This window comes from Nostoc sp. LPT, from assembly GCF_017115165.1.
Lineage (GTDB): Bacteria > Cyanobacteriota > Cyanobacteriia > Cyanobacteriales > Nostocaceae > Nostoc.
Genome location: NZ_JABXKF010000108.1, coordinates 1 through 43,279 on the forward strand (window position 1 = coordinate 1; position 43,279 = coordinate 43,279).

General features: G+C 42.3%; 35 protein-coding genes and 3 pseudogenes. 18 read left to right on the plus strand and 20 right to left on the minus strand.

Annotated features, from left to right (window positions below):
• Window positions 1-41: 41 nt before the first annotated feature.
• On the minus strand, window positions 42-3,104 hold the full coding sequence (locus tag HWQ58_RS20920; protein ID WP_292866729.1) for a filamentous hemagglutinin N-terminal domain-containing protein: 3,063 nt from the start codon (window positions 3,102-3,104) through the stop codon (window positions 42-44).
• A gap of 988 nt (window positions 3,105-4,092) precedes the next feature.
• Here HWQ58_RS20920 and HWQ58_RS20925 point away from each other — a divergent pair.
• Window positions 4,093-6,807, plus strand: a complete 2,715-nt coding sequence (locus HWQ58_RS20925) for a CHAT domain-containing protein (RefSeq protein WP_292866731.1) — start codon at window positions 4,093-4,095, stop codon at window positions 6,805-6,807.
• A gap of 16 nt (window positions 6,808-6,823) precedes the next feature.
• Here HWQ58_RS20925 and HWQ58_RS20930 read toward each other — a convergent pair whose 3' ends face one another.
• From HWQ58_RS20930 to rpmI, 11 genes and pseudogenes are all read right to left on the minus strand, one after another.
• Window positions 6,824-7,606 (minus strand): DUF928 domain-containing protein, encoded by a 783-nt coding sequence (locus tag HWQ58_RS20930; RefSeq protein WP_292866733.1) that lies wholly within the window; start codon window positions 7,604-7,606, stop codon window positions 6,824-6,826.
• A 174-nt stretch (window positions 7,607-7,780) separates the two neighbouring features.
• Complete coding sequence (locus HWQ58_RS20935; RefSeq protein ID WP_292866735.1) at window positions 7,781-9,712, minus strand: CHASE2 domain-containing protein; 1,932 nt, start codon at window positions 9,710-9,712, stop codon at window positions 7,781-7,783.
• A gap of 24 nt (window positions 9,713-9,736) precedes the next feature.
• Window positions 9,737-10,408, minus strand: coding sequence for a response regulator transcription factor (locus HWQ58_RS20940; protein ID WP_292866737.1), 672 nt, complete (start codon window positions 10,406-10,408; stop codon window positions 9,737-9,739).
• A gap of 542 nt (window positions 10,409-10,950) precedes the next feature.
• Window positions 10,951-11,049 (minus strand): annotated as a pseudogene (locus tag HWQ58_RS20945) (transposase); the annotation flags it as partial.
• Entirely contained in the window at window positions 11,042-11,188 is a 147-nt protein-coding gene (locus tag HWQ58_RS20950; RefSeq protein ID WP_292866739.1) for a hypothetical protein, read from the minus strand. The gene HWQ58_RS20950 and the pseudogene HWQ58_RS20945, both read right to left, overlap by 8 nt.
• A gap of 367 nt (window positions 11,189-11,555) precedes the next feature.
• Complete coding sequence (locus HWQ58_RS20955; RefSeq protein WP_292866741.1) at window positions 11,556-12,125, minus strand: peptidylprolyl isomerase; 570 nt, start codon at window positions 12,123-12,125, stop codon at window positions 11,556-11,558.
• A gap of 119 nt (window positions 12,126-12,244) precedes the next feature.
• Window positions 12,245-14,227, minus strand: a complete 1,983-nt coding sequence (locus HWQ58_RS20960) for a primary-amine oxidase (protein ID WP_292866743.1) — start codon at window positions 14,225-14,227, stop codon at window positions 12,245-12,247.
• Between the two features lie 202 nt (window positions 14,228-14,429).
• Entirely contained in the window at window positions 14,430-14,954 is a 525-nt protein-coding gene (locus HWQ58_RS20965; protein ID WP_292866745.1) for a tetratricopeptide repeat protein, read from the minus strand.
• Window positions 14,955-14,996: 42 nt separating this feature from the next.
• The gene (locus HWQ58_RS20970; protein WP_292866747.1) at window positions 14,997-15,812 is read right to left on the minus strand and encodes a transporter substrate-binding domain-containing protein; all 816 of its coding nucleotides are present in this window, start codon (window positions 15,810-15,812) and stop codon (window positions 14,997-14,999) included.
• A gap of 12 nt (window positions 15,813-15,824) precedes the next feature.
• Window positions 15,825-16,181 (minus strand): 50S ribosomal protein L20, encoded by a 357-nt coding sequence (gene rplT / locus HWQ58_RS20975; RefSeq protein ID WP_104908268.1) that lies wholly within the window; start codon window positions 16,179-16,181, stop codon window positions 15,825-15,827.
• A 19-nt stretch (window positions 16,182-16,200) separates the two neighbouring features.
• On the minus strand, window positions 16,201-16,398 hold the full coding sequence (gene rpmI, locus HWQ58_RS20980; protein WP_104908269.1) for a 50S ribosomal protein L35: 198 nt from the start codon (window positions 16,396-16,398) through the stop codon (window positions 16,201-16,203).
• A gap of 115 nt (window positions 16,399-16,513) precedes the next feature.
• Between rpmI and HWQ58_RS20985 the strand changes: the two genes are divergently transcribed.
• Window positions 16,514-17,044: a GrpB family protein gene (locus tag HWQ58_RS20985; protein WP_292866749.1), complete on the plus strand. Its 531-nt coding sequence runs from the start codon at window positions 16,514-16,516 to the stop codon at window positions 17,042-17,044.
• 22 nt (window positions 17,045-17,066) lie between these two features.
• On the opposite strand, the gene HWQ58_RS20990 is transcribed toward HWQ58_RS20985, so the two are convergent.
• Both HWQ58_RS20990 and HWQ58_RS20995 read right to left on the minus strand, forming a co-directional pair.
• Entirely contained in the window at window positions 17,067-17,783 is a 717-nt protein-coding gene (locus HWQ58_RS20990; RefSeq protein ID WP_292866751.1) for a hypothetical protein, read from the minus strand.
• Window positions 17,784-18,053: 270 nt separating this feature from the next.
• The gene (locus HWQ58_RS20995; RefSeq protein ID WP_292866753.1) at window positions 18,054-20,561 is read right to left on the minus strand and encodes an ATP-dependent helicase; all 2,508 of its coding nucleotides are present in this window, start codon (window positions 20,559-20,561) and stop codon (window positions 18,054-18,056) included.
• A 117-nt stretch (window positions 20,562-20,678) separates the two neighbouring features.
• Here HWQ58_RS20995 and HWQ58_RS21000 point away from each other — a divergent pair, with 117 nt between their 5' ends.
• Entirely contained in the window at window positions 20,679-21,059 is a 381-nt protein-coding gene (locus tag HWQ58_RS21000) for an FAD-dependent monooxygenase (RefSeq protein ID WP_292866755.1), read from the plus strand.
• A complete protein-coding gene (locus HWQ58_RS21005) occupies window positions 21,043-21,195 on the plus strand; it encodes a hypothetical protein (RefSeq protein WP_292866757.1) in 153 nt (50 codons plus the stop codon). The genes HWQ58_RS21000 and HWQ58_RS21005 overlap by 17 nt, the downstream gene beginning before the upstream one ends.
• On the opposite strand, the gene HWQ58_RS21010 is transcribed toward HWQ58_RS21005, so the two are convergent.
• Together HWQ58_RS21010 and aqpZ are read right to left on the minus strand one after the other, a co-directional pair.
• The gene (locus HWQ58_RS21010) at window positions 21,185-21,796 is read right to left on the minus strand and encodes a sugar O-acetyltransferase (protein WP_292866759.1); all 612 of its coding nucleotides are present in this window, start codon (window positions 21,794-21,796) and stop codon (window positions 21,185-21,187) included. The two genes, HWQ58_RS21005 and HWQ58_RS21010, sit on opposite strands and share 11 nt — an antisense overlap.
• A gap of 251 nt (window positions 21,797-22,047) precedes the next feature.
• Window positions 22,048-22,800: an aquaporin Z gene (gene aqpZ, locus HWQ58_RS21015; RefSeq protein WP_292866761.1), complete on the minus strand. Its 753-nt coding sequence runs from the start codon at window positions 22,798-22,800 to the stop codon at window positions 22,048-22,050.
• Between the two features lie 691 nt (window positions 22,801-23,491).
• On the opposite strand from aqpZ, the gene HWQ58_RS21020 reads away from it, so the two are divergent.
• On the plus strand, window positions 23,492-23,692 hold the full coding sequence (locus HWQ58_RS21020) for a hypothetical protein (RefSeq protein WP_292866763.1): 201 nt from the start codon (window positions 23,492-23,494) through the stop codon (window positions 23,690-23,692).
• 18 nt (window positions 23,693-23,710) lie between these two features.
• On the opposite strand, the gene HWQ58_RS21025 is transcribed toward HWQ58_RS21020, so the two are convergent.
• On the minus strand, window positions 23,711-24,799 hold the full coding sequence (locus HWQ58_RS21025; protein ID WP_292866765.1) for a RuBisCO accumulation factor 1: 1,089 nt from the start codon (window positions 24,797-24,799) through the stop codon (window positions 23,711-23,713).
• A gap of 308 nt (window positions 24,800-25,107) precedes the next feature.
• Between HWQ58_RS21025 and HWQ58_RS21030 the strand changes: the two genes are divergently transcribed.
• The 3 genes from HWQ58_RS21030 to HWQ58_RS21040 all read left to right on the plus strand — a co-directional run bounded on the left by HWQ58_RS21030 (window position 25,108) and on the right by HWQ58_RS21040 (window position 28,285).
• The gene (locus tag HWQ58_RS21030) at window positions 25,108-26,064 is read left to right on the plus strand and encodes a response regulator (RefSeq protein WP_292866767.1); all 957 of its coding nucleotides are present in this window, start codon (window positions 25,108-25,110) and stop codon (window positions 26,062-26,064) included.
• A gap of 175 nt (window positions 26,065-26,239) precedes the next feature.
• The gene (gene ubiE, locus HWQ58_RS21035; RefSeq protein ID WP_292866769.1) at window positions 26,240-26,935 is read left to right on the plus strand and encodes a bifunctional demethylmenaquinone methyltransferase/2-methoxy-6-polyprenyl-1,4-benzoquinol methylase UbiE; all 696 of its coding nucleotides are present in this window, start codon (window positions 26,240-26,242) and stop codon (window positions 26,933-26,935) included.
• Between the two features lie 114 nt (window positions 26,936-27,049).
• A complete protein-coding gene (locus HWQ58_RS21040) occupies window positions 27,050-28,285 on the plus strand; it encodes a DUF445 family protein (protein WP_292866771.1) in 1,236 nt (411 codons plus the stop codon).
• 116 nt (window positions 28,286-28,401) lie between these two features.
• Here HWQ58_RS21040 and HWQ58_RS21045 read toward each other — a convergent pair whose 3' ends face one another.
• The gene (locus HWQ58_RS21045; protein WP_292866773.1) at window positions 28,402-28,977 is read right to left on the minus strand and encodes a Uma2 family endonuclease; all 576 of its coding nucleotides are present in this window, start codon (window positions 28,975-28,977) and stop codon (window positions 28,402-28,404) included.
• A gap of 415 nt (window positions 28,978-29,392) precedes the next feature.
• Between HWQ58_RS21045 and HWQ58_RS21050 the strand changes: the two genes are divergently transcribed.
• Both HWQ58_RS21050 and HWQ58_RS21055 read left to right on the plus strand, forming a co-directional pair.
• Window positions 29,393-32,899 (plus strand): DEAD/DEAH box helicase, encoded by a 3,507-nt coding sequence (locus tag HWQ58_RS21050; RefSeq protein ID WP_292866775.1) that lies wholly within the window; start codon window positions 29,393-29,395, stop codon window positions 32,897-32,899.
• 99 nt (window positions 32,900-32,998) lie between these two features.
• Window positions 32,999-34,042 (plus strand): hypothetical protein, encoded by a 1,044-nt coding sequence (locus HWQ58_RS21055; RefSeq protein WP_292866777.1) that lies wholly within the window; start codon window positions 32,999-33,001, stop codon window positions 34,040-34,042.
• A gap of 76 nt (window positions 34,043-34,118) precedes the next feature.
• Here HWQ58_RS21055 and HWQ58_RS21060 read toward each other — a convergent pair whose 3' ends face one another.
• Window positions 34,119-34,307, minus strand: a complete 189-nt coding sequence (locus tag HWQ58_RS21060) for a hypothetical protein (RefSeq protein ID WP_292866779.1) — start codon at window positions 34,305-34,307, stop codon at window positions 34,119-34,121.
• A 7-nt stretch (window positions 34,308-34,314) separates the two neighbouring features.
• Between HWQ58_RS21060 and HWQ58_RS21065 the strand changes: the two are divergent.
• Window positions 34,315-35,138: pseudogene (locus tag HWQ58_RS21065) on the plus strand (IS630 family transposase); the annotation flags it as partial.
• A 17-nt stretch (window positions 35,139-35,155) separates the two neighbouring features.
• On the opposite strand, the pseudogene HWQ58_RS21070 reads toward HWQ58_RS21065, so the two are convergent.
• Window positions 35,156-35,440, minus strand: a pseudogene (locus tag HWQ58_RS21070) (Rieske (2Fe-2S) protein); the annotation flags it as partial.
• 337 nt (window positions 35,441-35,777) lie between these two features.
• On the opposite strand from HWQ58_RS21070, the gene HWQ58_RS21075 reads away from it, so the two are divergent.
• From HWQ58_RS21075 to HWQ58_RS21105, 7 genes are all read left to right on the plus strand, one after another.
• On the plus strand, window positions 35,778-35,987 hold the full coding sequence (locus HWQ58_RS21075; RefSeq protein ID WP_292866781.1) for a hypothetical protein: 210 nt from the start codon (window positions 35,778-35,780) through the stop codon (window positions 35,985-35,987).
• A complete protein-coding gene (locus HWQ58_RS21080; protein ID WP_292866792.1) occupies window positions 35,988-36,713 on the plus strand; it encodes an IS982 family transposase in 726 nt (241 codons plus the stop codon).
• Between the two features lie 94 nt (window positions 36,714-36,807).
• Complete coding sequence (locus HWQ58_RS21085) at window positions 36,808-37,476, plus strand: TetR/AcrR family transcriptional regulator (RefSeq protein ID WP_292866783.1); 669 nt, start codon at window positions 36,808-36,810, stop codon at window positions 37,474-37,476.
• A gap of 207 nt (window positions 37,477-37,683) precedes the next feature.
• A complete protein-coding gene (locus tag HWQ58_RS21090; RefSeq protein ID WP_292866784.1) occupies window positions 37,684-37,902 on the plus strand; it encodes a hypothetical protein in 219 nt (72 codons plus the stop codon).
• Window positions 37,903-38,537: 635 nt separating this feature from the next.
• Window positions 38,538-41,480, plus strand: a complete 2,943-nt coding sequence (locus tag HWQ58_RS21095) for a hypothetical protein (protein ID WP_292866786.1) — start codon at window positions 38,538-38,540, stop codon at window positions 41,478-41,480.
• A 46-nt stretch (window positions 41,481-41,526) separates the two neighbouring features.
• Window positions 41,527-41,718, plus strand: coding sequence for a hypothetical protein (locus HWQ58_RS21100; RefSeq protein WP_292866788.1), 192 nt, complete (start codon window positions 41,527-41,529; stop codon window positions 41,716-41,718).
• A 335-nt stretch (window positions 41,719-42,053) separates the two neighbouring features.
• Window positions 42,054-43,244 carry an FG-GAP-like repeat-containing protein gene (locus HWQ58_RS21105; protein WP_292866790.1) on the plus strand — a complete coding sequence of 397 codons (1,191 nt, stop codon included), beginning with the start codon at window positions 42,054-42,056 and terminating at the stop codon, window positions 43,242-43,244.
• Window positions 43,245-43,279 lie beyond the last annotated feature (35 nt).

A 43,279-nucleotide genomic window follows, 5' to 3' on the forward strand; every position in this document is an offset into this window, starting at 1 on the left:
TGCTAGATGCAAGTTTTCAGCTTACCTGCTTTGTATACCAATTAGATAGCTAGGGGGGTAGTTAGGGTAATCTTTCCGGCATTGCCAGAGTTAGTGGTTACGGCAAAAAGTCCACCGGGTTGAGGTGTGCCTTGGTAGGAATACAAGCCTTGGAAGGTTATGCCTTGTCCGGCGTTGATATCAATATTTCCTGCATTTCCGCTGTTGCTGGTATTACTAATAATTTGACTATTATTGAACGTGACTAAACCAGGACTGATAATCGAGACATTACTAGCATCATCGATACCCTTGGTGTCATTTTGAATAGAACTGTTATTGAATGTGATATCGCCGAAACTCCTGATGTTAACATCGCCGGAGTGTCCGTTACCACCAACATTCAACTCGTTGCTAGTGAGGATGCGGGTATTCGTCACGAATAAATTTCTAAAGGCTATCAGGCTAATGACACCCCCATTTCCCGCACTGCCGAAAGAGGATGAGGAAGAGACCAAATCGCCAGTATTAAAGCTGCCAGTGGTGGTAACAAGGCTAATGACACCCCCATTTCCCGCATTGCCAACAGAGTACGAGTAAGAGTACAAATTGCCAGTGTTAATGTTGCCATTGTTGGTATTGATGCTAATATTGCCCCCATTTCTTGCATCACCAGAAGGAGAGTACGAGTAAGAGTGCAAATTGCCAGTGTTAATGTTGCCATTGTTGGCATTGATGCTAATATCGCCCCCATTTCCTGCATCGCCATTTTGAGAATCTGAGGTCGAGTACAAATTGCCAGTGTTAATGTTGCCCTTGGATGCTTCCAGGCTAATCTCTCCTCCATTGCCATTTAGGGAATTAGAAGACAAAATTCCTCTGGTATTAATGTTGCCATTAATACTCGTGAGTTGGATGAGTGAGCCATTACCGGATTCGGCGCCAGAGTTTAAAGTAGCAGTTTCAATATCACCTTTGGCTTTGAAAACAATTGCTCCACCTCTGCCAGTGCCACCAGAACCATCCCAAATTTGGGAGGTGACTGTTCCCTTTGTTGTGTCAATGGCTCCATTGTTACTCGTGAGAGTTATGTCTCCAGCATTCTCACTACCATTCGTCTCAGAGTTGATGCTACCTGTTGTAATTTTACCGTTGGTTTCTAAGCGAATCGCACCCCCACTACCTGTTGTATTAGAAGGGGAGTACGAGAAACTGTACAAATTACTAGCAGCAATGTCACCATTGACGGAGTTGAGACTAATCTCGCCACCATTTGCTGAACTGCCATTTCGAGAATCTGAGGTCGAGTACAAATTGCCAGTTGAAATATTGCCCTTAGCTTCAAGACGAATTTTGCCTCCATTTCTGACACTGCCAGATGTAGAGTACGAGTAAGATATCAAATCACCTGTGGTGATTTTGCCGTTGTTGGTTTTAAGGGTAATCGCACCCCCACTACCTGTTGTATTAGAAGGGGAGTACGAGAAACTGTACAAATTACTAGCAGCAATGTCACCATTGACGGAGTTGAGACTAATCTCGCCACCATTTGCTGAACTGCCATTTCGAGAATCTGAGGTCGAGTACAAATTGCCAGTTGAAATATTGCCCTTAGCTTCAAGACGAATTTTGCCTCCATTTCTGACACTGCCAGATGTAGAGTACGAGTAAGATATCAAATCACCTGTGGTGATTTTGCCGTTGTTGGCTTCAAGGGTAATCGCACCCCCGTCATTGCTGCCATTGCTAGTATCAAGTCCTTGGGTGGAAATTATTCCAGCACTGTGAATATCAATAGCACCACCATTGGTGGTAATTCCCTGGATATTTACGTTTCCCAATGCTGTTGCTGTTGTTAAGCTAACTATTGCCCCAGCATCATTAAAACGCTGTAAAGTCATATTTCCATCTAATGTAATTCCGTCAGGCACAGCTCCAGGACTAGAGGCAGGTACAGTGCCAGAATTGACACCCCCATAAGCCAGAGTACTCTGCCCCGATCGCATAATTAATGCTGAACTTGTACTCAGGATTGCAGTATCTGGAATTGGAGACAAAGTGCTAGTATCTGGTCTAGTAATATTGATATTGCCCTGAAATCGAATATTACCTGTTGCTTCCACTAACAGCGATGCTCCTGTATAGTTAGCCGCTACATCTACATTGCCATTGGCACTGATAATCGGGTCATATAAGCTTACAAAATTTGCCAATCCCCCCGATACACTCTTGATGGAAAAACTGCCACCACTACTAAAGCGAGCATCCCCAGAAATAATCCCATCACTGACTAAATTCAGATTCCCCTCACTCACAAACGGTGTCTGCGTCGAATGATTCAGCGCCAAGATATCAATACCGCCATTTCCAATAACCGTGAGATTCCCTACTGATTGAGCCAAAAATGGAGTCGTCACACTATCGCGCACTTTCACCGTATCAGTTGCCTGTAACGTCAAATCTCCCCCAGAGAGTAACTGTCCCTGCAAGTCGAGATTGCCAGCCGATAGAGTAAGATGTTTCCTAGTTGATAAATTCCCTTGATTAATAATCGCAGTCGGTTGATTGGCAACCTCAGTAAAAAACAGCGCTCCCGGACTCACAGAAAGTAAACTACTCATTTGCGGTTGTGGTGCACTGAAATAGCCACTATCCCCCAACTGTATCCGCTCGGCTGTAGTCGCCACAAATGACCCCTGAATATCCAAACTGGCATTCGGGCCAAATACAATCCCGTTAGGATTGAGCAAAAATAAATTCGCCCCACCCAAAACCCCCAACCTGCCCAAAATATTAGAAGGATTGCCGCCCGTGACGCGAGTTAAAATGTTCTCAATTCCAGCAGGATTAGCAAAATAAACACTTCTGCCTGACCCCACATTAAACTTCTCAAAACTGTGAAACAGGTTAGCGCCGCGAGTTGCTCCACCATCAATGCGATCGCTAGGAATTCCCCGTATACTGACATTGGGTGTAACGACAGAACCTTCAACACCCAGCGTCTTGTCAGGCACGATTTGAGCCAAGACGCGATCGCTTACTCCGATTGAGAGTACCGCCACTAAAGCGACACAACCCCCAATTTTCCACTCCAAACCTCGATCAAAGCAGCTTTTAACAATCATAAGGTGGTTTTCTTAACATTTTTGCAAACCTCTACCCGCCCATCTCTCAATCACCTCTGTAGATGTATTCTCTGTATTTACTTATCTTTACATAATTAGGTTTTTTCACGCCGACTTTCTTAAATTCTTAAATTAATTAGGATAAGTTAAGTTGGCACAATAAAACCAAACTATATAAATAAAAGTAAGCAAGCTCAAGCCCTTTTTCCTCCTGTCCCCTGCAAGAATTGCCTGATCCCAACAATAATTATTTACGCCGAGCTACTTATTAGGTTAGTGGCAGTCCAAATCTTAACTATAATCTGCCTCATATAACAATTTTATTTATATATATCATTACTAATATAAAATTTGTATTTCGAGAAAACGAAACTGAGTGCCCCTTGCCTCCAAGTTAAAAATCAAAATTTATTTTAGCTAATGGTGTCAATCCCTGCTAAAATTCCAACTTAACTTTGAAGCTCCACGGCATTGAGTAACTGCTTGCTTAATTCATACAATAAAATCTTTAACTGAAGTTAGGCATTCTCCTATTGTGCAAAGTTAATGGTAAAATAAAGCAATACTGATTGCACAATTAGGCAAATAGCATTGCCCAAATGTGCAACTTCAGATCGAAATGGAGTTAACCCTATTTTCTTACTACGAAGAGAGAAAAATACTGCCTTACTTCTGAACGCTAATCAAATAAAGAATTGTGCGATCGCTAGCGAAATTTATAATTTAAACTTCCTTGTTGAAAAGAGTTATAAAAATAGTGGTTTTAGCTTATTCTCTACTGAAGGTAACAAAAGCGTCCGAGGAATGCGATGTCTGACGACAAGCCCTCCGGGTGCGCCAGTCGCTCATGGGGGAGACCCCCAAGACCGCGCTGGCTTACCGCTTTGCGTCTACGCATTCCTAATGAATGTAAAGAAACATTTCTGTTTCTTAAAAGAGGGGTTAAAACTTAGGACAAAATCTTCCTTGGAACCTATGGTATCCTCCTATGCAAAACCGATACCGCCAATTTCCTGTCCGTCGCTTTCTGGTAGTTATCTTCTTTAGCAGCCTCACATTTTGCCTGTGGCTGAATCATGTTCCCTTCACTGCTTCTTTGCAGACAAGATGGGGAGAACTAGCAACAGCACAGCCTCCCAATCCAAGCCAACTCGTACAACAAGGAATTGAACAATATCGCGCCGGAGATGTGCAAGAGGCGATCGCATCTTGGCAAACTGCCTTAAGTGTCTATCAAAACACCAGTAAACACGATGAAGCGGCAATTGTTCGAGAAAAACTAGCCATAGCTTATCAGCAACTCGGTCAATTCGGGGAAGCAATCAACTATTGGAAAGAAGCAATTGCCAACTATCGCTCCTCAAGAGAATTTGTGAAAGTGGGACGGTTGCTTACAGAACTTGCTCAAACCTACAGTCGTTTGGGGCAAAATAGAGAAGCGATCGCGCTTTTATGCGGTGCTTCTGAGACTGATGAAAATTGCCTTGAAAGTGAAGGAAGTGCTTTGCAAATTGCCCGAAAATTTAGCGATCGCCAGGGAGAAGTGGCTGCTTTGGGAAGCTTAGGAGAAGTGTATCGCCTCTGGGGAAAGTATGAGCAAGCCATTCAAACTTTAGAGACTAGTTTAAAGATTGTCCAAGAGAATAACCTCTCAGTTTATCGCGCCTCAGTGCTTAATAGTCTTGGTAATGCTTACTTTAGTAAAGCTCAACTTAACGAGCAGCGTGCTGATTCCGCTAAGTTAAGAAGTGCAGAGAATAAGGCTAATGAATTCATCACAAAAGCCACTCTTGATTACAATAAAGCTTTAGGTTATTTTAATAACAGTCTTGAACTAACCCGCACTCAAAATGACCTATCCGGTCAAATGCAGGGACTTCTCAATTTAATTCAACTTTATTACCGCCCCAAAATTTCAAAGTTACCTGACAATACTAATCAGGCAGAGCAAGCATTACAATCTGCTTTAACTCTACTTGAGAAACTCCCAAATTCTGTTAATAAAGTATATGCAGCAATTGATTTAGCCGAAGAACAACTTGTTTTTGTTAGTAATTCTACTTCATTTCAAGCTCAAAGTCTGCCGCGAAAGCTAAACGATTCACAAGCTGAGAAACTTCTTCAAAAAGCTGTTTATATTGCTCAAAGCATTAAAGATTCTCGTTCCGAATCATTTGCTTTAGGTAAACTAGGTCATCTTTACGAGTGCCGCAAGGACTACAATAAAGCTTTAGATTTTACCAAACAGGCACGCTTGGCAGCCGACCAAAAGCTGCGTGCTAAAGATAGTCTTTATTTGTGGGAGTGGCAGGCAGGACGAATTTTCAAGGCACAGGGGAAAGAATCTGAGGCAATTGCTGCTTACGAACGGGCGATCGCAACGTTAGAAGGTGAGGGCGGTATCCGAGATAATTTATTAATTGCTGAGCGAGACTTGCAATATAGGTTTCGGGATACCGTTAGTCCTCTCTACCGAGAATTTGCTACTTTAAAGCTAGAGCGTGCTGAATCACTACCGATTGCAAGTCAAGAGTACCAAAAAGAACTGGATTCTGCACTCGACACCATCGATTCTTTGAAACTAGCAGAATTGCAAAATTACTTCGGCAATGATTGTGTCTTTACCGTTTTTGATAAAGAACGAGTTGATGACTTAGAAAGAGAAGACACCGCCATTTTTAGTTCTATCATTTTAGAAGACCGCACGGCGATTGTGGTGAGTTTACCCAATCTGGAAAATAAGATCAAGCCCAATGTTGAAAGAAGATTGAAGAATCTGGCATGGATAGATAATAGTCAAAAATTTAGAGAAGAAATCAAAAACTTCCGTTTAGAAATACAAGAATTTTATGACCATACTGACGCTTTTTTAACACCAGCACAGAATCTATATAACCGGATTATTCGCCCTTTCGCTGACGATTTAGACCGAGCAAAAATCAAAACTCTCGTTTTCATCCAAGATGGATTATTACGCAGTATACCAATGGCTGCACTCCATGATGGTCACAAATTTCTAATTGAGAAATACGCCATTGCTACGACTCCCGGTTTGCACTTGACATTCCCTAAACCCCAAAATTTCCAAGGTTTGTGGATGCTAGCTTTGGGGTTAACCCAAGCAGCTACTGTTGATGGTGAAAAATTTAAGCCTTTGGAAAATGTTGCCGATGAAGTCAATCAAGTCACAAAGCTATTTCCAGGTAGCAAGAAACTCTTTAATAAACAATTCACTGATGAAGGCTTAAACCAAGAACTTAAACAAGCAAATTACCCGATTATTCACATTGCCACTCACGGACAGTTTGGCACTATTCCAGAAGATAGCTTTTTAGTTACAGGTAATAATAAGAAGATTACAATTACTCAGCTAGAGAGTGACATCCGCCGCTTTAGTGGAGGTTCGGAGCCAATGGAGTTGCTCGTGCTTACAGCTTGTCAAACTGGTGTAGGAGATGACCGTGCTACGCTGGGTATGGCTGGCATCACTGTGCAAGCAGGCGTTAGAAGTGCTTTGGCTTCCCTTTGGTACGTTGACGATGTTTTTACAAAAGAGCTAGTCGTTAAGTTTTACGAGAATTTGCGATCGCAAATGAGCAAAGCAGAAGCCTTGAAGGAAGCACAAAAGGCACTGATTAATCAGAACAAGAAGATTCACCCCGCCCAATGGGCACCTTTTATCCTCATCGGTAACTGGCTTTAGGGCAGGGTAAGCGTGATTAGCGTGCGCTGTCTGCAATCTGCTTTAAGTTTTCAATCCGTTTCTCAATAGCTTCCCGTTCTTTTGGTGGCAATTCTAGTATGGTTTTTGGTGCTTCCCACTTAGCCAAATCTTTTAACAGAGTTGAACCCACTTTTCCCAGTTTCGACACTTGAGCCAGTTTGAGTACTTCATCTAGCGCATTGTACCATAAACCTGCCTCAGCATAGATATTAGCTTTCTCAACACTATTTACTGCTCTGTTCAATTTAGTTTGCACAGTTGCTGGCATTTTTACAACCTCAATATTTGCCTCGTCTACTAAATCACCTGATGGATTATCTGGGTCACAATGAATTACAACCTGTAAGGAATATTCTTTTCCTGGTTGCAGCCCTAGTTCGTTCTCCGAAAACGGGGATAACTTCATAATCCCCGATGAACTCTGCAATGATATCTTGCGAAGTTCTTTAGGTTTACCGCTTGGAACCCACTCGTAAATCATGAATTTCATTGACTTGGAAGCAGAGTCACGAGGGACAAACCAAGCGAACGTAGGATCTGAAGATATCGTTCGTCCAACATAATTGCCAGAGGCAAGAACGGTTAACGGTATATCTTCTCCAGAACATCCTCTAGTCGTTCCTGCATCCGATTTACGGTCTTTCGGGACAGGTTTCTGATCGGCGGGTGTATAACTCGCAACAGATGCCGAAGTTACAATTAGCACTAAACTCAGGGTAAAACTGATGACTAGTTTGATGTTAATGCGTTTGTTTAGGAACCACTGAATTGGAATCATTATAATTTTGGTTGAGCAAACATTAATTTAATATATACAAACAAGAGTGCTATAATAGGTATATCTGATTAACATATTAAGTTTGCTAATCATTCTTCTCACTACTGCCGCAGATGTAAGCGAACAAGCAGGAGCTAAAAAAGTATTATCCTAGAAGCCCTTTTTTATGGAGCTTCACATTAAATTGGTATTACGTCCTATGCGGGCAAAAATCCAGCTTTTACTCGTAATAGGCCAAGTTAACTCACACAAAGTTCCTTTCTCTTTGAGAGACTTTCGCTGATACTTTCCTCGTAATTTTCTCGCTAAATTTATACACTGCTTCGTTCCTTGCCCTTCATAATTCGAGTGAATCCCAGTGCCATTATCTTTAATGCTTAGGGTGTACCAGCCTTCGTTTTGTTTGCCAGTAGCACTCAGACGGGTCACTCCTTTGGCATGTTTCCCGACATTGCATAATGCTTCTTCCAAAAATTGGCAGAGTTCTTGCTTTTGCTCGATGCTCAAGTATTGCTCGTCAATCGGAGCAAAGGAATAGGCTTTAACTTTGAGCGTTTGAAAGCAGGGAAAGTTTCGCTGGAGTGTATGGCTGTAGATTTCATATAAAAGGTTGCGAATTGGCAGCTTTAAGTCTAAGATTAGACCACTGCCGAGACGGAGACTTTCCTTTCGGTTTAACGCTTCTAGTTTTAGGTATTCGCCAACTTCTCGAATTTCGTAGTTTAGATTTTGCAGGTATTCGAGCAATTGATTTTGTTCTAAATCTTGGTCTTGGACGTGCCTCAAAATCTTGGCTAGTGTTTGCAGGGGCCCATTATGGATTACAACAAATGTCCGCTCAAGGGTGTATTGGCGGATCTCAATCTGAGACCTCAAAAATCGGTCATATTGATAAAAAGTACTCAAGATTACACCATTGATGACCAAAACGAGTAGTGCTGGCGCTACTGGAATCCACCATTTACTGAGGATGAAGGTATAAGCAATTCCAACTAAACCAAGGCAGGCAACTGCAACATACACAAGGTTTTTCAATGGAGATTGAGTCAGCCGACCGAGATAAATAGCTAAAACCCCCCAACTGATAATCCAAAGATATTCCCAACGCTGTGACCAGGTTTCTAAAACGGATTGTTTGTCAAGAACTGCACTGACAATTTGGCTAACAACATGGGCATGAAATTCTACCCCATAAATTTTACCAGGCGGTTGCAAATTAGCGATCGCATAGGTATCGATGAAGTCTTTAATACTAGGAGCAGTTACCCCAATCAAAACGATGCGTCCACCGAAAGCATGGCGCAGCAGATTGGGATTACCCTTCCCGTTTTCGATATCGTTAATATCTTTAAGCGATAGCGTGCGAAATCTTTCTCGACCGTTGCGATAATTAAGAAGTAGCTGAACTCCAAAATCATCAGTTTGCACATAGCCCCCAGAATTTGGCAAAAAACGAGGCAGTTCAGTGGAACCAAACCGCATTGTATTGCGATCGCGAATACCATTGCTCAGTTTAATGCCTTTAACCTTGAGATAGGTTTCCGCCAACCGTAAAGGTAGGGAAAATGCATATTTTTTATTATTTTCAGGTCTATTGGTTCCAAGTATTGCACGCCTGACTTTGCCATCATCATCGGAAAGAACATCTACAAAACCGATTTGTTCTGAGGGTAAGTCGGGGGGTGGCTTAATGACTTTGGGTAAGACTTTTTCAACCGCAATCAGATTTTTGATATCTTTAAAGGCTGCAACCAGTTCGGCATGACCGGGTTCAACGGGTATATCTCTAACAATATCAAGACCAATCACTCTGGGCTGGTACTTCTGCAACGTTCTCAGCAGTTTGGCAATCTCATGATCGGGTATAGGGTAATTTCTTATACCTCGTATATCCTCCTCATTAATTCCGACAATAACAACTCGTTCGTCGATAGGTTCAAAAGGACGCAGGCGGAGAAAGGAGTCAAGAGTTAGCCATTCTATAAATTGCAGTGACCCATTCAGCCGAAGGAAGATAATAACTACCAAAACAACAATTCCTGGCAGTGTTGCTATAGACCAGATGGTAATTCCTTGTTTAAATTTGTTCCAAATACCCAGTAACAACAGTTTCTTCCTTAACAAATTTTCTCAATCAATAAACCCCTCTTCTCTAGCTCGTTTCTCCGTTTGGATGCGGAGACTTTTGCCATCTTCCGGGTAAACGCCTAAAATGTCTTGAATTTTAGTCCAGTAGTGGCGTACCGTTCTAGGTGCTACTCGCATCCGTTCGGCAATGACTTTATCTTCCAATCCTTCTTCAAAGGCTAGATTGAGTACCTCTATCCATTCTGGCTTGACTTCTTTTGGTGGTATTTTGAGGTCTTTGGTATGTGTGACTCCTTTGAGTGCCAAATCAATCCGGCTCAACATCTCCTGGCTAGAAAGTCCTTTGTCCGCTACAGTAAACCCTCCTTCATGAGCATCGATGTCCGGTTTAATCCGTACCAGTGCTTTGACATAACTGCTTTGCACGACCAGATTGAGGGTAAGATAGTTTTTCATTAACGTTTCCAAGCTTTTAATGCCTCGATTGATTTCGGCAGTGTCCCCGAAAGTTTCTGGCAAGGAAAGATCCATAATAACTAAGTCGGGCCCAAATACTTCGACTTGCTTGATAGCATTCTGGGTTGTTTTGGCAGTGAGTATTTGGGCTTGTGGGTAGCGCCGTTTCAGTAGGTCAAGCGTTCCATTCAGGATTAGTTCATGGTCATCCACCACAAGTATTTTGAGCCTCCCTTGTTCTGGTAAATCTTGACTCATCGTTGAAACCTCGAATTTAACAACGTTACTGTACCGAATGGCATCGGGTCGTAATAGGGAAAAAGCTCGAAAAATCTAATGTTTTTTTACTGAAATCTTGCACCAACTTTTCCAACCACTAGGGATTTAACCTCTCTTCTGTGAATAAAAAGCTTTGTTCTCTGCCCTCCCCTCGCGTCGGGGGAATAGAGGAAGGTCGGAAGAGGGTTAGGTTTTCCAAACTTGCTAACCGTATCCTTAAACTGTTGGCGGATCAAGGGATAGCTACAAGATGTGAGTTGAAGTTTTTTTGTTTAGTAGTATAATGATAATACAAATCGTCGCTCTAAGCTATAAAATGATCAGGGCTTAATGGTACTAAGAAAAGCTGTAAACTATGTTTCATTAAAATTACAGGCATTCATATTATTAAGCAGTGGACGAGTCAACCGAGCGCCACAGAAAAATTAAACCATAAAATCTTTCCTACGAGTGATTGATTTACCATTTGGGGCAGAGAAAGGGGTTGATGATTTCATTGTTGCCAAGGGTCAATCAGCATTGGATTTTTTCATTTTCTTTTTAGATTTGGTTACTAACTGCAAACCTCGTTCATATAACTTCTCAAAAAACTGTCGAGAGATATAACCTCTGTCACCAAACTAGTTTACCAATTAAGTCCTTGTCGTAGAAAATTTGCGTGATATTAAGCAAAGCCGGAGACGCTCCACCTCCAGGCGAGATACAACGGTAGACTAAGCCCTGACCTTGATTTTTCTTAGATATTTTTAGTCTCGGCATTTTTTGTGACTTTTTTAGCGATTCTCAATCAATCGTCGCGTAAGCGTTCGCGCAGCCTCTCGTAGAGAAGCCCACCACAGGCATCACCTGAAGAATGCCCAGTTGAGCAAATTCATACACAGCAAGCTTTTTGCGCTTTCCTATCCGTCGAACTCACGTAATGTTAGAAAATAAAGCTCCAAACCCAGTTCCTGTGCTTTGTTTAAAAGTTGGCTGAAATTTTTCTTTGACTAGAGTGATGAAAGCGTTATATCATGTCCGGCTAATTAGTTATAATTCCCTTTCTCTATGCAGAAAGCCCAAAAAACCATCCCCTCTGCCCCTGGAGCGGTCTTCATGATAAGTCTTTAACCGGACATGATGTTAATTACTGCCGAAAAATTTCTACTTTTTCTAACACCACTTCTTGATTCGGACGATCTCTAGTTGTAGGCACATTAGCAATTTTGCTGACTATATCTAGACCTTGGACAACTTCACCAAAAACACTGTGTTTGTTGTCAAGGTGAGGTGTTGGTGCTTCTGTAATGAACCATTGCGAACCATTAGTACCGCGTCCGGCATTAGCCATCGACAGGATACCTGCACCAGTGTGTCTCAATTCAGGATGAAACTCATCCTCAAATTGATATCCTGGGCCACCAGTACCCCATCGGTTGGCTGTATCCAAATAACGACTCAGAGGATCGCCACACTGAATCATAAAATCAGGGATGACTCGATGAAAGCGAACCCCATCGTAAGCTGGAGTTCCCTTACCAGATTGACCAGTTTTAGGGTCTTTCCAGTCGATTGTTCCAGTTGCTAGACCGACAAAATTTTTGACGGTGTTAGGAGTTCGTTCTTCCTCCAAACGAACTACAATTTCACCCAAGGAAGTAATTAAACGAGCGTGCAGTGTTCCATCACCGGGAATATTAATTTCTGGAAAATTCATGAGGTATCCTATTGTGAAAATTGCCAGTGTTTGATCTACGATAAGCTTATCAGCATTCAAGTTACAGGTTTACAGATTACAAAAAAACTGAACCAAGGAAACTCTAGAAAACAAATATTTTACTCTGGTAAATTTATCGCTGGATTACGGCTAAAAAATCCTCTAGGGACTAACTTAAAGCCGACTCGGTGAACAGGCATCACAGGCCAATCTTCTGATCGCGGAATATGAGTTAGGCCCATTGTGTACCAGAGTACGATATCTTCACCCAGCAAAGACTCATTGTCTGAGATATATTTTGGTAAACCCTGTTGGGGTTTCGTCTGGTTCGGATAATCGCCCCCAGCATAAAGTTCAGTAGGTTTATATTTTGTTACCCAGAGGTGATGAGTTGCAAATTCTGCCTTTTGCCGGATTTTTGAGCCTTCCACAGGGAAAAATATCGAGTTTCCCCCAGGCATCAGCATATATCCCGGTGCATCCCCTAAAACATTCTTTTTGTCTGCGCTAACAATCATCCATTCTCGACTGCTTTTCATGTTCAAATCGCGCACAGCAGCTGTTTCTTTGGCTAGCGGGGTTTCTGCAACTGCGATCGCATTTCCTAAAGGATTTTTCTCATCCATCGGCAAAGCATTTACATTCATTTCCATTACAGAATTCGCCTGACCATCAACATCAAAATCTAGGCGATAGTTGAAAAAATGCTGGTGATTTACTCCAAAGATATTCTTAGCAATTAACCGACCATAAGAATCATCATCAGATTGCTTTTGGGCAGCCGTTCCCTGCGCCAGTAGGATACCCGTTAATTCATTTTGGACTTCCAAAGTCCCATCCTGGTGAAAGATCCAATTGATGCTGTAATCATAGTTGTCAATGGCTACCGTCATCTTCATCACTAACTCTCGACTGCGACGGACATCATTACGCTGAGTATTATATTCATAGTGTTTCCAAAGCATTCCATTATCGCGCTCGTAGATGCCGATAACCCCTGGTATTTGATAAGGTTCTCCCTGTTCATTAGCAAATACAGCATTTAGCAACAAGCCATTTTCAGGAATTTCTTTACTTAATTCCATCGTATTTGCTAGTAGACCTAAGTTGTATTCTCCAACATCAAAGGCATTTCTGAACGACCAAGTAGGTTCAGGATTCCCATAAGGTACTACCATTTCTGAGAGACTAGCGCGGTATAAAACTGGTCGAATCTTTTCCCCGTCATTATGCGTCACTTGGTAGAGCATTAATCCATTCCGAGGATGCATTGAATAGCGAAACTTCCAACCTTGCCAGCTAATTTCATTATCTTTTATCTGGAAACTTTTACCATTAGTTTGGAGGATTTTCAATGCTTTAAGTGGTGACAGTAATTTGCCCAAGGATTTGACATCGTAGTTCCAGTTTTCTTGAGAGAAAGGTATGTTTCCTCTGTCAACAAAACTGGCAATTTTACCCGTATTCAAATTGACTGTTGCTAAGACTCCTTCAATCGGACTACCGTAATAGTTCCAGCTTTTGCCTTTGTAGTAAGATAAGCCGCGACAAAGACGATTACCTGTTGCTTCTTCCTGTTGACTCTGAATTCCTGGTGCCCACCAACTAATTTTGACTTGCTCAAAATCAGTAATTCCCCGCCTTTGCATCGCTTTTTGCCATCGAGGATCGGCTTTAACCACCTGAGTTGCTAGTTCATATTCTGAATTAAGGATCGCAGGTTGAACAGACGCTATTTCTTTCCAAGAACTTAAAGTTTTGCTTCTCAGGTCAACAATTCCCTCATAGGTTTTATTTTCTGAACGTTCATAGATTACCAAAAAAACTTTTCGCCCAAAGACTTTACCAGGTGTAAAATTTAGAACTTCTTCTTTATCTGGTTCTTGTAAAGTAATAAGTGGAAAAGCTGCCATTTCGCTCAAAGTTTTTTCTCTTTGGATGACCGAAACAGCTGTGCTAATTTCTGACTCGGTTAGCGAAGTGAGAGGATGGGAAATCGAAGGCTGTTGAGCCGTCAATGTTTCCATTAATCCGAGTGAGAAAGAAATGACAACAATGATAGCAATAGATAGCCGCAAAAAACGCTTTAGCCGCTTAATCATCTTTTACATTTTTACAAAAGACTTGTAGTTATCTATTTCCAACCTTAAGATTGAAAACCGATAAATTAAGAGGCTAAAGCTAAATTAATTATAATAAAAGAACCCCACCCCCAACCCCTCCCCGCTTGCGGGGAGGGGAGGTAAAGCACAGCTTTGGCGGGGTGGGGTTCTAGGTATTATGCTTAATTACCTGGACATTATCTTACGCCGAAACCAAACGGCGTAAAGATTCAGCACGACGTTTAGCAATAGAGTTATTTGGAGCAAATTTGAGTGCTTCTTCGTAACTTTGTAACGCCTGAGTAGTTAATTTTTTCTTCTCGTAGGCGTGACCGAGATTATTCAATCCTGTTACGTAGTCTGGTTTAGACTTAAGAGCTTCTTTGTACTGACGAATTGCTAAGTCATATTGCTCTTGGGTAAAATAAACATAGCCCAGCCCGTTGTAAATGGGGGCGATATTTGCTTCTTCCTCTTCTTGGGCAGCTTTGAGAGCTTTTTGAAATAGCGCGATCGCTTGAGAATACATTTTTTTTTCTGAATAAATACTGGCTAACTCATAATATTCTTGAGTCGTACCCTTTTCTTTCTCTAACTTCTTTCGCAACCTTGCAAAAGAGCCTTCAACCTTGCGAGTTTTGAAAATCTGGCGAAAAACACCCACGGCTGCAAGTGTGAGTAGAACCACTAAAATTGAGAGATAAACAACGGCTAGACTGTTATCCATTACTGCAAATACAAATATTATAAAGTTTGTTATTTGACCAATTTACGGTAAACCCCAATATTGAGAGCGTTGCTGGAGCCAACCTTTTTCTAAATAACGAGCGATCGCTTGATTCACGTTTCGTCTAAATTCATCGTACTGTAATCCCTTGGGCATTACTACAGCCAAAGGTTCAGTTGATAACTTAATTGGCAGTAGCCGATATTGAGGATATTGTTGTACCCAGCCGCTTAGAACACTAGCATCTGCGGCAAAGGCGACGGCGGCATTATTTTCTATTTTCTCTCGCGCTTCTTGATAGGAATTCACTCCTACTAACTCGGCGTTTGACAGATAGTATCGCACTTTAGGAATGGTGCTGGAGTTGTTAAGTACGGCAATTTTTTGTTTTGATAGATCGCTCAACTGCTGCACAGATGCATCTTTTGTAACTAGTACAGTGCCATCCAAATAGTAGGGAACGCTGAAACTAACTATGCGGGCGCGTGACTCGGTTGCTGTGACTCTAGCGATCGCAAAATCAACTTTCTTGTCTAAGACTACAGACAGGCGATCGCGATTCGCTACAGGTTGAAATTTTACAGCTTCGGCTTTACCAACCAAGTCAACTGCCAAACGCTTTGCCAAGTCAATTTCTAAGCCTTGCAAATTCCCGTTGTCATCTTTAAATCCCAAGGGACGCAAGTTATCTTTCACGGCAACATTTAAATAGCCCCGCTGCTGAATTTCTGACATTTCGGTAGCAGATGCAGTTAATCCTGTCCCCACTAGAGAAAAGCAAAAAATCCAAAAAATAGTGGCGGATAATACCAGATGTAACCGAGTAATTACTTGCAATTTGTTACATCTGTTATACATCCCTTACCACCTTTATCCTTTAGCTTGAATTGCCAATTCAGCAACTTTGCCGAAACTAGCTGGATCGAGGACTGCCAATTGCGCCAACATCTTGCGATTTAGTTGGATATCAGCTTTTTTCAAGTTCCCGATCAACTGGCTGTAACTCAAGCCGTGTTGCCTGGAAGCAGCGTTGATGCGGGCGATCCAAAGGCGACGAAAATCGCGCTTTTTCTTTTTGCGATCGCGGTAGGCACTCCGTAGCGCCTTCATCACTTGTTGGTTGGCAGTTCTAAACAGAGTTGAATGGGAACCGCGAAAACCTTTAGCTAGTTTGAGAATTTTATTGCGGCGTTTGCGAGCTACATTACCGCGTTTTACCCGAGTCATAATTTATTTCCTAAAATATTTACAAATATGGGAGCATCAAACGCACGTTAAGTTCATCGCGTTCGTGTACAAGCGTACTCTGGCGCATCCCACGCTTTTTGTCAGAACTTTTATGTTCTAAAAGGTGGCTTTTGAACGCTTTACGACGGACGATTTTGCCGCTACCGGTGGCACGGAATCGTTTTGCCGCAGCTTTACGAGTCTTTAGTTTAGGCATGGTCTAGCTTTGATTCGACACGATCCATTATTATATACTATTAAAATTGCTATAACTGCAATTAAATAAAGGATTTAGGCAACCGCGATCGCTGTAGATAAACTTAGCTTCACTTATGGATGAGGTCAATATAGTCGAATATCACCCACGTTGGGCGACTTTGTTTACAGAAGAAGCCGAGCGGATTTGGCAGGCACTAGGCAATGACTTAGTTGTAGAAATTGAACATATTGGTAGTACCGCAGTACCAGGAATGGCAGCCAAACCAGTTATTGACATCATGGTGGGAGTGCGTTCCTTAGTAGATGCAAAATCTGCTATTTTGGCTTTAGAATCCTTGGGATACGTTTATTGGCGTGAAGATCCGCGTCCTGGACGGATGTTTTTTGTCAAAGGAATGCCGCCATACGGAAAGCAACGTACTCATCATATTCACATAGTCGAGATTGACAGCGAATTTTGGGAGCGCAAGTTATTTTGTGACTATCTGAGAAAGCATCCTGAAGAAGCCAGACGTTACGAAGCTCTAAAACGTAATTTAGCGGCAAGTTTTCGGAGCGATCGCGAAGCTTATACAAATGGTAAAAATGACTATATCCGTGCTTTGATGGTCAAAGCACGGTGTAATGGGATGGGAAAAAGCTAAAGCCATTAATTATTTAACTTTTTTAACTGGCCTTGACTTTGGGATCTAAAATTATTTGCGAAGTGGATTTATTCACATGGTAAGTCCAAGATTGCTCTTTAACCTTGACAATCACTTCCCAGCCTTCCACGGGGTCGTACTGCTGGGTGCAGACTTCGCCAAAGTTGAATTGGCAGAGATTTCCAAAGGTTTTTGCTGTAGTTCGAGTAATTTTTAAATCAGTAATTCCTACCCCAGAACGGCTTGAGGCATCGCTCAAAATTGCATCTGCGATCGCCTTCGGCAATGTTTGTAAAGTAATCACTTTCGGATCTAAAACGATTTGTTTTCCAGATTTATCTACATGGTAAGTCCACGAATCTTGACGAACTCTGACAACTACTTCCCAGCCTTCAATAAGGTTGTATTCTCTAGTACAAACTTCTCCAAATTTGAACTCACAGGGATTACCAAAGGTTTTCGATGTAACTTGGGTAATTTCTAATTCTCGTTTACGTAAGCCGGAGCGCCTGGAAGCATCTCGTAAAATTTTATTAGCGATCGCTTTCGGTAACTCGTTTATTTGTGATTTGGATAATTGAGTGCCGTCTGGGTAAGGTATAGCCCCAGCAGAATTGTTTTCAATGAGTCCGAATCCATAGGATAGCAAGCTTGTCAACACCAGCGTCAAGAAAATTCCTCTGCGTGACTTGAAGGTGCTTTTAATTACGGCAGATGCTTGGATGATTGATTTTTTCATATATATATATGTATTGATTGTTAAAAATTGAACGGATAATATCGCAATTCCAATCATAATTTGTTTGACGTTGCACTCTCAATTCAGTTTTCTTATAAGGAGTGGAAGAGTAGTAATGCTGAGTGCTGAGTGGGGAGCAGGGGGAGATGAGGGGGATAAGGGAGACAAGGGGGAATTATTGAATAAATCTCTCCCTTATCTTCCCCCTCTTGCTTGTCTTTCTCATCTCTTCTCCATGCCCTGTTTGGCCAATGCCCAATGTCCCATCTTTTATACTTGTTTGCTTATTGCCGCTAAATTCACAACACATTCAGGAAATTGGCGTTTTAATGCTGGAAACACTGGACAAGGCGCTTGTTCTTGTAAATTATCCGGTTTACTCCAAGTAAAGGGAGCTTTCTGCGCCGCAGACATCCACAACAGAAGCTTTGCTCGTGTCATGGCAACATAGAGTAAACGATACTCTTCAGATGTTTTCAAATTTTTTGCCACCTCCCATGCCTGACTAACATCCGGTATGACAGATTCTTCGTGGAGAGTAGCGCGAATTTGGGCGCGGGCTACTTCTGATAAGGTAAAATCGCCTAAAAATTGGCTTTGGGGAGGAACCCAAAATCTGCCAGGAATCAAGTTTTCGTGGAGAAAGGGAAGAAATACATAGTCCCAATCTAGCCCTTTAGCTTTGTGCATAGTGATAATCGTCAGTTGACCGCGACGGGTATAACGTTCTTCCGAATCCTCGGTTTCCACTGGTTCAAACCGTTCGGAACTAACGATTTCACTTAAAGCTGAAAGCATTCTCCCCATCGAACTATTGCCAGCTATCTGCTGATTTACCCGTTCTGCGAGTTTATCAGCAGTTGCCAATTCTGCCTGGTCGTAATTTAAGGTTAAGGCGAGAAAGGAAATTAGCTGGTATAAGGGTAGTTCTAAACGAGCGCGGAGTAAGCTGCGACACAAGCGGGCAGCTTTTTGTTCTGTTTCTGGCTGGGGTGTTGCTAGGGGACCAGGATACAAAAACTCTTCTGGCAGACTAGCAAGGGCGTTGAGGTCTTGGGTAGGAATTAATTGGCGCTGTACTAATGCTTCTAGGGCGGCTTTGAGGTAATCGGGGGAGTGGGGGCGATCGCAAAATTGCAATAATGCCAAAATTTCTTGGGGGACATGGGAACGGCGATCGCGTTCTCCCACATCATAAAGTGTAATTTTATGCTCTTTGCACATAGGTGTCAGAGCCTCTGCTAACCATCGTCCTTGGCGATTTTCTCGGACTAAAATTGCTGCACTATTTTTTGTTGGATCTTCACCAAATAACTCAATTACCCTTTGAGATAACAATTCAACAGTGTGATGAATGTCACGCGGTGTATAAAGTTCTAATCCTCGTCCTACGGGTGCGGGGTTAGCGTTAGCTTGCGGATCGCCAGCTTCCACAGGGCGAATTGTCTGCAAACGAAATGGTACTTGTCGGTTGTCAGGAATCTGTTGTTTGTTGTTAGTTTTGCTTGTTGCTAACCACTGATTATTGATCCATTTGAGGGCAAAGTTAGCGGCTTCAATGATAATTCTAGTACTGCGACCAGCTCGATCCATCGTTGCCAATCGTTCGATGCGATCGCACTCTTCGCAAAATTGCCGGAAATAAATCGGATCGGCTGGAGTAAAGGTAGAGTTAATCGCCTGGTTAGGATCGCCAACTCGGACTAAATTTAGTGCTGTTAGCGGTAGCGGGGCGTTTAGCCCGTGCTGAGTGCTGAGTGCTGAGTTAGGAGTTAGGAGTGGGGAGTTAGGAGTTAGGGGTGCTGAGTTAGGAGTTAGGAGTGGGGAATTCTCTCGCTGATATTCGCCATTACTCGCCAAAATTTCTAATAGCTGCGTCTGAAGGGGGCTAGAATCTTGAGCTTCGTCTTCAAAGACGGCGAATATTTGGTTTTGCTCGATGTGACGGGCACTGTCGTTTTCTAAAACGCGCAGTGCAGCTAAAATCATATCGTCGTAGTCAATGAAATCACGCGATCGCATCAATTTTTGATATTGCTCGTACAATCCCGCTGCTACACTCAAAATTGCATATTCATCTGTGGTTTGTTTACTCCACTCCCGCAACAATTCTGGCGATATCCCAGAACTTTTTGCTTCATGAATTACCGTATTAGCTAATTCCGGTAATACTTCTGTTCGCAGCACCGATTGACGACGCAACCTTTCTGTCTCTTCCCCGTCAAATTGATGACCTTCCAATAGCCGCAAATATACATTTGGATTATTTACAATCCATTGTTCTACAGCCGTTCTGATAAAGCGGTGACTTTGGCTTGGTGTAATTAATATGACATTTTCTAACTGCAAACCCGACAAATCAGAATGGCGGTTGGCAATGTTCAATGCTAAACCATGTAGGGTATAGACAAAAAAGCCCGTCTGAGGTAGAGATAAATCATCTCGTAAAAATTTGCGAATCTTTGCTTTAATATTGGCAGCAGCAGAGCGAGTAAAAGTAACGACTACCAATTGACGACGGGAAGATGAACGCTCATATTGACGTGCGATCGCGATCGCTGCTGCCGCCGCCATCCCAGTAGATTTGCCTGCACCAGGAACGGCTGAAATAGCCAAAGGCCCAGATTGCCAATCAGCCATTTGCTGCTGTCCAGGGCGGAGACTGTTGCGGATACGTGCTATGGCTTCTGCCCGTGTTATCCCTACGGGCAGAAGCCCAGACAATTCTGGGTGGAGTGATTCTGGAGGTAAAGCAGCAGTAAAATTAGTGTCTGACATTATAAAATTTTATATTTTAAATTTGGGATTTAATTCCAAAACTGCAGATATGAAAAATCATTGCTGTTTATCTGTGGTGACAAATATTTAATTACAAACCAATTAGCTAATAGCTATATGAAGATATTAACAACAAAGAAAATTATTTTGGTTGGCGGTGGCATCGGTGGCACTGCAACTGCGCTTGCTCTTTACCGGGCTGGATTTGAACCCATTGTTTACGAGCGCACGGCAACATTACGCGAAGTTGGGGCAGGAGTCGCGCTTTGGGCGAACGCTACTCATGTCTTAAAGGAGTTAGGCGTGTTGGACGATGTGTTACGCGAGAGTGATCTAATTACCAATTATCAGTTCTTCTCCCAGATGGGCAAAGAATTAATGAACCTCTGCATCAATCATTTTGAAGTGCCAGCTGTAACCATCCATCGTGCTGATTTGCAGGCGCTGCTCTGGCGGAAACTATCGAGTGAGCATTTATGTTTTGGGTCAGACGTTTGAGCGTTTCGAGCCAGTTGGAGACAAAGTTCATGTCTATTTTACTGGTGGTTTAGCAGAGGTCGGTGATGTGTTGATTGGAGCCGATGGACTCAGATCAAAAGTGCGATCACGCCCGTGGGGCGCTCTCAAGAGTTAACATTTGAGGTATCGTTTGAACTGTCGGCTTGTAGCAATCGCACAACACGGCAGGGGTTACCAACAGCAACTACGTTAGCTGGAATATCTTTAACAACTATGCTCCCTGCACCAATTGTAGTGTTGTCACCGATAGTGACACCCGGACAAATGATGACACCACCTCCAATCCAGACGTTGCTACCAATTTTGATGGGAGCAGCCAGTTCCAATTCTCGCTTGGCTAACCGTAGATCAGGATCAGTAGGGTGATAGGCGGTGTAAATTTGGAGATAGGGACCACACAGAAGATTATCGCCCAACTCTACTATGTTACAGTCTAGAATCACACCGCCGTAGCCTATGTATACATTGTTGCCTGCATGGATATTACTGCCATAATCACAGAAGAAAGGCTGGACAATCTCGGAGTTACTGCCAAGTTTACCCATCAAATCTTGCAGAAGTTGAAGTTGCTTTTCTGGTTCCTCTTCCGTTGTAGCATTATAGAGACGGAGTAGTCGGCGTGCTCGTTTGCGTTCAGCATTTAGCTCGCGATCACTAGCGAGATACAACTCACCTGCCAGCATCTTTTGCTTTTCTGTTTTTTGTAAATTTGTCATTCTACTCCTCAAATTTCAAACTGGGGTTTAGACTAAAAGCGATATGAGAGAACGCACATCAAATGGAATTAGAGATTAAAAATATTATCTTGTCAGCCTTAAAGCATCCGCGACCTTTAACAATTATGTAGTATGCCTGATTGAGTCCATTATCTTTAGGCTGAGACTAGATCGGGAATGATCAGAAAAAAAGGGGTGTCTGATTGAATACAGTCCCCATGAAATGATTTTTAGACTAGCTCTTTGACATTTTACCGTTCTTCCACAGTTGATTCACTAAAAACAGCTACGTACAACCACCCTGCTAAAATAGCCCCCAAAATCGGAGCTATCCAGAACAGCCAGATTTGGGAAAAAAGTTCTACACCTGCAAATAGAGCAACTCCAGTACTACGAGCAGGATTAACCGAGGTATTGGTTACAGGAATGCTGATTAGGTGAATCAAAGTGAGTCCAAAACCAATTGCCAGTGGTGCAAATCCTTTAGGAGCGCGGTTATCAGTCACACCCAGAATAATCAGCACAAACATGAAAGTCATCACAACTTCAGTAATCAGGCAAGCAAACAGCGTGTAACCACCTGGAGAATGAGTACCATAGCCGTTGGTAGCCAGTGGGTTGAAGCCAGTCAGCGTAAATCCAGTTTTGCCGCTAGCAATCAGGTAGATAATGCCCCCAGCAACAACTGCACCGATCACTTGAGAGAGGATGTAAGGTAGTAAGTCAGACCCCGGAAAGCGCTTACCTGCCCATAGTCCAAACGAAACAGCTGGATTGAAATGACCACCAGAAATATGACCAAAAGCATAAGCCCCTGTGAGGACAGTAAGCCCAAATGCCAGGGATACACCTACTAATCCAATACCCAATGGAAAAGAAGTATTCTCGCTGATTTTTGTAGCATCTTCTGTGTAGGCGGCGGCTAGAACAGCACTACCACAGCCACCTAAAACAAGCCAGAATGTGCCGATAAATTCGGCCAAACAACGTTTCGTGAGAGACATTTTCAGAAAACTCCTTGTTCAGCTACAAACGAGTAATAGCTATGTTGAATTATGCTTGAGTCATTCCTGTCAACAGGAAATCCATTGCGTTTGTTTGGTTATGAAACTAAATCGAAAAAATAGTAATTTGTTTTTTCCTCAATAATTGTGGTGAGAAAATATGAAGATACTGGAAAAGCTAAAATCCCAAAAAAATGCTTAATTTATTAAGAATTTTGCTCTGATGATATAAAACTCATATTTGATTTTCTAAATATCCGTAGGGGAGCCAGTGCGTTGCGGTGAATCCAGCGCTTTAGGCGGGTTTACCGCCGTAGGCGACTGGTGTTAGCGTAGCGGTAGCAACTGTGCGTAGCGTCACCAGAAGGGAGGTTCCTGACGCTCGTAAGCGTTGCGTTACGTTACGCGATAACACAATGCCAGTCCGCTCAAGTCGAGCCAGCCGCTTGCGGGGGTTTCCCCCGTTGTGCGGACTGGCGTGGGAAACCCGCCCACAGAACTGGCTCCCCTACATTACTTAAATTTTTTCAAAAATCAAATCGTATTGGTATATATCTGTTGAGATTCTTGATCCAGTGCGTTCTATTAAAAGTTATTACGAAATTCAAATAATTTTTGTGCTTTATACACTTTCAGCTTAAAAAATTTGGGTTTTTCCTGTTACGGTCGTTACTTTGTGACTGTTTAGGGGATGTCATCATCCCTCAAAATATGGACTTACACAGGTGAACGAAAAATCAAGGGTTTAGGCAAAGCATTGCCAAGCCAGTGCCAAGTTCATGTTAAGAAAGTTAAAGCAGATGGGGCATTGACTAAACAAAAAATTGAACCAATGCCGCCATTTGCTATCCGCTGTTTGGACAGTCAAAACAAGTTCACATCACGCAGTTAGTTCTCTCTAAAATTAAATTTATTCGTCAATCTGCCATGAATCCTTAGTTAATTCTTCATCCAGAATTTTCTTAGGACGCACGATAATAATAATTTGTCCTAGTAGAGGAATTTCTGGCTCAGTTTCAAACCACTGAAAATCTAATTCACCACCATTTTCAACAACAAAATAGCTGGAGGCATCCCATTCTCGTTGGGCACGATCTATCACAACTACGACGGGCCCTGTTTGGGTTTGGGTTTGGATGGGGAAGCGATCGCTATTTGCTAAAATCACTACTGGATCTTCTGCCGCCAATAGCACTTGCCAGCCTGGTAAGGGCACCCAAGCTTGCTCTCCAGAAAACTTGACCATCCGAAATGGTTCAGTTTCAGTCAAAATCGGCACAGCTTGCAAGTCTTGCCGCGATAATGGCAACTCGCCTACCACAGGCAAGATGCGGGGTAACTGTTCTTCAAATTCCAGACGGTAAAAGGGTAAAATTGGCGCTGGACGCTGGGGAACTGTAGTAAAATCAGTCAGTAACTGTTCGATTTTTTGTCTTGCCCCTGGCGTGTGAGCAAAACGCAAACCTTTGGCGATTAGGCGCGATCGCTGTTGTAAATCTGCATTTTGGCGTGCTAGTTTCCAAACTTGGTGAGCAACAGCATCCCCAGGATGAGCAGAAAACCCTTCTGGTAAAGTGCGGAAATAGGAGAATTCTTTAATTGCTTTTGCTATATCCCGTGCCTCATCAGCATCAACATTTTGGACAAAGATCAGTTCGGCAGCGGCGGCGCGTTCTTCTTGAGTAAGTAAACGTAGCTCGTATAAAACATCGCTGCCACGTGTGGCATAGTGCGATTGCGTTTCTGCCGATACTCCAAACTTTTCCAAAGAATTGTAAACTTGAGAACCAACAACCACCTGATTTTGTTGAATCGGCTCAAATCCAGTCGCCTCAAAAATTTCTTGGGGGTTATAACCAGTTTTTAGCAACGAGGCGATCGCGGTTCCCCATTCCACCCAGTTGCCTTGTTTTTGCCTCAGCCTTCGCAGTAACTCTTGTGCTACATCATTGTTAGCATTATCTTCGGGATTCTGAGTGTTGGGTGGTAAATCGGTCATAATCGGAGTGCGAGCTTCAACTTGAGAGGCTAATTAACACCTCATGAGCAAGTCTTATTCTAATCTATACCCAGACCTACACCTCATCCACGATCAAAACTGCCATAGTTTTGCTGATTTAGTTGGTTTTTATAGCGCAACATTTTTTAATTCAGATATTTGGGCAGACAAATTTCCTCTGTAGCGCTCACTATTAGCGTTCTCAAATATGCAAAATAACTCCGTATAAACCCTTGGCGGTCTTCGGCTATTCTCAACTAAACTTGGTATGGAATATAACAAGAGAGTGAATATTTAAAGGAATATCTATGAATAAACCCAATCTCGAAATTGATAAAGTCCAATCTCAAGTTATGACTCTCGAACGACCAAAAAAGCTGAAAATCCTGGTAGTTGACGATGAGCCAGATAATCTCGATTTACTTTATCGCACATTTCGACGCGACTTTAATGTTCTGAAAGCTGATAGTGGGGTGAACGCTCTACAAGTTTTGGCAGCAGAAGGTGAGGTAGCGGTGATTATCTCCGATCAACGGATGCCAGAAATGAAAGGGACTGAGTTTCTCAGCAAGACTGTACCTCAGTTTCCCGATACAGTGAGAATTATTCTCACTGGATTTACTGATATAGAAGACTTGGTAGAAGCAATTAATGCTGGACAAGTCTACAAATATATCACCAAGCCTTGGGACCCAGGCGAACTGAAGGCAGTGGTGCAAAGAGCAGCAGAAACCTACGACTTACTCAAGCAACGTACAGAAGAATTACGCCGTGCTCATGCTCAAATGGCGCTGCTGAGTGTTTTGGTACAGGTAACTCAAGCCGCTTCTAGCTTAGAAGAAACTCTTGCTCCCATTGCTAGAGCTGTGAGTGAAACTTTTGGGGCAGACGGCTGTATTTTACAACTTACAGATGGAAATATTCTGGTTGCAACTCAAGGAACTTATAGCGATACAGGTACAATAGAAAATTGGCTATCTCTTGACCCACTAATTAGGGAAGCGATCGCCACGGGACAAATGCAAGTTTCCTTAAATGTACTGAAAGACACTAAATTAGTTGATGCAATTCACTACCAAAATACGGGTGTGCAAGCACATTTAGTGATCCCAATTAGCTACCGCCATCAACTTTTGGGTGTATTGTCGCTACAGTGGAAACAACCTTGCACTTTGCGAGAAGATGAATTGGTGCTAATTAATTTATCAGCACAACTGGTAGCGATCGCTCTGACTAGTAGTGGTTGCCATCAAACCACTGTGTAGTTGTCATTTGTCCTTTGTCATTTGTCCTTTGTCCTTTATCCTTGGCAAATGACAAATGACTAATGACCCTTCGGGTGACGCTCCTGCGTTGCTAACGCTGCGCTAACGCCAGTTGCTCATGGGGGAAACCCCCAAGACCGCACTGGCTCACCAATGACCAATGACTTATTGACCAATGAGTAACGAAATTCAGTCCATTTTTAACCGTATTGCTCCAGTTTATGACCAGTTGAACGATTGGTTGAGTCTGGGACAGCATCGAATCTGGAAGGAAATGGCAGTAAAATGGAGTGCAGCCAAACCAGGAGATACTGCATTAGATTTGTGTTGCGGTAGTGGTGATTTAGCTTTACGTTTGGCACGGCGTATCGGAGCAACAGGACAGGTGTACGGTGTGGATTTTTCCCCAAACCTGCTAGAAAACGCTAAAGAACGCTCTCAAAGGCAGTACCCCAAACCTACTATTAGCTGGCTAGAAGCTGATGTCCTCGATTTACCCTTTGACGACAACCAATTTGATGCCGCAACAATGGGCTATGGTTTAAGAAATGTTAAAGATATTCCCCGGAGTCTCCAAGAGTTATACCGTGTTTTGAAGCCGGGAGCTAAAGCCGCAATTTTAGACTTTCATCGACCGAGTAATCTTCAGCTACGCGCCTTTCAGCAGTGGTATCTGGACGGTTTGGTGGTACCAGTTGCCAATTATTTAGGCTTAAAAGAAGAATATGCTTACATCAGTCCCAGCTTAGATCGCTTTCCTATTGGCAAAGAGCAAATAGAGTTAGCTCATCAAGTTGGTTTTGCTGTTGCCACACACTACCCCATTGCGAACGGTATGATGGGAGTGCTGGTAGTCAACAAAATTGAGTGAGGAGTTAGGAGTTATAAGTCAGAAATTATGAATTATCAGTACTGATAAATTCTCGTTTAAAATTTATCATTCTTAACTCCTCACTCTAAATTCCTAACTTTTTTAATTCTTCCCTTGGACTGGTCTCATCTTTGGCTTTATGTGTCTCCCCCGGTACTGGGTGGAATTATTGGCTATTTCACAAATGATATAGCCATCAAAATGTTGTTCCGTCCTTACCGAGCAATTTATATCGCTGGACAAAGAGTACCCTTCACCCCTGGATTGATCCCCCGCAATCAAGAGCGTCTGGCTAAGAACATTTCCAATACAATCATGGGGTCATTGTTGACACCACAAGAATTGCAAAATCTGGCGCGGCGTTTGTTGCAAACAGAACGCGTGCAATCAGCAATTCTCTGGTTGTTGCGGTTGGCAATTGAACAAATCAAAACAGATAAAAACGAGAAAAGTGCCAAAATTGTAGCGGGAATTTTGCGGGATTTACTAGGAGAATCCTTGCCACGATTGCTCAAGGTTTTAGCGCGGCGTGAAGATTTTTTGGAAGTGCAGATTAATCAAATTTTTGACCAGATATTGCTAGAATTTCAACTGAGTGAAGAACAAGCTACGCGACTTGCTGATTGGTTGTTGCAAGTAGTTTTACCGCCGGATCTTCTTCGCCAAACGATAGTTGATTTTTTGACCGATCGCACCATTCAAATTATCGATGAAGGCTTCCGCGAAAAAACTAGTGGGACTTATTGGGTAGTAGCAAATTTGTTTGGCTTGCGTAATACTCTTACACGGCTACGAACTTTTTGTTTGGATGAAAAGGAGACTGCTAATACTCGCTTGCAGGAATTGACTCAAGATTTGCAGATCCGCGATCGCATTCGGAAATTACTGCAAAATTTATCATTACAAAACTTGCCAATGGGGACGGTGCGCCAACTCCGAAAAACCACCCGCGAAAGTGTCCGCCATTACCTGCAAAATAGTGGTAGTGATTTTTTACAAGGATTAACTGATTCTGTTGATTGGCAAAATATTGCTGTAGTGCTGCTGAATCGTCTTAGTACTTCACCCGTTGTAAGTACTTCTTTAGAAGTCATGAGTCAAGAGTTGGCTCTAATTTTAGAGAAGTATTTGGAAAAAGATTTAGAAGCAATTGTGGCACAGGCTATTCCAATTTTGTCGATAGATGAAGTCATAGTTGACCGTGTAAAATCAACTTCAGCGGCTGATTTAGAAGCTGCCATTGAGGGAATTGTAAAGAATGAATTACAGGCGATTGTGACTTTAGGTGGTGTTTTAGGTTTTGTTATCGGGTTATTGCAGACAGTATTTTTAATATTAAGTCAATATTAATTTTTTGTTTTTGCCTGTAAATTTTTATCAAATTATAGTTGTAATTTGGCCAGATTATGGAGTGAGTGGAATTGAGCGATCGCCTTTTGAGAAGAGATGTGAGTAAAAAGCGATCGCTAACTCAAAATCTGTGCTAAATCCAGTAGAAATCCAGGCAATACATCCTCTCCTGATAAGCTAGTGGGCGATCGCAAAACCTCAACATCCTTTCCTGGGCGGTAAATTTCCACCTGTTGGTTTTGCGGATCAATCAGCCAACCCAAGCGCACACCATTGTCAATATATTCCTGCATCTTTTCTTGCACAGTCTTTAAACTGTCTGAAGCAGAGCGTAATTCCACCACAAAATCGGTAGCCATTGGTAGGAATCTGGCGGGATCTGGATTCAGGGCTTCTAATCGCTCCCGGCTCACCCAGGATGCATCAGGAGAACGATTTGCACCATTAGGGAGCTTGAAACCAGTTGAGGAGTCAAAAGCCAAACCTGTACCATCAGCATCAGCCCAAAACTCTAACCGGGCTGTTAATTTTGAATTCCGATTTCCGCTTTCCCATCCAGTTGGTGGCATGATAATTAATTCTCCTTGTGCCGTGCGCTCAAGTCGCAAATCTCGATTATTTTGACACAGTTGGAAGAACTGTTCATCTGTTAGTTCAATCGTGGGGCTGAGGTTCAGAATCAGGGCAGTCATAGTTGCCTCTCAAATCTTGCTAACTGTAGCGTAGCACTCAGTTAACATACTAGGTTGACCATCTAATAATTACCATGCTTACTAGAGAACTATTTTCAATCATGTAAAAATTTGTTTCACTGTTATCTGTCTGATAACAGCAGATGAGAGTTGATGTTTTTCTCTTAGCTTCTACTAGCAGGACACTGTATTCAATCACACCCTTTTATTGTTCTATTGACTTAGCACATTTAGTCTAAATTTCAGAACCTGTCCTCGCCCCAAACTAAACAGAGAAAGCGTTATAGCTCTCTTTGAATGCTTATGACATCATTTTGCTATACTATTTTTTAGTATTAAATTTTACATATAATTGAAAATTATCTTAGTTAAAGGCTTATATTGTAAATCTGATTAATATTAGAGAGTATATTAAATGAAAGAAAGACAAAAAATCACTAGGTTTGACGGAATATCAAAGTGGTTATCTAACTCAGTTAGTGAATCTGAAGATAAGCGGTACACACATCGTCTGCTTACAGAAGATAAAAGCCAACGAGATATAATTATCAATGAATTAATATTAATCGTTCAAAAAGCCCATGAAGATGCTCGATATCGTCTTCGTAAATTAGCAGGAAATTCTCTCGCTCCATTTGGAGATTTTTCAAAAAGCGACCCAAGCGATGGCTATCCTGAGCGTCTTAATATTATATCCCGCCAGGGTTATTTTGGAGAGATATTTTCAGGAATCATTGCTGAAAATTTTGCTCCTTTTGGGCAGGATGATTGGGAAGTTCCTGCTTTTCTTTTTCGGTTTCATTTAGTTGAGTTTCAGCATTTAGAATTTCTAAATCAAACTGAAGAGATTGCAAAAAAGCGACCTGGACGTACAGGTGATGATTGTCTTGCTTTTCTACGTAACAGCGAAGGAGTAATTATTGCTTCTCTAGTTTGTGAAGCTAAATGCACAACTAATCATTACACAAAAATGATAGCTGAAGCACATAAAAAGGCAAGTGGACCACATATAAAGCCTGTTGATATCCCACAAATAATTGAGATTTTGGGGGATTATGATGATCCTTTTTCATCTGAATGGGTTGATTCTCTAAGAGTTTTATGGCTAGAAAAAGTTAATATAAATTATGAACGCTGCGATTTAATTAGTTATATTTGTGGTGAACATCCTGTCAGAAATCCAACCTGGATATCTCCCGAAAAACCACATGAACAATATACAGCAGGAAGAAGACTCGAAGCAGTTGAAATTCATCTTCATGAAGTTGAAAATCTTGTTATAAGTGTCTATAGTCAGCCAGCAAGTGCAACACCTTCAGTAAATATTTATACTCAGATAGTTCACCAACCAGATGATTCAGAGTTTGCTTTTGCAACCTCTGATGTCATAGTAGAGGGGGAAGTTCTGCAAAATGAGATGACTCAACCAAGTAACGAAGTCATTGCTTTAGCAACAGAACTACAAAAAAGTCTGGCAGGTAGCAGGCTTACACCAGCAATTGCAAAACTTTATAGCCAACATACCAGACTTCGTGCAGGAGGAAAAGGATTAACTGGGTGGCGAGAAGATGAAGCAGGTGAAAGATTAAATGATGCTATGCGCCTTGTTGAGGCCGCATTTATACAGCGAGAAGCTGGAGATACTAACTGGCGTAATGGAATGCTACGGGCTGGTGAGTTATTTGAATGGCTATCTCATCCCCAACTAAACCCGGATTTTTTACCAATTAGTTTACTTGCAGCAGCTGTGTATGAACTTGCTGGTTATCCTGCTAGAGCTGCGGGTTTACTCAATGAAGATATAAGTGAGGGAATAGAGTCAGAAATTCTACGTTCTTTGCTAAAAGCTGATTTTCCCAGTTTATTGCAACGGCTTACAGAATATTGGGCAACTGCAACATCATCAAATTTCCAAACTGAAACAAGTCTTCTTTGGGATGACACTGATACAGATGCTGACAGATTTAACAAGTTGATTGTTAAAGAAACTGCTAGTTCTTTAGGAATTTTATGTGCAAAAATGCGCTGGGGAAATGAACCAAGATTAGAAAGAGCTATTGAAAAACTTTCTGATATTGCTAAGGTGCTTCTTCATGGGCATGACACTTATTCTTGGCTTTTAGGTAAGTTATGTGCTGAAGTTACGTCTGTATATATACAAACTTCTCTACGACATCATTTAGAATTGCTTTCTCAGATGATTACTCCAAAGGGTAGAGATTTCTTAGAACGTTATTTACGTCAAAGTTATCAAAAGTGTAAAGCTTTAGCATGGCGTTCTCAAATTTGTGGAATTGAACGACTAGCCACAGCAGAATCATTTGCTCTTTGTACTCCTACAGGTTCAGGAAAAACAACGATAGCTGAAATTGCAATTTTGCAAAGCTTGTTTTTTGAAACAACAAATTCTAACAACTTAAGTAACTCTGATCCTTTAGTAATTTACTTAGTGCCAAGCAGAGCGCTTGCTATAGAAGTTGAATCAAGTCTGTCTCGTGTTTTAAAGCGTTCCACTAATAACAATGTCATAGTTACAGGTTTATATGGAGGGACTAACTGGGGGCCAACAGATGTATGGCTAACATCAGAACAGCCGACAGTTTTAATTTGCACTTATGAAAAAGCAGAAGCTTTGATGAAATTTTTGGGTACTCTATTTATTCGTAGAGTTTCTCTTCTTGTTATCGATGAAGCTCATGCAGTTCAATTTGATGGTAATAAAGATTCTTTACAAAAATCTGAAAGTAGATCCTTACGCTTAGAGTCATTAAGTGCAAGACTGTTTACTTATATAGAACAAAACAATAGCCGAATTATTGCACTATCTGCTGTTGCATCACAAACAGAAAACGCATTAGCAAGCTGGATAGAGAATCAAACCAACGCTAGCCCAGCAAAAACATATTATAGAAGTACGCGCCAATTAATAGGGCGGCTTGAATGTCTCCCAGCAAGAGGATTTAAAATAAACTATGACTTACTTGATGGTAGAAGGTTAACATTTGAGGAAGATGGTCAAGCCACACCCTTCATTCAGAGTCCATTTCCAACATATCCCCCTGCTGGTAAATTAGAAACAAACAAAAGTTCTGGAAAGCGTCTTCGCCCTCATCTATTCTGGACTGCTATGCACTTAGCATCGCCAGATGATAAAGGACAGCAACGAGCAGTACTTATTTCAATAACACAGCAAATTGGCGGTTATGCTGAAGATTTTTTGTATCTTTTAAATAAAAAATGGACAAAAATATCAAAACCTTTATTCTTTCAACCACCTTCCGAACCAGAAAAAGTTAAAATTTGGGAGGATTGTTTACGCTCTTGTGAAGACTATTTTGGTACTGATTCCCGCGAATACCAATTACTACAGAAGGGAATTGTGATACATCATGGAAAAATGCCTGGGTTAATGGCTAGATTGCTGATCGATTTAATAAGAGAGCAAATTGTACATTTAGTTGTGGCAACTTCTACACTTTCTGAAGGTGTTAATCTCCCTTTTGAAACTGTTCTAATTCCCAGCTTACAACGTTGGTCAGATAACGATCAAAAGTATATAGATATCAATTCTCGTGAATTTGGTAATTTGGTTGGTCGGGCTGGACGGCCTGGATTTGGAACTGAAGGGCGTAGCTTAGTGGTTTTGCTTAGTACTGAATCTATAGAGCAAATAAAAAATACGAAAGACAAATATAATGCCAGTAAAACTCGTGACAAATACAACTCTTTGATAAAAAATTTAACAGTACAAAGTAATGAGAATTATGAAATTTCAAATTTCCCAAGTCCTTTAGCTCAATTATTGCTTCATTTAGAACAACAATGGCAAAGTATTTCTCTTTCTAGCTCACAAGATGCTTTTTTAATCTGGCTAGAACAAACTGCACCACTTTCTTACAACAATAATCTTTCTGAAGCATAATCATCAGCAATTGAAACTCTAGATTCACTAGATAGTATTTTACTGTCTGCAATTGTCGAAATTGAGCATCTAACAGCAAAAAATTTAAGCCCTAATGAGTTGGAAGAGCAACTTCAAAAAATTTGGCAAAGAAGCTTTGCACACTATGCTAGTTCCGAGCAAGAAAGATTAGAAAATTTATTTATCAAGCGAGGTAGAGCATTAAAAACAGAAATTTATAGTAATTATTCACAGCGTAGGCGTTTGTATCGTACAAGCCTGCCACCGCGTGCTGGAAATGAACTTTTAACTATTTATCCTAGACTTAAAGAGCAGTTAGAAAAAGGTAAAAATTATATAATTTGGACATACGACCAACGCTTTAACTATATTCAAACTGTGATTGGTGAACTCGGAAAAACATCAAAATTTAAGCTGAAGATTCCATCAAAGAAAACTTCAGGTGATACTTCCTGGAATGAAATATTAGGCTGGTGGCTTGACCCTATTAGAGCAATTAAACAACCCAAGCCTAGTCAAATTTCAAGCTGGCATTCATATATTAGTCAAAATTTTGGTTATCGATTTAACTGGGGGTTAGGAAGTGTTATTGCCCTAGCAATCGATGAAGCTTTTGGTGGCGAGTTAGTTGAATCATCATTGGAAAACTGGTCACAAACTGGACTACCTTGGATTGTTTTCTGGATGAAAGAACTTATTGTATGGGGAACTTTAGACCCAGTAGCTGCATACTTGCTTGCTAAAGCAGAAGATGTAACAACTCGTAAACAAGCTGAAGAATTAGCGCAAACTTACTATCACTACATTAGCGAAAGAGAATCGGAACCAAATGAATATCTTAATGCAGTGAATATCAAAAATTGGGTAGAACAATCATATTCCAGTGTTGAACGACATTTACCAACTCCCAAACCTCATAACCGAATTAATGTCAATTTGCTAAAAGATTTCAGTAAGGCTCCAAGCAAAAATTGGAGAGTAGTACCAGTAGAAGTTGGAGATAATATTCAATGGTTTGATTTAGCAGGATTTCCACTCGCAATTTGCCAAAAGCCTGAAAAGTGGCAGTCTGATTTTTTAAATACCTACGACTTCATGCTAGATGCGGAAAATCGATTTGTTTCATCAAAAATTTATGTTTGACTCTTCAAGGGATGCTTTGTCACTAAAGGCTCAATATATGCTTGTAGAGTCTCTTTAACTTTAGAAGGCTGACGAACTAGAGCGATCGTTTAACATAAAAAGTCACTAACTTACCCCTAGCATTTTGACCGCGACCATATAAAGTAAAAGGGACATTACATTTGAATATTGTCATACTGCTATCTAGCAGTTGTATAAACCACTGACTAGTTTGCTCAACTTCGCTCTCGTTCTCACTTCCCAAGAACAGGCGAGTCGCAACCATCAGGGTAAAAAGCTACCTGAGTACCGAACAGCGAGAAGAGGTGTTAAGTTGGCTCTCTAAAAAGGACTGCTGGGAACTTGGAGAATTGGAGTATAAACTAGCCTTCGAGTATGAAGTGATTTATGAGTCAAAACAAAGTTACTATGACTTATTCGATACTGCTGACATTGCTTGGAAGAAAACCACAAAGCTAAATCCCAAAGCCAACCCAGAGGCTGTGGCAGAAAAAAAAAGAGATTGAAACACCACTAGCAAGCAAGCGTTCCGAAATCGAAACCAGAAAATTGAGAGTGTTGTTAATTGATGAGTGTCATTTAATGTGGGGAGATTTAACTGATTATGTGTGGGGGAGAACTGATGCAGAAATAACAGTTCCAGTGGTGAATGAGCGCAATAAACAAACATATTATGGGGCAATTGACTATCAAGGAAGGAAAATTGCTGCTGAAAGCTTACGATAAGGGCAACTCAGAAAATACAATTGATTACCTGCAATATCTAATAACAGAGTCTCCTGAGCAGCAATTGTTACTTTTTTGGGATGGTGCGACCTATTATCGTTCCAAAGAAATTCAAGGGTTTTTGGATGAAGTTAATCAAGGTTTAACGATCGACCATTGGAAAATACGCTGTGTCCGTTTTGCACCCAACTGTCCCGAACAAAATCTTATTGAAGATATTTGGTTACAAGCTAAAACATGGGTTCGGCATTTTTGTGCCTTAATTCCCTCATTTTCACATTTGAAATGGATGTTTGAGTGGTTTATTCGACACACTACCTTTGATTTTGCCGCTCTTGGCATCTACGGAGTTTTTTCAAAAATCAAATAGGATTCCTATAGTTTGCTAATTGGCTGAGTGTCTTTTTTATCTCCTTGCTGTAGTCTGCCTTGTCCATCAAATTCTAGTGCATGAAAAGGGCAAGTAATAGTATCTCTTTCTTGACAAACCCAGCCGTCTGATAAGGGTGCTTGCATGTGCGGACAGATGTTATCAAGGGCAAACACTTCGCCTTTTTGGTTTTGCCAGACAACATAATCCTGTCCATTTAATGTGATTTTATTGGGTTTATTCACTCCCAATATAGATTTGTGCGCAATTAACCAAGGCGCACCAGGTAAAATTGGTTCCATTTTTCCTCCAAAATCTTGATAATTTTTTGAAAAGTCGCTAGATGCGTTAGCAAAAGGTAACGCAATCTTGAAACTTAAAAGTTGTAGACAAGCTGGTGTCGCCTGTTCTACATCACTCTTTTTAATGTAAATTGGGATAACTAAAGTCTTGTCTGCAATGGACGAACTAATACTACCGGGCATTTGATCGGCTAACTTCGGCTACTGCATAAACAAGTTATACAATTAACTAATTTTTTAGTTAGTAGATATTAATTTACGCCTAATGTGAATTAGGAAAAAAGGCGGGAGAAGTAAGAAGATGAAAGTTACCAGCTTTTCAACTCAGACTTCCCCTATGACTAGCATAGACTTTGGAACGTTAATTACAACAATCTTTGTCATAGTAGATGATTGGTATGACAAGCAAGTAAAAAATACAACACCGTTAAAACCAGGGGTGAAAGCAAGCATGAGTGATAGTGAAATCATGACACTAGCACTGGTAATGGATTATCTGCCATTTCCTGGAGAAACACAATTTCTCGGTTTCATTAGAGGAAATTAGATTCAATGGTCTCCAAATTTACTTTATCAGAGTCAATTTAATCGTCGGTTACGCAAATTAGATGGGATGTTAGAGGAGCTACGTCGCACTTGGGTAGAGCAATTGGGTGGATTAAGTGAAAAATATTTTATTCTTGACACCAAACCATTACCAGTATTGGGACTCAAACGTGACAAGCGATATAGTGACTTTGCAGGAAACGCTACCCCTGGTTGGTGTGCTGCGAGGGAGATGCGTTATTTTGGCTACAAGCTAGTTATGTTGTCAACATGGAATGGAATTCCGATATCTTATGACATTGTGCCTGCTAACACAGATGAGAGAATTGCTGCTGAGGGTGTCTTAGAGACTGTTAAATACAGTCATATTTACGCAGACAAAGGATTTATTTCTGCCGATTGGCAGGCGGCGATCGCTCGTCGCACTGGTAATCGCATCTGGACACTGAAGCCGGAGAACCAGCATCTTCAACATTCTCATCGCTTGAAGCGTTTTATTAGTCGTGTTCGCCAGCGTGTAGAAGGTGTTTTTCACGAAATTCAAAATACTGGTCGTAATCCCGATAGCGAAGCGGTAGCCGGTACTCCGGCGTCACGCTTACTCAACAAAACTGTTGATGGCTTTTGTCTACATATTGCTGCCAAAATTGCATCTCACACACTACGTTTGTTGCTTCGCCGACATTTTGGCATTAATGTTCTCACTTTCCAGTCTCAACCTCTTTAATTCACATTAGGCGTAATTTAATAAATTTAATCTTCTCTGTCAACTATTAACCAAGTTTTTAGTTAATATATTTTCGTTATGATGATGGAGCAATGTGGGTCGTTCAACGCAGTCAAAATTCTCATCTAAAAAGCCGCGTCAGGTGCGCGATGCAGAGGCGACGAAAAAGCAGATTCTCAATGCAGCGGAAGCGGAGTTTGGCAGAAATGGACTTCAAGGGGCGCGGATAGAGGCGATCGCTAGAGGTGCAGGTGTCACCACAGCGATGATTTACTACTACTTTCAGAGCAAGGAAGGACTGTACCAAGCGGTTCTACAACGTCCGGTGATGGAAATGCACGAAGGGTTGGGGCAGCTAAATCTGGATCAGTTCCCACCAGAGGAAGCTTTGAAACTACTAGTCAAAGAAGCGATCGCCTATGAAGCTGCTCACCCGCACAGAGGGATGCTTTGGTTCCAAGAAGCAAATCAAAATCAGGGAAAGTATTTCAAACAGGGGAATTGGCAAGAAAATTTTAGCTATCTGATCAAGATTTTAGAGCGGGGGATGACAGAGGGTTGTTTCCGTCAGATCGATCCATTTTTCACTACCCTGCATATTATTGGGGTTTGTAATTTATACTTCAACGCTTACAAAAACATCAAGCATACTAGACCCGATTTGCAACTACTGAGTCCAGAAATGATTGAGCAGCATACTCAAGCAGCAGTTAATTTTATTTTGGCTGGTGTGCAAGCAATCAAAGTTAAAAGTGAGGAGTGAGGAGTTATCGCTCTTCCATCACTCTCACCAGAGCATAAAACAATAATCCTTACTACACAAGACTTTCAGGCAAAAGAGATGATTTTAGCCATAATGTTAGAAAATAAAGCTCCAAACCCAGTTCCTGTCCTTTGTTTAAAAGTTGCCTGAAATTTTTCTTTGACCAGAGTGATGGAAGAGCGTTATATCATGTCCGGCTGATTAGTTATGATTCTTGCTTCTGTGCAAAAATCTGAAAACTCTTTCTCCCCCAGCAAGAACTGCCTTCTTAATGATAAGTCTTTAACCGGACATGATATTAGGAGTTATGTCAAAGGAGAGCAAGGCGAACAGCAGTGTTTGGCAAAAATTCAGGTAGTCGGTCAAATTAACTCACTCCAGCGACTATCAAGCGATCGCGCCTCACCTAGCTCAAAGTTCCTCTAACGACGGTAGCCGGAAGTTTGGGACTAAAATTATCTGCCACTGGTTAATTTTTAGATATGAAATTAATACTCAAATGTGTGAAGTTCCGACTCCTAAAAAAATTCAGTACTTTCTGTAAAGCACAGAGCAATACTTAGTTTAGTTTACACCTTGCGCCAAATCTCTCGGCATTTGATTTTATCATCCAAGCGTAATTCGCTTAAAACGCTAAATTTTAAGCTCAGAACACCAAACTTCGAACTCAGAACATCAAACTTTGAGAAGAGAACACCAAATTCCGAGCTTGGAACATCAAACTTCAAGCTCAGAACATCAAACTTTGAGTTCCAAACATCAAACTTCAAGCTCAGAATATCAAACTTTGAGTTCCAAACATCAAACTTCGAGTTCAGAACAGCAAACTTTGAGTTAGGAACACCAAATTACGAGTTGAGAACACCAAATTACGAGTTCGGAACATTAAACTTCGAGAAGAGAACACCAAACTTCGAGTTCGGATTTGTACCACTGTGGCAACTCCCGTTCATTAGCTGTTCCACATAAAAGTTGTATATTTCATTATGTTCACACTCAACAGTCATTCTGACTTTTTCAATTGTTTAAATTTTTAGTTATAGAAACAAAAGGACGCACTCATGGCAAATTCAGTTTTCAACTTATCTAACCTTAACGGCACAAATGGCTTTGCCATCAACGGCATCAATCCAGATGACCGTTCAGGCAACTCTGTTAGCAGTGCCGGAGACATCAACGGCGACGGTCTTGACGACCTGATTATCGGGGCAGATGGTGCCGACCCCAAGGGCGACTCCTCAGGGCAAACCTACGTGGTGTTTGGCAGCAAGGAAAGTTTTCCTGCCCAATTCTACCTCTCCACCCTCAACGGCACGTCGGGCTTTGCCATCAACGGCATCAATCCAAATGACTTCTCAGGCAAATCTGTTAGCAGTGCTGGAGACATCAACGGCGACGGTCTTGACGACCTGATTATCGGGGCAGATAGTGCCTCCCCCAACAGCATCACCTCAGGGCAAACCTACGTGGTGTTTGGCAGTAAGAAAAGTTTTGCTACCCAATTTAACCTTTCCACTGTCAACGGCACTAATGGTTTCACCATCAACGGCATCAATACATATGACTCCTTAGGCAACTCTGTTAGCAGTGCCGGAGACATCAACGGCGACGGCATTGACGACCTGATTATCGGGGCACCCTTTGCCGACTCCAACGACATCACCTCAGGGCAAAGCTACGTGGTGTTTGGCAGCAAGGAGGGTTTTGATGCCCAACTCAACCTCTCCACCCTCAACGGCACAAATGGCTTTGCCATCAATGGCATCAATGAAGATGACTCCTTAGGCAACTCTGTTAGCAGTGCCGGAGACATCAACGGCGACGGTCTTGACGACCTGATTATCGGGGCAGATAGTGCCTCCCCCAACGGCACCACCTCAGGGCAAAGCTACGTGGTGTTTGGCAGCAAGGAGGGTTTTGGTGCCCAACTCAACCTCTCCACCCTTAACGGCACGTCGGGCTTTGCCATCAACGGCATCAATCCAGATGACCGTTCAGGCTACTCTGTTAGCAGTGCCGGAGATATCAACGGCGACGGTCTTGACGACCTGATTATCGGGGCAGAATATGCCTCCCCCAACGGCACCAGTTCAGGGCAAAGCTACGTGGTGTTTGGCAGTAAGGAAAGTTTTGGTGCCCAACTCAACCTCTCCACCCTCAACGGCACGTCGGGCTTTGCCATCAACGGCATCAATCCAGATGACCGTTCAGGCTACTCTGTTAGCAGTGCCGGAGATATCAACGGCGACGGTCTTGACGACCTGATTATCGGGGCACCTTTTGCCGACCCCAACGGCACTAGTTCAGGGCAAACCTACGTGGTGTTTGGCAGCAAGGAAAGTTTTGGTGCCCAACTCAACCTCTCCACCCTCAACGGCACGTTGGGCTTTGCCATCAACGGCATCAATCCAGATGACCGTTTAGGCTACTCTCTTGGCAGTGCCGGAGATATCAACGGCGACGGTATTGACGACCTGATTATCGGGGCAGAAGATGCCGACCCCAACGACATCAGCTCAGGGCAAACCTACGTGGTGTTTGGCAACCGCGCTCCCGTCCTCGACCTTAACGGCAACTCACAGGGTATTGATTTTAGCACCACCTTTAGCGGCACTCCCGTCTCCATCATCGATAGCAACTTCACTCTCAGCGACAACAACACTACCCTAACTGGTGTTACTATTACCATTACCAATCTCTTGAATGGTGCTGCCGAAACTCTCAATGCCACTGCTATCGGCAACATCACTGCTACCTACAACCCCACCACAGGCACTCTCACCCTTAGCGGCACGGATACCATTGCCAATTATCGACAAGTCCTCAGCAGTGTTACCTACAACAGTATAGCTACCACTGTTAACACCATAATTGAGTTTGTCGTCGATGACGGGCAAGATTTGAGTAACACGAGTGCAGTAGCAACCACCACTTTGGGTTTTGTCCAGAAATTGATCACGGGCACAAGTAGTGCAGATATCCTTATCGGCACACCCAACAACAACATTATCGAGGGCAAAGCTGGTAACGACAAGCTCACTGGTAATGGTGGTCGAGACATATTCATCTTCTCAAGAGGCGATGGCATCGACACCATAACCGACTTTGGCGGCATAGGTATTGATTCAAATCCATCAGCGGCGGTAATTGCTGAAGTTGATACCTTGGATTTTACTAGATTAGGATTAACTGCGAAAAATCTGCAATTAAATCAAAATGGCAATAATCTAGAAGTCACTTTTGAAGATGTAAGCAATACCAAAGTCATTCTGGAAAACTTCAAATTAGAAAACTTGAATAATTTACCAGCATCTGATACCAGCCCAGCTATTGGCAATATCTTGTTTGATAACCAGAGGGGCATCGTTGACAGTTTTGATGTCTTCGATGCCAACTCCACTCAAACTGACTTGTTTAACCGGAACACCGTTACATTCCTCAATGACCTTAACAATAACATTGCGGGTTTTAAGGACTCCGACGATGTGATTAATGGTCAGGGAGGTGATGACATCATCGACGGCAAGAGTGGCAATGATTTGCTGCGGGGTGGAACTGGTAATGATACCCTCATCGGTGGTGCTGGCTCTGATACTCTGGTTGGCGGTGCTGGCAATGACGTACTTACAGGTGGTGAGGGTGTTGACAGATTCCTTTACAACACCGATGCTGCTTTTGACAGCACTGATGTTGGTCTAGATAGTATTAGTGGGTTCTACGGTGTATTTTTTGCAGCCACTACACAAAGTGACAAGATTGTGCTGGATAAGGATACCTTTAATACAATTACTTCTGTTCCGGGAATAGGTTTTAGTAACGAGAGTGATTTTGAAATCACTTCTTCAGCGGGGACTAGCACGGCGAAAATTGTCTACGATCCTGTGAGTGGGCAGTTGTTCTACAACGAAAATGGCAGTACGGCTGGTTTCGGCAGCGGTGGTCTATTTGTAACTCTAACTGGTGCGCCAATTCTCAAGGTATCTGATTTTATTATCCAAGCGTAGTTGGCTTGGAACAGCAAACTTTGAGTTCCAAACAGCAAACTTTGAGTTGAGAACAGCAAACTTCGAGTTGAGAACAGCAGACTTTGAGTTGAGAACAGCAAACTTTGAGTTTGGAACAGCAAACTTTGAGTTTGGAACAGCAAACTTTGAGTTGAGAACAGCAAACTTCGAGTTGAGAACAGCAGACTTTGAGTTGAGAACAGCAAACTTTGAGTTTGGAACACCAAACTTTACGTGAGTTCGACGAGTGCTATTTTGACCTCTCCCCCAGCCCCTCTCCTACGAGGAGAGGGGAGCAAAAACCCTCTAATCTCGTTACTCCTCCCTCGCCTTTTAGGAGAGGGAGGCTGGGAGGGAGAGGTCTGTCGAACTCACGTCAAACTTTGAGTTGAGAACAGCAAACTTTGAGTTTGGAACACCAAACTTCCAGTTCGGATTTGTACGACTGTGGCAACCCCCGTTCCTTAGGTGTTCCACATAAAAGTTGTATATTTCATTATGTTCACACTCAACAGTCATTCTGACTTCTTCAATTGTTTAAATTTTTAGTTGTAGAAATAAAAGGACGAACTCATGGCAAATTCAGTTTTCAACTTATCTAACCTCAACGGCACTAATGGCTTCGCCATCAACGGCATCAATGAACGTGACCGTTCAGGCAAGTCTGTCAGCAGTGCGGGAGACATCAACGGCGACGGTTTTGACGACCTGATTATCGGGGCAAGGAGTGCCCGCCCCAACGGCGAATACTCAGGGCAGAGCTACGTGGTGTTTGGCAGCCAGAAAAGTTTTGGTGCCCAATTCAACCTCTCCACCCTCAACGGCACAAATGGCTTTGCCATCAACGGCAATAACCAATTAGGCAGGTCTGTCAGCAGTGCGGGAGACATCAACGGCGATGGTCTTGACGAGGTGATTATCGGGGCACCAGAACCGAGCTACGTGGTGTTTGGCAGCAAGAAAGGTTTTGATGCCAGCTTTGACGCCTCCACCCTCAACGGCACGTCGGGCTTTGCCATCAACGGCGTCAATGATTTTTACAACTCAGATATCTCTGTCAGCAGTGCGGGAGACATCAACGGCGACGGTCTTGACGACCTGATTATCGGGGCATATTATGCCTCTCCCAACGGCTCCCGATCAGGGCAGAGCTATGTGGTGTTTGGCAACCGCGCCCCCGTCCTCGACCTTAACGGCAATTCTTCTGGAATTGATTTTAGCACCACCTTTAGCGGCACTCCCGTCTCCATCCTTGATAGCGACTTCACCCTGAGCGACAACAAAACTACTCTAGCTGGTGCCACCATCACCATTACCAATCTCTTGAATGGCGCAGGTGAAACTCTTAATGCCACTGCCATTGGTAACATCACGGCTACCTACAACCCCACCACAGGCACTCTCTCCTTGAGGGGCACGGATACCATTGCCAATTACCGACAAGTCCTCAACAGTGTTACCTACAACACTACAGCTACCACTGTTAATACCACAATTGAGTTTGTCGTCGATGACGGACAGGCTCCCCTTAACACCAGTGCAGTGACAACTACCACTTTGGGTTTTATCCAGAAATTCATCACGGGTACAACTAGTGCAGATATCCTCATCGGCACACGCAACAATAATATCATTGAGGGCAAAGCTGGTAACGACAAGCTCACTGGTAACGGTGGTCGAGACAAATTCATCTTCCGTCCTGGGGATGGCATCGACACCATCACCGACTTTGGCGGCGTTGGTAAACTCACATCTTGCACCTAACCGAACAAACCCATAAAAGGTAAATAAAAAGTACA

Bases quoted from the DNA above. Each gene is read 5' to 3' on its own strand.
- HWQ58_RS20985 (WP_292866749.1), top strand. From the start codon at position 16,514: ATGGATGAGGTCAATATAGTCGAATATCACCCACGTTGGGCGACTTTG.
- HWQ58_RS20920 (WP_292866729.1), bottom strand. From the start codon at position 3,104: ATGATTGTTAAAAGCTGCTTTGATCGAGGTTTGGAGTGGAAAATTGGG.
- HWQ58_RS20965 (WP_292866745.1), bottom strand. From the start codon at position 14,954: ATGGATAACAGTCTAGCCGTTGTTTATCTCTCAATTTTAGTGGTTCTA.
- HWQ58_RS20990 (WP_292866751.1), bottom strand. From the start codon at position 17,783: ATGAAAAAATCAATCATCCAAGCATCTGCCGTAATTAAAAGCACCTTC.
- HWQ58_RS21020 (WP_292866763.1), top strand. From the start codon at position 23,492: ATGTCATCATCCCTCAAAATATGGACTTACACAGGTGAACGAAAAATC.
- HWQ58_RS21045 (WP_292866773.1), bottom strand. From the start codon at position 28,977: ATGACTGCCCTGATTCTGAACCTCAGCCCCACGATTGAACTAACAGAT.
- HWQ58_RS20995 (WP_292866753.1), bottom strand. From the start codon at position 20,561: ATGTCAGACACTAATTTTACTGCTGCTTTACCTCCAGAATCACTCCAC.
- HWQ58_RS21090 (WP_292866784.1), top strand. From the start codon at position 37,684: ATGATTCTTGCTTCTGTGCAAAAATCTGAAAACTCTTTCTCCCCCAGC.
- rplT (WP_104908268.1), bottom strand. From the start codon at position 16,181: ATGACTCGGGTAAAACGCGGTAATGTAGCTCGCAAACGCCGCAATAAA.
- HWQ58_RS20940 (WP_292866737.1), bottom strand. From the start codon at position 10,408: ATGAGTCAAGATTTACCAGAACAAGGGAGGCTCAAAATACTTGTGGTG.
- rpmI (WP_104908269.1), bottom strand. From the start codon at position 16,398: ATGCCTAAACTAAAGACTCGTAAAGCTGCGGCAAAACGATTCCGTGCC.
- HWQ58_RS20930 (WP_292866733.1), bottom strand. From the start codon at position 7,606: ATGATTCCAATTCAGTGGTTCCTAAACAAACGCATTAACATCAAACTA.
- HWQ58_RS21095 (WP_292866786.1), top strand. From the start codon at position 38,538: ATGGCAAATTCAGTTTTCAACTTATCTAACCTTAACGGCACAAATGGC.
- HWQ58_RS21105 (WP_292866790.1), top strand. From the start codon at position 42,054: ATGGCAAATTCAGTTTTCAACTTATCTAACCTCAACGGCACTAATGGC.
- HWQ58_RS21025 (WP_292866765.1), bottom strand. From the start codon at position 24,799: ATGACCGATTTACCACCCAACACTCAGAATCCCGAAGATAATGCTAAC.
- HWQ58_RS20970 (WP_292866747.1), bottom strand. From the start codon at position 15,812: ATGTATAACAGATGTAACAAATTGCAAGTAATTACTCGGTTACATCTG.
- aqpZ (WP_292866761.1), bottom strand. From the start codon at position 22,800: ATGTCTCTCACGAAACGTTGTTTGGCCGAATTTATCGGCACATTCTGG.
- HWQ58_RS21075 (WP_292866781.1), top strand. From the start codon at position 35,778: ATGACTAGCATAGACTTTGGAACGTTAATTACAACAATCTTTGTCATA.
- HWQ58_RS21030 (WP_292866767.1), top strand. From the start codon at position 25,108: ATGAATAAACCCAATCTCGAAATTGATAAAGTCCAATCTCAAGTTATG.
- HWQ58_RS21000 (WP_292866755.1), top strand. From the start codon at position 20,679: ATGAAGATATTAACAACAAAGAAAATTATTTTGGTTGGCGGTGGCATC.
- HWQ58_RS20960 (WP_292866743.1), bottom strand. From the start codon at position 14,227: ATGATTAAGCGGCTAAAGCGTTTTTTGCGGCTATCTATTGCTATCATT.
- ubiE (WP_292866769.1), top strand. From the start codon at position 26,240: ATGAGTAACGAAATTCAGTCCATTTTTAACCGTATTGCTCCAGTTTAT.
- HWQ58_RS21010 (WP_292866759.1), bottom strand. From the start codon at position 21,796: ATGACAAATTTACAAAAAACAGAAAAGCAAAAGATGCTGGCAGGTGAG.
- HWQ58_RS20955 (WP_292866741.1), bottom strand. From the start codon at position 12,125: ATGAATTTTCCAGAAATTAATATTCCCGGTGATGGAACACTGCACGCT.
- HWQ58_RS20950 (WP_292866739.1), bottom strand. From the start codon at position 11,188: ATGCCGAGACTAAAAATATCTAAGAAAAATCAAGGTCAGGGCTTAGTC.
- HWQ58_RS20925 (WP_292866731.1), top strand. From the start codon at position 4,093: ATGCAAAACCGATACCGCCAATTTCCTGTCCGTCGCTTTCTGGTAGTT.
- HWQ58_RS21060 (WP_292866779.1), bottom strand. From the start codon at position 34,307: ATGGTTGCGACTCGCCTGTTCTTGGGAAGTGAGAACGAGAGCGAAGTT.
- HWQ58_RS21050 (WP_292866775.1), top strand. From the start codon at position 29,393: ATGAAAGAAAGACAAAAAATCACTAGGTTTGACGGAATATCAAAGTGG.